The 56259-nt window shown below is 73.9% G+C and carries 55 protein-coding genes and 1 pseudogene (1 of these 56 only partly in view); 34 read left to right on the top strand and 22 right to left on the bottom strand.

Annotated elements, in window-relative coordinates; genetic code table 11:
• The 4 genes in view from AB0H57_RS12795 to AB0H57_RS12780 are tightly spaced (at most 53 nt apart) and all read left to right on the top strand, a layout consistent with a single transcriptional unit that may run on beyond the window.
• On the top strand, positions 1–754 hold the 3' portion of the coding sequence (locus tag AB0H57_RS12795) for an HD domain-containing protein (RefSeq protein WP_357505799.1). 1037 nt of this gene lie to the left of the window's left edge; 754 of the gene's 1791 nt are visible here — the last part of the coding sequence; its start codon lies off the left edge, out of view; it ends in the stop codon at positions 752–754.
• A 53-nt stretch (positions 755–807) separates the two neighbouring features.
• Entirely contained in the window at positions 808–1344 is a 537-nt protein-coding gene (locus AB0H57_RS12790; RefSeq protein ID WP_357505700.1) for an NUDIX domain-containing protein, read from the top strand.
• Positions 1341–2294, top strand: coding sequence for a sugar phosphate nucleotidyltransferase (locus AB0H57_RS12785; RefSeq protein WP_357505698.1), 954 nt, complete (start codon positions 1341–1343; stop codon positions 2292–2294). The genes AB0H57_RS12790 and AB0H57_RS12785 overlap by 4 nt, the downstream gene beginning before the upstream one ends.
• Positions 2291–2578 carry an Lrp/AsnC ligand binding domain-containing protein gene (locus AB0H57_RS12780; protein ID WP_088972423.1) on the top strand — a complete coding sequence of 96 codons (288 nt, stop codon included), beginning with the start codon at positions 2291–2293 and terminating at the stop codon, positions 2576–2578. The genes AB0H57_RS12785 and AB0H57_RS12780 overlap by 4 nt, the downstream gene beginning before the upstream one ends.
• Positions 2579–2640: 62 nt before the next feature.
• On the opposite strand, the gene AB0H57_RS12775 is transcribed toward AB0H57_RS12780, so the two are convergent.
• From AB0H57_RS12775 to AB0H57_RS12755, 5 genes are all read right to left on the bottom strand, one after another.
• Positions 2641–3327: a DUF4142 domain-containing protein gene (locus AB0H57_RS12775; protein ID WP_357505695.1), complete on the bottom strand. Its 687-nt coding sequence runs from the start codon at positions 3325–3327 to the stop codon at positions 2641–2643.
• A gap of 161 nt (positions 3328–3488) precedes the next feature.
• Positions 3489–5114, bottom strand: a complete 1626-nt coding sequence (locus AB0H57_RS12770; protein WP_357505693.1) for a cytochrome bc complex cytochrome b subunit — start codon at positions 5112–5114, stop codon at positions 3489–3491.
• Positions 5111–6196 carry a Rieske 2Fe-2S domain-containing protein gene (locus tag AB0H57_RS12765; protein ID WP_357505691.1) on the bottom strand — a complete coding sequence of 362 codons (1086 nt, stop codon included), beginning with the start codon at positions 6194–6196 and terminating at the stop codon, positions 5111–5113. The genes AB0H57_RS12770 and AB0H57_RS12765 overlap by 4 nt, the downstream gene beginning before the upstream one ends.
• A 67-nt stretch (positions 6197–6263) precedes the next feature.
• Complete coding sequence (locus AB0H57_RS12760) at positions 6264–7100, bottom strand: c-type cytochrome (protein ID WP_357505689.1); 837 nt, start codon at positions 7098–7100, stop codon at positions 6264–6266.
• A 72-nt stretch (positions 7101–7172) separates the two neighbouring features.
• Positions 7173–7772, bottom strand: coding sequence for a heme-copper oxidase subunit III (locus AB0H57_RS12755; RefSeq protein WP_357505687.1), 600 nt, complete (start codon positions 7770–7772; stop codon positions 7173–7175).
• 126 nt (positions 7773–7898) lie between these two features.
• On the opposite strand from AB0H57_RS12755, the gene AB0H57_RS12750 reads away from it, so the two are divergent.
• The 4 genes from AB0H57_RS12750 to AB0H57_RS12735 all read left to right on the top strand — a co-directional run bounded on the left by AB0H57_RS12750 (position 7899) and on the right by AB0H57_RS12735 (position 11035).
• Positions 7899–8867: a cytochrome c oxidase assembly protein gene (locus AB0H57_RS12750; RefSeq protein WP_357505797.1), complete on the top strand. Its 969-nt coding sequence runs from the start codon at positions 7899–7901 to the stop codon at positions 8865–8867.
• Positions 8868–8962: 95 nt separating this feature from the next.
• Positions 8963–9358 carry a hypothetical protein gene (locus AB0H57_RS12745; RefSeq protein ID WP_357505685.1) on the top strand — a complete coding sequence of 132 codons (396 nt, stop codon included), beginning with the start codon at positions 8963–8965 and terminating at the stop codon, positions 9356–9358.
• A gap of 119 nt (positions 9359–9477) precedes the next feature.
• Positions 9478–10524 carry an anthranilate phosphoribosyltransferase gene (trpD, locus tag AB0H57_RS12740; protein WP_357505683.1) on the top strand — a complete coding sequence of 349 codons (1047 nt, stop codon included), beginning with the start codon at positions 9478–9480 and terminating at the stop codon, positions 10522–10524.
• A gap of 298 nt (positions 10525–10822) precedes the next feature.
• Positions 10823–11035: a hypothetical protein gene (locus AB0H57_RS12735; RefSeq protein ID WP_357505681.1), complete on the top strand. Its 213-nt coding sequence runs from the start codon at positions 10823–10825 to the stop codon at positions 11033–11035.
• A gap of 215 nt (positions 11036–11250) precedes the next feature.
• Here AB0H57_RS12735 and AB0H57_RS12730 read toward each other — a convergent pair whose 3' ends face one another.
• Positions 11251–11679 (bottom strand): cytochrome c oxidase subunit 4, encoded by a 429-nt coding sequence (locus AB0H57_RS12730; protein WP_357505679.1) that lies wholly within the window; start codon positions 11677–11679, stop codon positions 11251–11253.
• Positions 11680–11689: 10 nt separating this feature from the next.
• Positions 11690–12643 carry a cytochrome c oxidase subunit II gene (gene coxB, locus AB0H57_RS12725; RefSeq protein WP_357505677.1) on the bottom strand — a complete coding sequence of 318 codons (954 nt, stop codon included), beginning with the start codon at positions 12641–12643 and terminating at the stop codon, positions 11690–11692.
• 170 nt (positions 12644–12813) lie between these two features.
• Between coxB and AB0H57_RS12720 the strand changes: the two genes are divergently transcribed.
• Positions 12814–13965 carry an aminotransferase class V-fold PLP-dependent enzyme gene (locus AB0H57_RS12720; RefSeq protein ID WP_357505675.1) on the top strand — a complete coding sequence of 384 codons (1152 nt, stop codon included), beginning with the start codon at positions 12814–12816 and terminating at the stop codon, positions 13963–13965.
• Positions 13962–14201: a sulfurtransferase TusA family protein gene (locus tag AB0H57_RS12715; RefSeq protein WP_357505673.1), complete on the top strand. Its 240-nt coding sequence runs from the start codon at positions 13962–13964 to the stop codon at positions 14199–14201. Before AB0H57_RS12720 ends, AB0H57_RS12715 begins: the two co-directional genes overlap by 4 nt.
• 57 nt (positions 14202–14258) lie before the next feature.
• Here the strand turns inward: AB0H57_RS12715 and AB0H57_RS12710 are convergent, their stop codons facing one another.
• The 4 genes from AB0H57_RS12710 to AB0H57_RS12695 form a co-directional block, all read right to left on the bottom strand.
• Entirely contained in the window at positions 14259–14798 is a 540-nt protein-coding gene (locus tag AB0H57_RS12710; protein WP_357505671.1) for an ATP-binding protein, read from the bottom strand.
• Positions 14795–15772, bottom strand: coding sequence for a carbohydrate kinase family protein (locus tag AB0H57_RS12705; protein ID WP_357505669.1), 978 nt, complete (start codon positions 15770–15772; stop codon positions 14795–14797). The genes AB0H57_RS12710 and AB0H57_RS12705 overlap by 4 nt, the downstream gene beginning before the upstream one ends.
• 228 nt (positions 15773–16000) lie before the next feature.
• Positions 16001–16369, bottom strand: a complete 369-nt coding sequence (gene erpA, locus AB0H57_RS12700; RefSeq protein ID WP_357505667.1) for an iron-sulfur cluster insertion protein ErpA — start codon at positions 16367–16369, stop codon at positions 16001–16003.
• A gap of 130 nt (positions 16370–16499) precedes the next feature.
• Positions 16500–17660, bottom strand: a complete 1161-nt coding sequence (locus tag AB0H57_RS12695; protein WP_357505665.1) for a glycerate kinase — start codon at positions 17658–17660, stop codon at positions 16500–16502.
• Positions 17661–17704: 44 nt separating this feature from the next.
• Between AB0H57_RS12695 and nadA the strand changes: the two genes are divergently transcribed.
• The 3 genes from nadA (at position 17705) to AB0H57_RS12680 (ending at position 21185) form a co-directional block, all read left to right on the top strand.
• Positions 17705–18904 carry a quinolinate synthase NadA gene (nadA, locus tag AB0H57_RS12690; RefSeq protein WP_357505663.1) on the top strand — a complete coding sequence of 400 codons (1200 nt, stop codon included), beginning with the start codon at positions 17705–17707 and terminating at the stop codon, positions 18902–18904.
• 214 nt (positions 18905–19118) lie between these two features.
• Positions 19119–20474, top strand: coding sequence for a UDP-N-acetylglucosamine 1-carboxyvinyltransferase (gene murA / locus AB0H57_RS12685; RefSeq protein ID WP_357505661.1), 1356 nt, complete (start codon positions 19119–19121; stop codon positions 20472–20474).
• Between the two features lie 114 nt (positions 20475–20588).
• Positions 20589–21185, top strand: coding sequence for a DUF3043 domain-containing protein (locus AB0H57_RS12680; RefSeq protein ID WP_357505659.1), 597 nt, complete (start codon positions 20589–20591; stop codon positions 21183–21185).
• Between the two features lie 128 nt (positions 21186–21313).
• Here the strand turns inward: AB0H57_RS12680 and AB0H57_RS12675 are convergent, their stop codons facing one another.
• Positions 21314–21622, bottom strand: coding sequence for an AzlD domain-containing protein (locus AB0H57_RS12675; RefSeq protein WP_357505657.1), 309 nt, complete (start codon positions 21620–21622; stop codon positions 21314–21316).
• Positions 21616–22380 carry an AzlC family ABC transporter permease gene (locus AB0H57_RS12670; RefSeq protein ID WP_357505655.1) on the bottom strand — a complete coding sequence of 255 codons (765 nt, stop codon included), beginning with the start codon at positions 22378–22380 and terminating at the stop codon, positions 21616–21618. The genes AB0H57_RS12675 and AB0H57_RS12670 overlap by 7 nt, the downstream gene beginning before the upstream one ends.
• A 65-nt stretch (positions 22381–22445) precedes the next feature.
• Here AB0H57_RS12670 and AB0H57_RS12665 point away from each other — a divergent pair, with 65 nt between their 5' ends.
• On the top strand, positions 22446–23006 hold the full coding sequence (locus tag AB0H57_RS12665) for an XRE family transcriptional regulator (RefSeq protein ID WP_357505653.1): 561 nt from the start codon (positions 22446–22448) through the stop codon (positions 23004–23006).
• A 44-nt stretch (positions 23007–23050) separates the two neighbouring features.
• Here the strand turns inward: AB0H57_RS12665 and AB0H57_RS12660 are convergent, their stop codons facing one another.
• From AB0H57_RS12660 to AB0H57_RS12650, 3 genes are read right to left on the bottom strand one after another with little or no spacing between them, the layout of a single operon-like run.
• A complete protein-coding gene (locus AB0H57_RS12660) occupies positions 23051–24034 on the bottom strand; it encodes an ATP-binding cassette domain-containing protein (RefSeq protein WP_357505651.1) in 984 nt (327 codons plus the stop codon).
• Positions 24031–24876 carry an ABC-2 family transporter protein gene (locus AB0H57_RS12655; RefSeq protein WP_357505649.1) on the bottom strand — a complete coding sequence of 282 codons (846 nt, stop codon included), beginning with the start codon at positions 24874–24876 and terminating at the stop codon, positions 24031–24033. The genes AB0H57_RS12660 and AB0H57_RS12655 overlap by 4 nt, the downstream gene beginning before the upstream one ends.
• The gene (locus tag AB0H57_RS12650) at positions 24869–25597 is read right to left on the bottom strand and encodes an ABC-2 family transporter protein (RefSeq protein WP_357505647.1); all 729 of its coding nucleotides are present in this window, start codon (positions 25595–25597) and stop codon (positions 24869–24871) included. Before AB0H57_RS12650 ends, AB0H57_RS12655 begins: the two co-directional genes overlap by 8 nt.
• Before the next feature lie 317 nt (positions 25598–25914).
• Here AB0H57_RS12650 and AB0H57_RS12645 point away from each other — a divergent pair, with 317 nt between their 5' ends.
• On the top strand, positions 25915–30738 hold the full coding sequence (locus AB0H57_RS12645; RefSeq protein WP_357505645.1) for a WG repeat-containing protein: 4824 nt from the start codon (positions 25915–25917) through the stop codon (positions 30736–30738).
• A gap of 67 nt (positions 30739–30805) precedes the next feature.
• The gene (locus AB0H57_RS12640) at positions 30806–31804 is read left to right on the top strand and encodes an aldo/keto reductase family protein (RefSeq protein WP_357505644.1); all 999 of its coding nucleotides are present in this window, start codon (positions 30806–30808) and stop codon (positions 31802–31804) included.
• Positions 31805–31859: 55 nt separating this feature from the next.
• Here AB0H57_RS12640 and AB0H57_RS12635 read toward each other — a convergent pair whose 3' ends face one another.
• Positions 31860–32657 (bottom strand): site-2 protease family protein, encoded by a 798-nt coding sequence (locus AB0H57_RS12635; RefSeq protein WP_357505642.1) that lies wholly within the window; start codon positions 32655–32657, stop codon positions 31860–31862.
• Positions 32657–32857, bottom strand: a complete 201-nt coding sequence (locus tag AB0H57_RS12630) for a hypothetical protein (protein ID WP_357505640.1) — start codon at positions 32855–32857, stop codon at positions 32657–32659. The genes AB0H57_RS12635 and AB0H57_RS12630 overlap by 1 nt, the downstream gene beginning before the upstream one ends.
• A 146-nt stretch (positions 32858–33003) precedes the next feature.
• Here AB0H57_RS12630 and AB0H57_RS12625 point away from each other — a divergent pair, with 146 nt between their 5' ends.
• The 4 genes and pseudogenes from AB0H57_RS12625 (at position 33004) to AB0H57_RS12610 (ending at position 39091) form a co-directional block, all read left to right on the top strand.
• Entirely contained in the window at positions 33004–34911 is a 1908-nt protein-coding gene (locus tag AB0H57_RS12625; protein WP_357505638.1) for a protein kinase, read from the top strand.
• A gap of 83 nt (positions 34912–34994) precedes the next feature.
• Positions 34995–36854, top strand: a pseudogene (locus AB0H57_RS12620) (bifunctional adenosylcobinamide kinase/adenosylcobinamide-phosphate guanylyltransferase); the annotation flags it as partial.
• 100 nt (positions 36855–36954) lie between these two features.
• A complete protein-coding gene (locus AB0H57_RS12615) occupies positions 36955–37728 on the top strand; it encodes an adenosylcobinamide-GDP ribazoletransferase (RefSeq protein ID WP_357505636.1) in 774 nt (257 codons plus the stop codon).
• A 67-nt stretch (positions 37729–37795) separates the two neighbouring features.
• Positions 37796–39091 carry a DUF2314 domain-containing protein gene (locus AB0H57_RS12610; protein ID WP_357505634.1) on the top strand — a complete coding sequence of 432 codons (1296 nt, stop codon included), beginning with the start codon at positions 37796–37798 and terminating at the stop codon, positions 39089–39091.
• A 112-nt stretch (positions 39092–39203) separates the two neighbouring features.
• Here AB0H57_RS12610 and gcvT read toward each other — a convergent pair whose 3' ends face one another.
• Complete coding sequence (gene gcvT, locus AB0H57_RS12605; protein WP_357505632.1) at positions 39204–40334, bottom strand: glycine cleavage system aminomethyltransferase GcvT; 1131 nt, start codon at positions 40332–40334, stop codon at positions 39204–39206.
• Between the two features lie 162 nt (positions 40335–40496).
• Between gcvT and AB0H57_RS12600 the strand changes: the two genes are divergently transcribed.
• Positions 40497–42068: a leucyl aminopeptidase gene (locus AB0H57_RS12600; RefSeq protein ID WP_357505630.1), complete on the top strand. Its 1572-nt coding sequence runs from the start codon at positions 40497–40499 to the stop codon at positions 42066–42068.
• 70 nt (positions 42069–42138) lie between these two features.
• On the opposite strand, the gene AB0H57_RS12595 is transcribed toward AB0H57_RS12600, so the two are convergent.
• Positions 42139–42468 (bottom strand): hypothetical protein, encoded by a 330-nt coding sequence (locus tag AB0H57_RS12595; RefSeq protein WP_357505628.1) that lies wholly within the window; start codon positions 42466–42468, stop codon positions 42139–42141.
• A gap of 178 nt (positions 42469–42646) precedes the next feature.
• Between AB0H57_RS12595 and lpdA the strand changes: the two genes are divergently transcribed.
• The 6 genes from lpdA (at position 42647) to AB0H57_RS12565 (ending at position 50671) form a co-directional block, all read left to right on the top strand.
• Entirely contained in the window at positions 42647–44038 is a 1392-nt protein-coding gene (gene lpdA, locus AB0H57_RS12590; RefSeq protein ID WP_357505626.1) for a dihydrolipoyl dehydrogenase, read from the top strand.
• 66 nt (positions 44039–44104) lie between these two features.
• On the top strand, positions 44105–45919 hold the full coding sequence (sucB, locus tag AB0H57_RS12585; RefSeq protein ID WP_357505624.1) for a 2-oxoglutarate dehydrogenase, E2 component, dihydrolipoamide succinyltransferase: 1815 nt from the start codon (positions 44105–44107) through the stop codon (positions 45917–45919).
• 130 nt (positions 45920–46049) lie between these two features.
• A complete protein-coding gene (locus tag AB0H57_RS12580; protein WP_357505622.1) occupies positions 46050–47360 on the top strand; it encodes a low temperature requirement protein A in 1311 nt (436 codons plus the stop codon).
• 98 nt (positions 47361–47458) lie between these two features.
• The gene (locus AB0H57_RS12575) at positions 47459–48391 is read left to right on the top strand and encodes an LLM class flavin-dependent oxidoreductase (protein WP_357505620.1); all 933 of its coding nucleotides are present in this window, start codon (positions 47459–47461) and stop codon (positions 48389–48391) included.
• A 226-nt stretch (positions 48392–48617) separates the two neighbouring features.
• Positions 48618–50024, top strand: coding sequence for an AAA family ATPase (locus AB0H57_RS12570; protein ID WP_357505618.1), 1407 nt, complete (start codon positions 48618–48620; stop codon positions 50022–50024).
• On the top strand, positions 50021–50671 hold the full coding sequence (locus AB0H57_RS12565) for a hypothetical protein (protein WP_357505615.1): 651 nt from the start codon (positions 50021–50023) through the stop codon (positions 50669–50671). The genes AB0H57_RS12570 and AB0H57_RS12565 overlap by 4 nt, the downstream gene beginning before the upstream one ends.
• A 4-nt stretch (positions 50672–50675) precedes the next feature.
• Here the strand turns inward: AB0H57_RS12565 and AB0H57_RS12560 are convergent, their stop codons facing one another.
• The gene (locus AB0H57_RS12560; protein WP_357505613.1) at positions 50676–51035 is read right to left on the bottom strand and encodes a MerR family transcriptional regulator; all 360 of its coding nucleotides are present in this window, start codon (positions 51033–51035) and stop codon (positions 50676–50678) included.
• Positions 51036–51090: 55 nt separating this feature from the next.
• Here AB0H57_RS12560 and AB0H57_RS12555 point away from each other — a divergent pair, with 55 nt between their 5' ends.
• Positions 51091–52092 carry an aldo/keto reductase gene (locus tag AB0H57_RS12555; RefSeq protein WP_357505611.1) on the top strand — a complete coding sequence of 334 codons (1002 nt, stop codon included), beginning with the start codon at positions 51091–51093 and terminating at the stop codon, positions 52090–52092.
• A gap of 207 nt (positions 52093–52299) precedes the next feature.
• Positions 52300–52770 carry a hypothetical protein gene (locus tag AB0H57_RS12550; RefSeq protein WP_357505609.1) on the top strand — a complete coding sequence of 157 codons (471 nt, stop codon included), beginning with the start codon at positions 52300–52302 and terminating at the stop codon, positions 52768–52770.
• Positions 52771–52893: 123 nt separating this feature from the next.
• Here the strand turns inward: AB0H57_RS12550 and AB0H57_RS12545 are convergent, their stop codons facing one another.
• Positions 52894–53136 (bottom strand): winged helix-turn-helix domain-containing protein, encoded by a 243-nt coding sequence (locus AB0H57_RS12545; RefSeq protein WP_357505607.1) that lies wholly within the window; start codon positions 53134–53136, stop codon positions 52894–52896.
• 327 nt (positions 53137–53463) lie between these two features.
• On the opposite strand from AB0H57_RS12545, the gene AB0H57_RS12540 reads away from it, so the two are divergent.
• The 5 genes from AB0H57_RS12540 to AB0H57_RS12520 all read left to right on the top strand — a co-directional run bounded on the left by AB0H57_RS12540 (position 53464) and on the right by AB0H57_RS12520 (position 56155).
• Complete coding sequence (locus tag AB0H57_RS12540) at positions 53464–53760, top strand: hypothetical protein (RefSeq protein WP_357505605.1); 297 nt, start codon at positions 53464–53466, stop codon at positions 53758–53760.
• A gap of 29 nt (positions 53761–53789) precedes the next feature.
• Positions 53790–54023, top strand: coding sequence for a hypothetical protein (locus tag AB0H57_RS12535; RefSeq protein ID WP_357505603.1), 234 nt, complete (start codon positions 53790–53792; stop codon positions 54021–54023).
• Positions 53996–55027: a DinB family protein gene (locus AB0H57_RS12530; RefSeq protein WP_357505602.1), complete on the top strand. Its 1032-nt coding sequence runs from the start codon at positions 53996–53998 to the stop codon at positions 55025–55027. Before AB0H57_RS12535 ends, AB0H57_RS12530 begins: the two co-directional genes overlap by 28 nt.
• Complete coding sequence (locus AB0H57_RS12525) at positions 55024–55158, top strand: hypothetical protein (RefSeq protein ID WP_357505600.1); 135 nt, start codon at positions 55024–55026, stop codon at positions 55156–55158. Before AB0H57_RS12530 ends, AB0H57_RS12525 begins: the two co-directional genes overlap by 4 nt.
• Before the next feature lie 97 nt (positions 55159–55255).
• Positions 55256–56155, top strand: a complete 900-nt coding sequence (locus AB0H57_RS12520) for a TIGR01777 family oxidoreductase (RefSeq protein WP_357505598.1) — start codon at positions 55256–55258, stop codon at positions 56153–56155.
• The last annotated feature ends 104 nt before the right edge of the window (positions 56156–56259 follow it).

Here is a 56259-nt window from a genome sequence, read left to right as displayed (position 1 = left end):
CCCGCAGGACCGCACGGTCGAGGTGCTGATCCGCACCGACGAGATGCACCGGTCCGCCGAGTACGGCGTCGCCGCCCACTACCGCTTCCCCCGCGCCGCCGGGCGCGACGCGGACCGGTCCGACGAGTTGGCCTGGCTGCGCCGGGTGCTGGACTGGGAACAGGAGACGGTCGACCCGACCCAGTTCATGGCGTCGCTGCGCTGCGACCTGGCCGAGGCGCAGATCCAGGTGGTCGCGGACGGCCGGCAGGTGGTGCTCCCGGCCGGCGCCAGCCCGGTCGACCTGGCGTACGAGTTGGGCACCGAGCGCGGTGACCACTGCCTGGCCGCCCGGATCAACGGCCGGCTGGCCCCGCTCTCCTCCGAGCTGGAGGAGGGCGACGTGGTGGAGATCTTCACCGAGAGCGACGCGGAGAGCGGCTTCGAGGCCGACGTCGCGCCCCGCGGCCCGCGCCGGGAGTGGCTGGGCTTCGTCAAGTCCCCGCACGCCCAGATGCAGATCAACCGGTGGTTCGCCGAGCACACCGAGCCCGGCATCACCATCGCCGACAAGGTACGCCTCGGCCGGGCCACCATCGGGCTGGCCCTGCGCAAGCACGACCGGGGGCTGGCCAGCGACCTGCCGCTGCTGCGGCTCTCCGAGGAGCTGGGCTATCCCGACCTGGAGACCATGCTGGTGGCGGTCTTCGACCGGACGGTCGAGCCGGACACCGTGGTACGCCAGCTCATCGACCTGGTGGACCACCGCCAGTGATCCGGCGGCAGGGCGAGCGCCTGCGGGACGTCCCCGCCCACTAGCCTGGAGCCATGATCCCCCGCTCGCGCGCCACCGGCCGGGCCGTCGCGTACCAGCTCTTCTATCGGTTGCCGGTGCCGCTGCGCCGCCGCCTGGTCCGGCTGGTCGTGCCGAAGTACATCGTCGGGGCGGTCGCCCTGGTCCGCGACTCGGAGGCCACCGACGGCGCGGGCCGGCTGTTGCTGCTGCGCCAGCCGCCCGGCCACAGCTGGACGCTCCCCGCCGGCCTGCTCCAGCGCGGCGAGGCCCCGGTGGTGGGCGCGGCCCGGGAGCTGTTCGAGGAGAGCGGCATCCGGCTCGACCCGGCGCGGCTGCGGCCCGCCGTGCCGAACGCGGTGGTGCACGCGCAGGGCTGGGTGGACGTGGTGTTCGAGACGGAGGTGCCGGCGTCGACCACCGAACTGGTGGTCGACGGCGCGGAGGTGTTCGAGGCGGCCTGGCACTCGCTGGACGACCTGCCCCGACTGAGCCGGGCCACCGCCCGGCTCCTCGGCCACTACGGCATCGGCCCGGGGCGGACGCCGCCGGCCGGCGGCGCCACGACGTGACCGGCGCGGCGGGTCCCGGCTGGCGGGCGGCCGTGCCGGTCTGCGCGGTGGTGCTCGCCGCCGGCGAGGGCACCCGCCTGCGGCCGCTGACCGAGCGGCTGCCCAAGGCGCTCTGCCCGGTCGGGAACGTCGCGCTGCTCGACCGGGCCCTGGACCGGCTGGCCGGACTGGGCCTGACCGGACCGGACCGGGTCGCGGTGAACGCGTGCTACCTGGGTGGACAGGTGGTCGCCCACGTCGGGCGCCGCGCCCACCTCTCCGTCGAGCCGGGCGACCCGCTGGGCACCGCCGGCGGCCTGGGCAACCTGCGGGACTGGATCGCCGGCCGGGGGGTGCTGGTCGGCAACGCCGACGCCTACTTGGCCGACCCGCAGGCGCCGCCCGGCCCGGACGTCGCCGCGCTGCTGGACGGCTGGGACGGGCGCAGCGTACGCCTGCTCGGCCAGCCGGCGGCGGACCGGTCGGAGCCCGGGACGTTCGACGGGCACCGGTTTGTCGGGCTCTCGCTGCTGCCGTGGCACCGGGTCGGCGAGCTACCGGCCACCTTCGGCGACCTGGTCCGCGCGGTGTGGCGGCCGGCGGAGGCCGCCGGTGAGCTGACGGTCGTCCCGTACCGCGGCACCTTCTTTGACACCGGGACCCCGGCGGACTACCTGGCGGCCAACCTGCACGCCGCCGGCGGCGGCAGCCTGGTGGACCGGACCGCCACGGTGACCGGCCGGGTGGAACGCTCGGTCGTCGGCGCTGGTGCGGTCGTGCGCGGCCTGGTCACCCGCGCGGTCCTCTGGCCGGGGGCCACGGTCGGGCCGCGCGAGCGGCTGACCGACGCGATCCGCGCCGACGGCGGGATGACGGTCCCGGCGGGTCCGATCCGGGCGGCCGGGACCGAGGCACCGAGCGGAACCTCTAGCATGGGCGACGACGCCGACGAACGGAGAAATGTCCCGTGATCACCGCGATCGTGCTGATCGACTGTGCCACCGACTCGATCCCCGAGGTGGCCGAGAACCTGGCCAACCTGCCCGGCGTCAGCGAGGTCTACTCGGTGGCCGGCCACGTCGACCTGATCGCCATGGTCCGGGTCCGCGAGTTCGAGCAGATCGCCGAGATCATCGCCGGCAGCATCTCCAAGGTCCCCGGCGTGCTCAACACCGAGTCGCACATCGCGTTCCGCGCCTACTCCCAGCACGACCTCGAGGAGGCCTTCGCCATCGGGCTGGCCAGCGCGGACTGACCACAGCAGGTGGTGGCCGGTCCGCCCGGACGGGCGGACCGGCCACCGTCGGCCGTACGACGTCAGCTCTGGTTCGGAGCCGGCGTCCCGGTGTTGGTGCCGCCACCCGGTGCCGGCGACTCGGTCGTGCCGCCCGGAGCCGGCGACTCGGTGCCGCCCGGAGCCGGGGACTCGGTGCCGCCCGGAGCCGGCGAGGCCGAACCGCTGGCGCTGGCCTGCGGGACCGGGATGCCCAGCTGCTGGGCCAGGGCCACCAGCGCGTCGTAGTGCGCCTGCAGGACCGGCAGCGCGTCCTGCGCCAGCTGGACCACGGACTGGTCGGAGCCCTGCGAGATCTCGGTCTGGGTGGCCTGGATCGCCTGCACGTGGCCGGCCAGCTCGGCGGTCACCCACGCCTTGTCGAACTCGGCGCCGCTGAGGTTCTTCAGCTTGTTGATCACCTTCTGCTGGTCAGCGGTCGGCTTGTTCGGCAGCTTGACGTTCAACTGCTGCGCGGTGCTCTTCACCGTCTGGTCCAACTGGGTGTGGTCGGTCACGAACTGGGCACCCAGGTCCTTGACCTGCTGGTTCTGGCCCTTCTGCTTGGCCAGGTTGCCACTCTCGACTTCGGCCAGGTTGACCTGGTGCAGCGCCTGCAGGTACTGGTTGTCCTGCGTCGACGGCTGCGCCGAGGCCTGCGCCGCCGCCGCGGGCGCCAGCCCGACCAGCACCAGTGCGGCCAGCACTCCCAGGCGTTTGATACCCAACATGTTCCCCCCCTTGTTTCCGTCGGACCGCACGGATACCCGACTGGCCGGGGATATTCCTGCGATGCCGCCCGAGGCCCCGCGACAGCGGTTGGTGCGGGCGAAAAGGGGCGTGGCGCCCGCCGGAGATCCGGCGGGCGCCACGGGTGCTACTGGTGCGGCGGTCAGCGGCGGCCCTCGCCGCTGCCGATCTCCTCCCGCTCGGGGCGGGGCTCGACCGGCGGGTGCCCCGGCGAGACCGGCGCCTCGGCCGGCTTCTCGATCGGGTAGAAGAAGCCCCGGATGGCGGGCCCGAGGGCGCCGAGCCGGTTCATCTTCTTCGGCACCACCCAGCCGACGTACTCCAGTTCGCCGTGCCCGTCGTGGTCGGCCGCGGTCAGCGGCTGGTGGACCTCGACGAACCGACCGTCCGGCAGCCGCCGGATGATGCCGGTCTCCACGCCGTGCGCCAGCACCTCACGGTCGTGCTGCTGCAGGCCCAGGCAGATCCGGTAGGTCAGGTAGTAGGCCAGCGGCGGCAGGAGCAACAGGCCGACACGGCCCGCCCAGGTCATCGCGTTCAGGCTGATGTGGAACTTGTCGGCGATGACGTCGTTGGCGCCCGAAAGGGTCAGCACCAGGTAGAACGCCACGGCCATCGCGCCGGCGCCCGTCCGGGCCGGCACGTCCCGGGGCCGCTGGAGCAGGTTGTGGTGCCGGTAGTCCTTGAGGTGCCGGGCCTCCAGGAACGGATAGAACAGGGAGATCATCACCAGGACGCCCGGAAGCACCACGGTGGGCCAGAACAGCGGCGGAATCACGTATCCGTCACCGATCGGAATGCTGATCTCCCAGGCCGGCATGAGTCGGGTCGAGCCGTCGAGGAACATGACGTACCAGTCGGGCTGGCTGGCGGCCGAGACCACCCACGCCTCGTACGGGCCGAAATACCAGATCGGGTTGATCTGGAACAGGCCACCCATCAGCGCGATCACGCCGAAGACGACCATGAAGAAGCCGCCCTGCTTCAGCGCGTAGCGCGGGAACATCCGCTCGCCGACCACGTTCTCGTTGGTCCGGCCGGGGCCGGGCCACTGGGTGTGCTTCTGCTTGAAGACCAGGCCCAGGTGGACGCTGATCAGGGCGACCAGCAGACCGGGGATGAGCAGCACGTGGGCGATGAAGAACCGGCTGATGATGATCGTGCCCGGGAACTCGCCGCCGAAGATCGACGAGGTGAGCCAGGAGCCGATCACCGGGATCGACAGCATGATCGCCGAGGCGATCCGCAGGCCGGTGCCGGAGAGGCCGTCGTCCGGCAGCGAGTAGCCGGTGAAGCCGGCCAGGAAGCCGACCCAGAACAGCAGCGAGCCGATGATCCAGTTCGTCTCCCGCGGCTTGCGGAACGCGCCGGTGAAGAAGATCCGCAGCATGTGCACCACGATCGCCGCCATGAACAGCAGCGCCGACCAGTGGTGCATCTGCCGCATGATCAGGCCACCGCGGACGTCGAACGAGATGTTCAGGCTGGAGGCGTACGCGGCCGACATCGGGGTGCCCCGCAGCGGGGCGTAGCTGCCGTTGTAGACCACCTCGGTCATCGCCGGCTCGAAGAAGAAGGTCAGGAAGACGCCGGTCAGCAGCAGCACGATGAACGAGAAGAGCGCGATCTCGCCGAGCAGGAAGGACCAGTGGTCAGGGAAGACCTTGTTCAGCAGCTTACGCAGCGGGGTGGCCGCCTGGAAGCGGTCGTCCATCGCACCGGCAGCCTTGCCCGGCACCGCTGCTACGTCAAACTTTCGGCGCTTCATGGCCGCTCCCAGAAGTCGGGACCGATGGTTTCGGTGTAGTCGGACCTCGCCACGAAGAAGCCCTCCCCGTCCACCTCGATCGGCAGCTGCGGCAGCCGCCGGCTCGCCGGGCCGAAGATCGGCTTGGCGTTGTCGGTGATGAGGAACTGGGACTGGTGGCAGGGGCAGAGCAGCCGGTTGGTCTGCTGCTCGTACAGGCTGGCCGGGCAGCCGGCGTGCGTGCAGATCTTGGAGTACGCCGCGTAGTTGCCCCACATGTAGTCGCCGTGGCCCACCCGCTCGTTGGCGGCGCGGGACTTCTCCGCGTCGTCCTCCCGCAGGTGGATCAGCAGCGTCGGGGAGTCGGCGTGCTTGTTGCTGACGCCGTGCTCGATGCCCGGGAAGACGGTGATCTGGCCACCGGCACTCACGTCCGACGGGCGGATCGGCCGGCCGTCCTCGCGGACCAGCCGGATCTTCTGCCCGTCCTCCGCCGGCTTGAATCCGGTGGTGAACATCTGGTTGTTCTTGTGCGGGTTGGAGATCAGCCCACCGACCAGCGGCGCGGCCGCCACGAGCCCGACCGGCGCCAGGCCGAGCAGCGCCGAGAAGCCGAGCAGCGGCCGACGCCGCACGCCCATCTCGTCGGCCAGGTAGAGCATCGTCTCACCGGTGATCTTCCGGTCCTCCGGGGAACCCGGCTGGTCGTGCCGGTCCTGGATCGAGACCTCCTTGGGCAGCAGCTTCTTGCCCCAGGTGAGGATGCCGAAGCCGATGCCCAGCAGGGCCAGGCCCAGGGTCAGGCCGAGCAGCGGGGTGTAGAGCTTGTCGCCGCCCCGGCCGGCCTCCCACTGCCACGGCCACCAGATGTAGACCACCAGGAAGGCGGTCGCGGCCAGGCCGGTCAGCAGGAACATCGCGGCGACCAGGCGGACCAGCCGACGCTCGGCCCTGCTGCCCGGGACGAGCTGCTCCTCGTAGTGGACGATCTCGATGTCGTCCCGCCGCGCGCCCTCCTGCACGATGTCGAACCGGGAGAGCCGGGGGTCGTTCACGTCGAGCGGCTCCCGGCCCTGCGGGGCGTGCTCGGTGTGGGTGCTCATGCCGTCACCTCGCTACGGGTGGCGCCGGGGGTCGACGCCACAGCACTGATGCCAATGATGTGCTCGGTCACGACTTGCCCGCAATCCACAGGCTCGCGAAGACCAGCGCGACGATGCCGATCAGGAAGATCGCCAGCCCCTCGGAGGAGGGTCCGTACCGACCGAGGTTGAAACCACCCGGATCCTGGTTGTGCTTCAGGGTCTCCTGGATGTAGGCGATGATGTCCGCCTTCTGCTCCGGAGTGATCTGGTTGTCGCCGAAGACCGGCATGTTCTGCGGGCCGCTCAGCATGGCGGCGTAGATCTGCCGGTCGCTGGCGGGGGCGAGGCTCGGGGCGTACTTGCCGGAGGAGAGCGCGCCGCCACCACCGGCGAAGGCGTGGCACTGCGAGCAGTTGATCCGGAAGAGCTCGCCACCGGCGGCCATGTCGGCGTTGCGGCGCAGGTTGTTGCCCTCGGGCACCTGCGGGCCGCCGCCGAGCTCCTGGATGTACTGGCCGAGCTGGCGCACCTGCTCGTCGGTGAAGGACGGCGGCTTGCGCATGGCCTGGGCCTCCTGGCGGGCCATCGGCATGCGGCCGCTGCTCACCTGGAACTCGACCGAGGCGGAGCCGACACCGATCAGGCTCGGACCACGACCCACGACGCCCTGCGCGTTGCGACCGTGGCAGCTCACGCAGCTCACGTCGAACAGCGCCTTGCCGTCGGCGGCGGCGCCGGTCAGCGGCGGGTTTTCCTGCGCCTGCACACCGGGGGCGAAGACGGTGTAGGCGCCGCCGGCCAGCGTCAGCGCGGCGATCAGCCGGACCGCGGCGCCCAGCCGGCGGCGGCCCCTGCTGCGCGCTGCGGGCCGCCCGCGCAACCGCGCGAGCAGACCGCGTCGGCGGTCGTTGTCAGAAGTCATGACCTGTGTCCTTAACCGGTTGGACCTTGTCTCAGGGGACGAAGCAGCGGCGCGGTACGTGACGCGCCAAGATCACTGAAGCCAGTAGATCATGGCGTAGAGCCCGATCCACACCACGTCGACGAAGTGCCAGTAGTACGACACGACGATCGCCGACGTGGCCTGCGCCGGGGTGAACCGGCCCATGGTCGTGCGGATCATGAAGATGACGAAGGCGATGAGACCGCCGGTCACGTGCAGGCCGTGGAAGCCGGTGGTCAGGTAGAACATCGACCCGTAACCGTCTCCGTTGATCTTCACGCCCTCGTGCACCAGGGTCCGGTACTCGTTCGCCTGGCCGAGTACGAAGATCAGGCCCATCACGAAAGTGATCGTGAACCAGCGCCGCAGGGCGTGGACGTCACCCTTCTCGGCCGCGAAGACACCGAGCTGGCAGGTCACCGAGGACAACACCAGGATCACCGTGAAGGTGGTCGCGTAGGGGATGTTGAGTATCTCGGTGTGCTTCTCCCACTGCTCCGGCGCCGCCGCGCGGATCGAGAAGTACATCGCGAACAGCGCCGCGAAGAACATGAGTTCGCTGGAGAGCCACACGATCGTCCCGACGCTGACCATGTTGGGTCGGGTCAGGGAGTGGATCCGGCTCTTGTCAATGGCTGGGGCCGCAGTCACGCGGTCATTATTGCCCTTGACCGGCGCGGGCGATCAGCGGGGTGGCAAACCAGCGCCATCCGTGGCCCGATCGTGGGGGTCCAGTTCGCCTGGCCTAGCCTGAAAAGCGTGCTGCACGTCGATTCGATCTTCGCCGCCACCTCGGCCGGGACCACGCTGCTTGCCGCCGAGGCGCCGCCGCCGTTCACCGTCGCCCGGGTCTTCACCGAGGTCGAGGTGGACAACTGGCTGACCCTGGGGCTGGTGCTCGCCGCCGGACTCTACCTCTACGGGGTGCACCGGCTGCGGCTACGCGGCGACCACTGGCCGGTCCTGCGGACGGTGTTCTTCCTCGGCCCGGGGCTCGGCGGCATCGCCGCGGTCACCCTCAGCGGGCTCGGCGCCTACGACACCACGCTGCTCTCGGTGCACATGGTGCAGCACATGGTGCTCTCCATGATCGCGCCGATCTTCCTGGCCCTGGGCGCGCCGGTCACGCTGGCCCTGCGCACCCTGCCGGTACGCCCGCGCAAGCGGCTGCTGGCCGTCGTGCACAGCCGGATCGCCCGGATCTACACCTTCCCGCTGGTGGCCTTCGCCATCTTCGTGGTGAACCCGTTCGCGCTCTACTTCACCGACCTCTACCGGTTCACGCTGGAGCACGGCTGGGCGCACGAGCTGGTGCACGCCCACTTCATCGCCACCGGCTGCGTGTTCTTCTGGCCGCTGCTCGGCCTGGACCCGCTGCCGGGCCGCTGGCCGTACCCGGGCCGGGCCCTGCTGATGCTGCTGTCGGTGCCGTTCCACACGGTGCTCGGGCTGACCATCATGCAGAGCACCACGCTCTTCGGCGGGGACTGGTACCCGTCGCTGAGGCTGACCTGGGCGGACCCCTGGGCCGACCAGCAGGTCGCCGGCGGCATCCTGTGGGCCGGCGGCGAGTTCGTCAGTGTGACGATGCTCGCGGTGCTGGTCGCGCAGTGGATCCGCCAGGCCGAGCGGGAGGCCCGCCGGGTCGACCGCGAGCTGGACCGGCAGGAGGCCCGGCAGCGGGCCGCCGAGACGGCCGAGGCCGAGGCCGCCACCGCGCCGACCGCCCCGGGCACCCCGGCCTGACCACCCCGCGCCGGGTGACCCCGGGGCGGGGCGTCGTCCTCGTCACACCGGACGCTAGGATCGGCGGGCAGCTACGAGGTGGGAGCCAGCCAGCGATGAGCGATCGTCTTTGCACCGTCCTGCTCTACAGCGACGACCCGGAGGTCCGGGACCGGATGCGACTGGCCGTCGGCACCCGGCCCGCCCCGGGCCTCCAGATCGAGTTCACCGAGGCGTCCACCTACGCCGAGTGCATCCGGCTGGTCGACGACTACGAGATCGACCTGCTGCTGCTCGACGGCGAGGCCAGCCCCGGCGGCGGCCTCGGCATCGCCCGCCAGGTCAAGGACGACCGGGACGACGCGCCGCCCACCTGCGTGGTGATCGCCCGGGCCGCCGACCGCTGGCTCGCCGCGTACGCCCAGGCCGACGCCACCCTCGTGCACCCGCTCGACCCGGTGACCACGGGCACCACCGTCGCGGGGCTGCTGCGGGCCCACACGCCGGCCTGATCGCACCCGGCCGCGCCACCCGGCAGCGTCGCCGGTACGCGCTCACCCCCGGCCGAGCCGGCCGGCGCGCGCCGGCCGCTGACCCACGACCGCATCCACGCCCGCTCGGGAGGCCCACCATGGGCGAACGGACCTGGCCGCACCTGCTCAACGCGCTGCTGCGCGGCGAGGAGCTCTCCACCGCGGACACCGCGTGGGCGATGGACGAGATCATGACCGGGGCGGCCGGCGGGGCGCAGATCGCCGCCTTCGCGGTGGCGCTGCGGGCCAAGGGCGAGACCCCGGCCGAGCTGGCCGGCCTGGTCGAGGCGATGCTGGGCCGGGCGGTCCAGGTACGCCTGCCGGAGGAGCTGCGCCGCGGCGCGCTGGACGTGGTCGGCACCGGGGGTGACCTCGCCCACACGGTGAACATCTCCACGATGACCGCGCTGGTGGTGGCGGGCACCGGGGTCCGGGTGGTCAAGCACGGCAACCGGGCCGCCTCCTCGCTCTGCGGCACGGCGGATCTGCTGGAGTTCCTCGGCGTGCCGCTGGACCTGGACCCCGAGCAGGTCGCCCGGTGCGTGACCGAGGCAGGCATCGGGTTCTGCTTCGCGGCCCGCTTCCACCCCGGCATGCGGCACGCCGGGCCGGTCCGGCGGGAGATCGGCGTGCCCACCGCGTTCAACTTCCTCGGCCCGCTGACCAACCCCGCCCGACCCCGGGCCGGCGCGGTGGGCTGCTTCGACCTGCGGATGGCCCCGGTGATGGCGCAGGTGTTCGCGGCCCGCGGCGACTCGGTGGTGGTGATGCGCGGCGAGGACGGCCTCGACGAGTTCAGCACCGCGGCACCCACCCGGGTCTGGCTGGCCCAGCAGGGCACCGTGAGAGAGGCGCTGCTGGACGCGACGGAGCTTGGGATACCCCGGGCCACCCTCGGCGATCTACGGGGCGGGGACGCCGCGTACAACGCCGCGGTGGCCCGCCGGCTGCTGGCCGGGGAGGCCGGACCGGTCCGGGACGCGGTGCTGGTGAACTCGGCGGTGGCGCTGGCCACCCAGGGCCCGCTGGACGGCGACCTGACCGCCGCGCTGCGGGCCGGGCTGGACCGGGCCGCCGAGTCGATCGACTCGGGGGCCGCGGCCGCCGTCCTGGACCGGTGGATCGAGGTGGCCCGGGCGGCCTGAGCCCGCCCGGGCGGACCAGCCGGGCCGCCCCACCCTTGCCGAACTGGGCCGATGCCGCGCCGGCCGGCGTCGTCGCCGAGGCTGTCGGACCCCCGTGCCAAACTACAGGCGAGTAGTTCCCACCGGCTCTACACCGGCCACCGGCTGTGCGCGGGCCACCGGCTGGGTGACGGCCACCGGCTGGGTGACGGCCACCCGCTCCGCGCGGGCCAGCGGCCGAGCAATAGGCACCGGACGCGGACGCGGCGGGTGCCTGGCGCACCGGCCGGCGGGAGCCCGCTAGTGAGAGGAGACGCCCGTGTCGGACCGCGAACTGCACTGCGAAACCTGCGAGGGCGTGCGGTCGTTCGAGACGCCGCCTTGCGTCGACGGCCACGGGGCCGACTGCCCCGAGCTGATCTGCACCGGCTGCGGCACCGCGGTGCTGATCGCCACGTTCACCTTCCCGGCGCCCCGGCTGGCCGACCGGCGACCGGCGCGTCGGGCCGCTGCGTACCGCCGGGCCGCCTGAGGCGGCTCCCGAGCGACCGCGCCCGGACAGGCCGACGCGCCGCACGCAGATCGCAGGCACCGCACCAGGAGATTGCCCGGTTAACCGTAAACCGGGGGCACCGCGGGACGAAATACCCCGACATGCCGCACACGGCGACCAGCGGGCCAGGCGCCCGGCCCGGTACGGCGAAGGCCCGCCTCCCGAGGGGGCGGGCCATCGCGGAACGCGTCAGCTCAGTGCTCGGCGGTACGCCGGGTGCCGGTGTAGTACTCGAAGAGCAGGCCGCAGGCGCCGAAGACGACCGCCACAAAGCCGAGGCCCAGCAGCCACATCTGCCAGAACACCAGGCCGAGACCGGCGATCGCGGCGGCCAGCGCCAGGCCGAACGGCCAGTAGCTGCCCGGGCTGAAGAAGCCGATCTCACCCGCGCCGTCGGCGATCTCGCCGTCGGGCCGGTCCTCCGGCCGCAGGTCGATGCGGCGGGAGACGAACCAGAAGAAGCCGCCACACATCGAGCAGAGCAGGAACGACAGCAGCAGCGCCGTGGTGCCGACCCACTCGATGCGGCCGCCGGAGTCCCCGGCGGTCCAGGCGCCGTAGAGGATGGCCGCGAAGAGAAGGAAGCCCGCGATCGTCAGGAAGATACGCCACTCGGTCTTCATGCCCGCCTCCTCACTTGCCCGCGCCGGCGGTGGCGGCGTCCGGGTTGAAGTTCGCCGTGTTACGCCGCGTGTCGAACGGCTTGGTGGTCTGGGCGTACGGCTCCTCGCCGATCGACTCCAGCGCCTCCTGCGTCGACTTGCCGGACTTCTTCGCGGCCAGGAACTGGTCGAACTTCTCCGGCGAGACGACCCGCAGCTCGAAGTTCATGAAGGCGTGGTAGCTGCCGCACAGCTCGGCGCAGCGCCCGACGTACGCGCCTTCCTGGTCGAGGCTGGAGACCTCGAAGACGTTGCGGACGCTGCCCGGGAAGACGTCCCGCTTGAACAGCAGCTCCGGCACCCAGAACGAGTGGATGACGTCGCGGCTCTGCTCCTCGAACCGGATCGACCGGCCGGTCGGCAGGACCAGCACCGGGATCACCTCGCTGGTGCCGAGCACCGAGGCCTCCGTGTTGGCCTCCCGGCCCTGGCCGTCGCGGTAGTTGAACTGCCAGTTCCACTTGAAGCCGACGACCTCGACCGTGACGTCCGGGTTCTTCGTGGTCCGGACGACGTCCGTCTGGACGATCGCGGTGTAGTAGAAGAGCACCGACACGATCAGGATCGGAGCGATCGTGTAGAGGAACTCCATCGGCAGGTTGTACCGGGTCTGCACCGGCAGCTCGTTGCCCCGCTTGCGGTAGCGCACCACACACCAGAAGATCAGGCCCCAGACGAACACGCCGACCGCGAGCGCCGCGATGCAGGACGCGATCCACAGGTCGTACATCCGGTGCGACTCGGGCGTGATGCCACCCTGCGGCCAGCCGAAACCGCCGAACGCCTTGCCGACGTCACAGCCGGTCAGCAGGACCAGCAGCGCCGCGCCACCCAGGCCGAGCCCGGCGAGCCGACCGGCACCCCGCCCCCGGCGCGCGCTGTGCCGTACGGCCGACGGCCGTACCTCCGAACTCCTTGCGACCACCTGGTCCTGCCTCCCTAGCGCGCCGTGGTGGTGGATTTCCGTCGACACCACGGCAAAGGCGTCACCGACGGTCGCAGATTACTCGACCATGACCGGCTGGACCGTCTTGGGGTCACTGTCCGCCCCCATCGGGGGGATCTTGGCCGTACCCGGGCGATACCGTGGCACCTGTGAGCGCTTCCCCCGTCTATCTGGACGCGGCCACCGCCGTGCCGCTGCACCCGGTGGCCCGGCAGGCGCTGCTGGCCGCCCTCGACGACGGCTGGGCCGACCCGGGCAAGCTGTACGCGCCGGCCCGCCGGGCCCGCCAACTGCTCGACGCCGCCCGGGAGGCCACCGCGCAGGTCCTCGGCGTACGCCCCGACGAGCTCTCCTTCACCCCGAGCGGCACCGCCGCCGCGCACTCCGCCGTCCTCGGTGGGCTGGCCGGGCGGCGGCGGGCCGGCGACACGCTGGTGCACTCGGCGATCGAGCACTCCGCGGTGCTGCACGCCGCCGAGCGGCACGTGGCGGCCGGCGGCACGGCGGTGCCCGTACCGGTGGACCGGCTGGGCCGGCTCGACCTGGCCGCCTGGTCGGCGGCGGTCGGCGGCCCCGGCGTGGCCCTGGCCACGCTGATCGGCGCCAGCCACGAGGTGGGCACCGTGCAGCCGGTGCCGGCGGCCGCCGAGGCGTGCGCCGAGGCGGGGGTGCCGCTGTACGTGGACGCCGCGCAGCTGGTGGGGCGGGCGCCGCTGCCGGCCGGCTGGTCGGTGTTGACGGCCAGCGCGCACAAGTGGGGCGGTCCGCCCGGGGTGGGTCTGCTGGTGGTGCGCAAGGGCACCCGCTGGGAGTCGCCGTGGCCGGCCGACGAGCGGGAGTCGGGGCGTACGCCGGGGGTGTTGAACCTGCCCGCGGTGGTGGCGGCGGCGGCGAGCCTGCGCGCGGCGGCGGCCGACGCGGCGGCCGAGGCGGTCCGGCTGGCGCCGCTGGTGGACCGGATCCGGGCCCGGGTGGCGGCCGAGGTGCCGGACGTGGAGGTGGTGGGCGACCCGGTGGACCGGCTGCCCCACCTGGTGACGTTCTCCTGCCTGTACGTCGACGGCGAGGCGCTGCTGCACGCGCTGGACCGGCGCGGCTTCGCCGTCTCCTCCGGCTCCTCCTGCACCTCCTCGACGCTGCGCCCGTCGCACGTGCTGGAGGCGATGGGGGTGCTCTCGCACGGCAACGTCCGGGTGTCGCTGCACCGCGACACCACCGAGGCGGAGGTGGACCGGTTCCTCGCCGAGCTGCCCGGGGTCGTGGCGGGGCTGCGCGCCGAGGCGGGGGTGACCGGGCTGTGAGCGGACCCGACCCGCGGCCGGACGAGGTGCTGGACTGCCGGGGGCAGCGCTGCCCGCTGCCCGTGATCAACCTCGCCCGCCGGCTGCCCGACCTGCCGGTCGGCGCGGTGGTCCGGGTGCTGGCCGACGACCCGGCCGCCGCGGTGGACATTCCGGCCTGGTGCCGGATGCGGGGGCAGGAGTTCCTCGGCGCCCACCCGGACGGCCCGGCCTACGACGTGCGCCGGGCGGGGTGAGGAACGGCCCCGGTTAACGCTTCCGGTAGTGAAGAACGCCCCGGTCAACACCCCGGCTCAGCGGAGGTAGGCCAGGATGCCCGGCAGGGGGTCGGTGTCGACCGCGGTGTCCACCACCAGGCGGGGCCCGACGTACGGCTCGTACTCGGCCCGGCGGATCAGCGTCTGGTCCCAGGTCGGATGGTGCTCGTCCGGCGGCCGGGCCTCGACCCGGCGGCGGTGCTCCGCCTCGTCGCCGCAGTGCACCTCGATCACCCGCAGCGGCACCCCCGCGCGCTCGGCCAGGTCGTGCCAGAGCCCCCGGGCGCTGGCCACCGGGTTGACCGCGTCGACCACCACGCTCAGGCCCAACCCGAGCTGCACCTCGGCCAGCCCGGCCACGGCGCCGTACGCCGCCATCCCGGGCACATCCCCGACCAGCCCGTACCGGGCCATCGCCCGCTCCACCGGGTCCACCGGCAGCACCGGGGCGGACAGCGCTGCGCCGACCCGGGTGGCCAGCGTGCTCTTGCCCACCCCCGGCAGGCCGGCGAAGGCCACCAGCAGCGGGCCGCCGTGGATGGGCGCGGCGCTCACGTCGGGCGCGAGGTCGCTCACGGCAGCAGGTGCGGCCGCACGTCCTCGGCGGCGACGTCACCGTACGACTCGGCGAGCCGCTTGACGAACAGGTCGCGGCGCACCTCGTACTCCTGGCCGCCGAAGTTCTCCAGCACCAGGGTGGCGAGCAGGCAGCCGACCTGGGCCGCGCGCTCCAGGCTGACGCCCCAGTTGAGCGCGGCGAAGAAGCCGGCCCGGAAGCCGTCGCCGACGCCGGTCGGGTCGGTGGCCTGGATCTCCCGGGCGATCGGCACGCGGATGGTGCCCACCTCCCGGCCGGCGATCTCCACCCCCTGCTTGCCGAGCGTGGTCACCCGGATCCGGACCTTGTCCAGCAGTTGGGCGTCGGTCAGCCCCGCCTTGCTCTGCAGCAGCGACTTCTCGTACTCGTTGGTCATCAGGTAGTCGGCGCCGTCGACCAGGCCGAGCACGTCGGCGCCGTCCATCCGGGCGAGCTGCTGCGACGGGTCGGCCACGAAGGAATAGCCCCGCTCCCGGCACTCCGCCGAGTGCCGGATCATCGCCGCCGGGTCGTTCGCGCTGACCAGCACCAGGTCCAGGCCGCCGAGCCGCTGGGCGACCGGGGCCAGCTCGATGTTGCGGGCCTCGCTCATCGCGCCGGCGTAGAACGAGGCGATCTGGCACATGTCGGTGTCCGTGGTGCAGACGAAGCGGGCCGTGTGCGCCACCTCGCTGACGTGCACCGAGTCGCAGTCGACGCCGTGCCGCTCCAGCCAGGACCGGTAGTCGGCGAAGTCGGCGCCGACCGCGCCGAGCAGCACCGGCCGCAGGCCCAGCTGGGCCATGCCGAAGGCGATGTTGGCGGCGGTGCCGCCCCGCCGCAGCACCAGCTCGTCGACGAGGAAGGACAGCGACACCTTGTCCAACTGGTCGGCGAGGAGCTGGTCGGCGAAGCGACCGGGGAAGCTCATCAGGTGGTCGGTCGCGATCGAGCCGGTCACGGCGATCTTCATGTCAACCCTCGTGGTCGGGAGCTAGGGCGCGGTCAGCCTACCGGTCCGGCGGGGACACCGGTCACGGGTCGGTGCGGAACCGGTCGCCGGGCGCACATCGGAACGTCACCGCCCGGACACCCCGAAGGGTACGACAAAAACGGCGAACCACCCCAGGTCGGGGCGGTTCGCCGTTCTCGGGTCGCCTCGCGGCGCCGGCCCGCCGGGGCCGGCCGCGCCCGGCGCGACTCAGCTGAACGAGTCGCCGCAGGCGCAGGAGTTACCGGCGTTCGGGTTGTCGATGGTGAAGCCCTGGGCGTCGATCCGGTCGGCGAAGTCGATCGTCGCGCCGGTGAGGTAGGGCGCGCTCATCCGATCGACGACGACCTCGACGCCGCCGAAGTCGGTGACGACGTCACCGTCGAGCGAGCGCTCGTCGAAGAAGAGCTGGTACCGCAGGCCGGAGCAGCCGCCCGGCTGCACCGCGACCCGAAGCCGCAGGTCGTCGCGGCCCTCCTGCTCGATCAGGGCCTTGACCTTCTGCGCCGCGACGTCGGTGAGGACGACGGAAGTAGGGGCCTGGGCCTCGGTCGACTCGGTCTGCGCTGGCGTGGTCACGTGGAAATCTCCCTGCGCGGTATAGGTCCGGACGCACTGGCCAACATCGCGGGTCGGCCAGTGATTCCCGGTGTGGTCCAGATCCGATCGTACGCCGCCCGGCCGCCCTCCACCCGGTTGGCGTCGCGGGTCACCGGCTCCATTGACCGGCCAGGCGGGCGCCGAGCGCGCGCAGGCCCTCGGCGGGGCGGGTCATCGCCGCCTCGACGCCGCCGTGCTGCTCGCCGCCGAAGTGCTCCACCAGGCTGTACGCGTCGGTGACCCCGGCCGCGGCGGCCTCCCGCCGGCCGGTGCTCACCCGGCCGGCCACCACCACGCAGGGCACCCCGCGGTCGCGGGCCGCCCCGGCCACCCCGGCGACCACCTTGCCGCGCAGCGACTGGTGGTCGAAGGAGCCCTCGCCGGTGATCACCAGGTCGCAGGCGTCCAGCGCGGCGTCCAGCCCGACGGCCCGGGTGACCAGCTCGATGCCGGAGTCGCACCGGCCGCCCAGGGCCAGGATCGCCGCGCCGAGGCCACCGGCCGCCCCGCCGCCGGGCAGCCCGCCCAGCCCCGGCGGGCAGCCGGGCAGCTCCCGCTCCAGCACCGCCGCCCAGCGCTCCAGCGCGGCGTCCAGCAGCAGCACGTCCTCCCGGCTCGCCCCCTTCTGCGGGCCGTAGACGTTGCTGGCGCCGTGCAGGCCGACCAGCGGGGCGTCCACGTCGGTGGCGGCGACCAGCCGGGCGTCGCGCAGCCGGGGCGCGCCGTCCAGGCCGGCCACGCCGGCCAGCGCCGCCCCGCCGTACGGCAGGGCCCGGCCGGTCTCGTCGAGCGGGGTGGCGCCCAGCGCGGTGAGCAGGCCGGCGCCGCCGTCGTTGGTGGCCGAGCCGCCCAGCCCGACCACCACGGTCCGGGCCCCCGCCTCGACCGCGGCGGTGACCAGCGGGCCCAGCCCGTACGAGGTGGTGAGCCGGGGGTCGCGTTCGGCCGGGGTCAGCAGGTGCAGGCCGCAGGCCTGGGCGCTCTCCAGGTAGGCGGTGCCGTCGTCGGTGACCAGGATCTCACCGGCGACCGGTCGGCCCAGCGGGTCGACCGTCGGCACCGGCAGCCGGCGCCCGCCGAGCGCGTCGGCGAGCACCGCCACGAACCCGGGGCCGCCGTCGGCCAGCGGCCGGCTGACCAGCTCGTCGGCGCCGGCGACCGCGCGCCAGCCCTCGGCCACCGCGGCGGCCACCTCCGGGGCTCCCAGGGTGCCGGCGAACTTGTCGGGACACAGCAGCACGCGCATGCCCAGCAGTGTGGCAGCACACATCGGCGGCGGCTGCACGGCGGCTCGGCTGTGGGACGATGGGGGGCGTGACGTCGACCTGGGTTGAGCCCTCCAACACCGCCACTGCGCTGCTGCTCCTCGGCCGCGGCAGCGACCCCGCCACCGAACGTGGCGTGGAGTGTCCGGGTGACCTGCCCGCGCCGAGCGACCCGGACCTGGTCGCCCGCGCCGCGGCGGCCAAGGCCGCGCTCGGCACGAAGGTCTTCGTGCTCGGTCACCACTACCAGCGCGACGAGGTGATCCAGTTCGCCGACGTGACCGGCGACTCGTTCAAGCTGGCCCGGGAGGCGGCGGCCCGGCCCGACGCGGAGTACATCGTCTTCTGCGGCGTGCACTTCATGGCCGAGAGCGCGGACATCCTCACCTCGGACGCCCAGCGGGTGGTCCTGCCCGACCTGGCGGCCGGCTGCTCGATGGCCGACATGGCCGTGCTGTCCCAGGTCGAGACGGCCTGGGAGGTGCTGACCGACCTGGGCGTGGCCGGCCGGACCGTCCCGGTGACGTACATGAACTCCTCGGCCGACATCAAGGGTTTTGTCGGCCGGCACGGCGGCGTGGTCTGCACCTCCTCCAACGCGAAGCGGGCCCTGGAGTGGGCGTTCGAGCAGGGGCAGCAGGTGCTCTTCCTGCCCGACCAGCACCTGGGTCGCAACACCGCGGTGCTGGAGATGGGCCTCTCGCTGGACGACTGCGTGCTCTACGACCCGCACAAGCCAGGCGGCGGGCTCACCCCGGAGCAGCTGCGGAACGCGAAGATGATCCTCTGGCGCGGGCACTGCTCGGTGCACGGCCGGTTCACCCTGGACAGCGTCAACGACGTCCGGGAGCGGGTGCCGGGGGTGAACGTGCTGGTGCACCCGGAGTGCCGGCACGAGGTGGTCACCGCCGCCGACTTCGTCGGTTCCACCGAATACATCATCAAGACCATCGAGGCGGCCCCGGCCGGCTCGGCCTGGGCGGTCGGCACCGAGCTCAACCTGGTCCGCCGGCTGGCGCTGGCCCATCCGGACAAGCAGATCACGTTCCTCGACAAGGCGGTCTGCTACTGCTCCACGATGAACCGGATCGACCTGCCGCACCTGGTCTGGGCCCTGGAGGAGCTGGTCGCCGGGCGGGTGGTGAACCAGATCACCGTCGATCCGGACACCGCTGACCACGCCCGCGCGGCATTGGACCGGATGCTCGCCCTGCCGGGTGCCCACACCCCGCCGCCCACCGCTGGCTGATCACCCTCGGTGACGAGCTGTCACGGAAACGTACCGCACACCCCAATTAAGGCCGTCCGGGTGATGTGACCGGTTCCCTTCTCGGCACCGAGGACTATGCTGCCGGGGCGACGAACACGCGGGGCCGCTTTCACCTGACGGCAATCCGGGTAGTGATGAGATCGCAGGCCCCCACTCCCCACACGGCACCACCCGACGCGCGCTGGAGGTTGCGTTGACCGACGACGTACTTGTCGTACACGGAGGTACCCCCCTGCAAGGGCGGATCCGGGTACGCGGCGCGAAGAACCTGGTCTCCAAGGCGATGGTCGCCGCCCTGCTGGGGGACACCCCCAGCCGACTGTTCGACGTGCCGCGCATCCGCGACGTCGAGGTGGTCCGGGGCCTGCTCGGCCTGCACGGGGTCAAGGTCAGCGACGGCGACGAGGACGGCGAGCTGGTCTTCGACCCGTCGAACGTCGAGAGCGCCAGCACCGACCAGATCAACGTGCACGCGGGTTCCAGCCGGATCCCGATCCTGTTCTGCGGCCCGCTGCTGCACCGGCTCGGCCACGCCTTCATCCCCGACCTGGGCGGCTGCCACATCGGCCCGCGCCCGATCGACTTCCACCTGCAGGCGCTGCGCGAGTTCGGCGCGACCGTCGACAAGACCCCGGAGGGGCTGCACCTGTCGGCGCCGAACGGGCTGCACGGCACCAAGTTCGCCCTGCCGTACCCGAGCGTGGGCGCGACCGAGCAGGTGCTGCTCACCGCCGTGATGGCCAAGGGCGTCACCGAGCTGCGCAACGCCGCCGTCGAGCCGGAGATCATCGACCTGATCTGCATCCTGCAGAAGATGGGCGCGATCATCAACGTGCACACCGACCGGGTCATCGAGATCCAGGGCGTGCCGCGGCTGCACGGCTACACCCACCGGCCGATCCCGGACCGGATCGAGGCGGCGAGCTGGGCGGCCGCCGCGCTGGCCACCCGCGGCCACGTCGAGGTGCTGAACGCCCAGCAGGCCGACATGATGACCTTCCTGAACATCTTCCGCTCGGTCGGCGGCGAGTACGAGGTGACCGACCTGCGGCCGCCGCGTGACGGCCGCCCCGGCCAGGAGGGCGGCATCCGGTTCTGGCACCCGGGCGGGGAGCTGAACGCGGTCGCGCTGGAGACCGACGTGCACCCCGGTTTCATGACCGACTGGCAGCAGCCGCTGGTGGTGGCGCTGACCCAGGCCCGCGGCCTGTCCATCGTCCACGAGACCGTGTACGAGCAGCGGCTGGGCTACACCGAGGCGTTGAACTCGATGGGCGCCAACATCCAGGTCTACCGGGACTGCCTCGGCGGCACCCCGTGCCGCTTCGGCCGCCGCGACTTCAAGCACTCCGCGGTGATCGCCGGCCCGAGCAAGCTGCACGCGGCCGACCTGGTCATCCCCGACCTGCGGGCCGGCTTCAGCCACCTGATCGCCGCGCTCGCCGCCGAGGGCACTTCCCGGGTGTACGGCGTCGACCTGATCAACCGGGGCTACGAGGACTTCGAGAAGAAGCTCGCCGACCTCGGCGCGCACGTCGAGCGTCCGTAACGGTCCACCGCTCCCCCGCGACAACGGCTCCAGCGCCGCGCCGCGACCTGGAGCCGTCGGCCCGGTGCACCCGCGATGTGCACCGGGCGCGGCCGTTTGGCTACCCTTCACGACGTGCCGTCGCTGTTTCGCCGCAAGTCTGCCGAGCTCGTCGAGGAACCCACCACCGAGGTGACCCCCGACGAGGAGTCCACGCCCGCCCGCCGGGCCTACACCCCCGCCAAGGGCCGGGAGACGCCGAAGCGTCCCACCGCCGGCCGCCGGCCGACCGCGCCGTCCCGGCCGTTGACCAAGGAGGAGGCCCGGGAGCAGCGGCGCAGGGTGCGCGCCGAGGCCGCCGCGGAGTTCCGCCGGGAGGGCGGGCCGCGGGACCGGGGACCGGAGCGCCGGCTCGCCCGGGACGTGGTCGACTCCCGCCGTACGGTGGGCACCTGGTTCTTCGGTGGCGCGCTGATCGTGCTGATCGGGTCGAACCAGGCCATGCCGCCGATCGTCCGGCTGGTGTCGAACGTCCTCTGGGGCGCGCTGGCCCTCGGCGTGGTGATCGACTCCATCCTGATCTCCCGCCGGATCAAGAAGCTGGTCCGCGAGCGTTTCCCGAAGTCGACCGAGCGGCTGGGCTCGCTCTACCTGTACGCGATCATGCGGTCGATCACCTTCCGCCGGATGCGCGCCCCGGCGCCACAGGTGAAGATCGGCGACAAGATCTGATCCGACCGCTCCGGTCGAGGCCCCTTCCCGCCCGGCGGGGAGGGGCCTTCGTCACGGCGGTCCGTGCAGTCACGCCGCCAGGGCGCCACTGCGGTCACGGCGCCACGGCTGCCACGGCGCCACTGTGGTCACGGCACCCCGAGCAGGCGCAGCAGCGCGGTGACGCCCGCCGCCGCGACCACCACCAGGACGAACGGCGCGTGCCGCCAGGCGAGCGCCAGCCCGACCAGCACGCCGGCCGGCCGGGCCCAGCCGGCGAAGCCGGCGGCCTCGGTCAACGCGGCGGTCGCGGCCAGCGCGGCCAGCAGCGCGGCGGCCCCGATCGGCAGCAGGCGCCGGGACCACTCGGGCAGGTCGAGCTGGTCGTGCAGCAGGACCCCGGCGGCCCGGAAGCCGTACGTGCCGACGGCCAGGGCGAGGATGACCGCGATCAGCACGACGCCTCCCCCGCCCGGAGCGCGGGCCTCGGCTCGTCACGACGGGTTCCCGCGTCCGGGGCGGGACCGTCGGGGCCGGGCGGGGGCCGGCGGCGGCCCAGCACCAACGGCAGGGCCAGCGCGCCGAGCGCGAGCAGCACCGGCAGCCCGGCCGGCAGCACCGGGGTGGTCGCCACCGCCAGCCCCGCGCCGGTCAGCGCCACCCGGCGGGTCTCCCGGTCGCGCAGCGCCGGCAGCAGCAGGGCGATCAGCCCGGCCGGGAACGCGGCGTCGAGGCCGAGGACGGTCGGGTCGCCGACCGCGCCGCCGGCGAGCACGCCGAGCAGGGTGCCCGCGTTCCAGGCGAAAAAGAGCAGTACTCCGGCCAGCCAGAACGCGCGTCGGCGCGGGTCGCCGGCCGGCCGGGCCAGCGCGAAGGCGGTCGCCTCGTCGGTCATCAGGTGGCTGCCGAGCAGCCGCCGCCAGCGCTGCGGGCCGAGGCTGCCGCCGAGGGTGAGGCCGAACGGCAGGTGCCGGGCGTTGAGCAGCAGCCCGGCGAGGACCGCGGCGAGCGGGCTGCCCGCGGCGACCAGACCCACCGCCATGAACTGCGCGCCACCGGCGTAGACGATCGCCGACATGGCGAGGGTCGCCCAGGCCGGGAGCCCGGCGGCAACGGCCACCGCGCCGAAGGAGGCGCCCACCGCGACCATGGCCGCGCCGATGGCGAGGACGTCGCGGAGCATCGCGCCATCGCGCGTTCGCTCAACCGTACGCATGTTCGTTATGATGAACACGCGTCCGCCGTTCGTCAAATCGAACAAACAGACCTCTGGAGCGAACATTGGCCGTCGATCCGGCTCCCCCGCTGGCCACCATCGCGACCGCCCTGCGTCACGAACGCACCCGGGCCGGCATCTCGCTGACCGAGTTGGCCCGGCGGGCCGGCATCGCCAAGTCCACCCTCTCCCAGCTGGAGTCCGGCGCCGGCAACCCCAGCATCGAGACGCTCTGGGCGCTGGGCGTCGCGCTGGGTGTGCCGTTCAGCCGGCTGGTCGAGCCGCCCGCCGAGGCCGTCCGGGTGATCCGGGCCGGCGAGGGCCGGCGGATCAGCTCCGAGCTGGGCAACTTCGCCGCCACCCTGCTGAGCGCCGGCTCGCTGCACGCCCGCCGCGACGTCTATCTGATGGAGCTGGAGCCCGGCACCGTCCGGGCCGCCGAGGCGCACACCCCGCGCAGCGTCGAGCACGTCGTGGTCGCCGCCGGGCGGCTGCGCCTCGGCCCCGACCCCGAACTGGTCGAGCTCGGCCCCGGCGACTACGCCACCTTCCCCGGCGACGCCCCGCACCGGTACGAGGCGCTGGCCCCGGGCACCCTGGCGGTGCTGGTAATGGAGCACCCCTGACCGGGCCGGTTTGTTAGGAGCGGCCCCTTATTAACAGACGTCTGTTAATAAGGGCCCCCTCCTTGCGCCGGGGCCGGCGCCCGGTAGAGCCGGCTCACCACCTCCTCGATGTCCGGCTCGACGATGGAGATGTCGCGCAGCGCGGCCAGGCCGGCCAGCCCGGCGACCACCTCGGCCACGGTCGCCGCCGTCAGCGCGTAGACCAGCCGGCGCCCGTCCGCCTCCACCCGTTCGGGCGGCGCACCGGCCAGCGTCGGCGGTTCGGCCAGCGGGGTGTCCAGCTCGGCGACGACCAGCCGGCGGGAGCCGTACCGGGCGTGCAGCGCCGCGATGGTGCCGTCGTGCACCACCCGGCCGTGGTCGATCACCACGAGGCGCCGGCAGAGCCGTTCGATGTCGGCCAGGTCGTGGGTGGTGAGCACCAGAGTGGTGTCGCCGGCGTGGCCCAGCTCCGCGAGGAAGCCCCGGACGGCCTGCCGGCTCACCACGTCCAGCCCGATGGTGGGCTCGTCGAGGAAGAGCACCTCGGGTCCGTGCAAGAGGGCGGCGGTCAGCTCGCCGCGCATCCGCTGGCCGAGGGAGAGCTGCCGGACCGGCATGTCCAGGAAACCGTCCAGGTCGAGCAGAGCGCGGCAGCGGCGCAGCCGGGCGGCGTGCTCGGCGGCGGGCACCCGGTAGACGTGGCGCAGCAGGTCGAACGAGTCGCGCAGCGGCAGGTCCCACCAGAGCTGCGAGCGCTGCCCGAAGACCACGCCGATGCGCAGCGCCAGCCGGGTCCGGTCGGGCACCGGGCGCAGGCCGCCGACGCGCACCCGGCCCGCCGACGGGGTCAGCACCCCGGTCAGCATCTTCAGGGTGGTCGACTTGCCGGCGCCGTTCGGCCCGATGTAGCCGACCATCTCGCCGCGTTCCACCCGCAGGTCGATGCCGTCGACGGCGACGACGGTCCGCTTCACCCGGCGCAGCCGGCCGGCCTTCACCCGGACGGTGAACTCCTTACGCAACCCGACCATCTCGATCACGCTCATGACCCCGTACTCCGGTAGTGGCGGATCCCGACGCGCCAGGCCGCGGCGGCGCCGCCGGCCGCGACCAGCGCGACGCCGGGCGAGGCCCAGCCGACCCAGGCCGGCAGGCCGAGCGGGTCGGCCCGGCCGAGCAGCGCCAGCGCCGGGTGGTAGCTGACGAAGGCGAAGCCCATCCCGTACGCGAAGAGCGCGCGGAACCAGCCGCCGTAGACGGTGACCGGGTAGGACGTGAAGTCCTTCCCGCCGTAGGTGACGGAGTTGGCCAGCTCCGCCGAGTCGATCCAGTAGAACGAGATCGTCGCCGTGGCCACGAAGATCGAGCCGAAGAAGACCACCCCGGCGAGCGGGGCGACCACCAGCAGCGCCACCCGGCCCGGCGTCCAGTCGATCCCGGCCGAGGCGATCGCGAAGGCCAGCACCGCCAGCCCGAACAGCGCCCGGGACACCTTGCGCACCGGGAGGTCCATCAGCACCAGCTGGGGCAGCGCGCCCAGCGGGCGGACCAGCACCGCGTCGAACAAACCGGTGCGGACGTACCGGGGCAGCCGCTCGATGTTGCCGATCAGCAGGTCGGCGGTGGCGAAGGCGAAGGCCGACAGGCCGACGACCACCAGCGTCTCGCGCAGCGTGAAACCGCCCAGTTCGGCGGTCACCCCGAAGATCACCAGCACGGTGACCACGTCGAACAGGGTCGCCCCGACGTTGCCGACCAGGTCCACCACGAACGAGGTCCGGTACGCGGCCTGCGACCGGGCCTGCGCCCCGAGCAGCGCCCGGTACGCGGCCAGCCGGCCCCGCCACGGGTCGGCGGGGGCCGGGGACGCCGGGACCGGCTCACCCACCCTGCACGACCATCCGCCGCTCGGCCCGGCGCTGCACCAGCCGGCAGAGCGCGAGCAGCGCCACTGCCCAGCCCAGCTGCAACCCGACCAGCGCCAGCTGGGTCGGCGCCGGGTCCCGCTCGACCAGCACGTCCAGCGGGGTCTGCAGCAGGCTCGGGAACGGGGTGAGCAGCCAGAGCGGGACCAGCACCGGGTCGGGCAGGAAGCGCAGCGGGAAATAGAGCCCGGCGAGCACTCCCGCGCCGAGCGTCCAGAGGATCATCGGGCCGCGCACGTCGTGCAGCCAGTACGCGGTGGCGTTGACCAGGTACCGGCAGCCGAAGCAGAGCACCACGGCGATCAGCACGGAGAGCACGAAGAGCGCCAGGGTGCCCGGGCGCCGGGGCAGGTGGACGTCGAAGAAGAGCGGCCCGACCAGCACCGGGGGCAGCAGCCGGGTGACGGCCGCCCAGCCGGCCCGCCCGACGTCGGCGGCGAGGTAGCTGGTCACCGGGTGGACCGGTCGGAGCAGGTCGGCGGCGACCTCGCCGGTGCGGATCCGGTCGGCCAGCTCGGTCCAGCCCCAGAGCAGAATCACCGCGAGCAGTCCCTGCCCGACCCAGACGAAGGTGGCGAGCTGGGCCCGGTCGTACCCGCCCACCGAGCCGGCCGCGCCGGCGGCGGCGAGCAGGACGTAGCAGCGCAGGAAGCCGAAGACCGTGTTGGTGACGACGCCCGCCACCGCAGCCTGCCGGTAGGTGGCGTATCGCCTGAAGCCGGACGCGGTTATCGCACCAAATGTCCGAAACCATGGGGTAACGTTTGTGCTCGTCCGTGGTGGCACAGTGGCGGTGACCGAACCCACGCCGTTACCCTCCTTCCGCAGCAAGGCCACATCGGAACGGGCGGACTCTACCGGTGGGCCCCGCGTCGAGCGACAACATTTCAACGAGGTGACACCGCCGTGAGCGAGCGACGCGGGCCGGCAACGGGTTCGGTCGGGAGCCGGCGACAGGAGCGGGCCGCCGGCACAGCCGGCCGGAACGGCGAGGTCCCCCGATGAGTGGCTTCGAGCGCTGGTACGACCCGGCCGAACCGTCCTGGGCTGCCGAGCCGACGCACGAGTGGCAGCCACAGTTTCCCGGTCAGCGCTACGCCGGCGACATCGGCGTCCATCCCGGTCCGGCGGCCGGCACCCGTGCCGTGGTCGGCCGGGCCGGAGTGCGACCGGTCAGTCCCGCCGCCGGTGACCCGTACCGGGAGGACGGCGAGGAGCCCCGGCCGGACGGGCGGATCGGCTGGGCGGAGCGCCGCTCCGCGACGCGCGGCCCGCACCCGACCGACGCGCCGCCGCACCACTCCCGGGAGCGACGCGGCTGGGACGACGGCCGTCCCGGCCCGGACGGCCGGCGCGACCACGAGGAGCACCGACCGCGGACCGCCGAGCAGTGGGCCGGACCCGACGGACACCGGGCCGCACCGGACGGGCGACGCGGCTGGGAGGAGCGGCGCGGCACGCCGGCCGAGCACCGCCCGGACCGGCGCCCGGCCGGTGAGGCGTACGGCGTGCCGGTGGCGGACCGCCGTCCCGGCGGCGACCCGTACGGTCCGCCCGGCCGGCAGTGGGACCGGCGCCCGGAGCAGCCGCTCCCGGACCGCCGCGACGACCACGCCCGCGCCGGCCGGCCCGACCAGCGCGGGCCGGAGTGGACGGTCGACCGCGACCGGACCGGCTGGCATGGTGACCGCCCGCCGGGGCAGCGCTGGACCCGCGCCGAGAGCGTCGGTCAGGCACCGGTCTCCCCCGCACCCCGCGCCGAGCCGGGCTGGCTGCCCGAGCCCGACGAACGCGCTCACCGCCCGGCGGGCGACGCCCGGCCCGGCGTGGACGACGAAACCCGCGGCCGGGCCCGGACGGGCGACCCGAACGGCCGCGCCGGCCTGGCTGGGGACGCCCGCGGACCGGACGGGCCGGCACACCGGCCGGTGCGCCGCGAGCCCGACCCGGAGCACGGGGCGGGCCGGCCCGGCCCCCGGGACCGGCAACCGCCCGAGGTGGCGGCGCGCGCGGAGACGCACCCGGGACCGGTTGGCCGTCCCGCACCCGAACGCGACGGCGGGCTGCGCTGGCCCGAACCCGGTCCGCTGCGCCCCGGCTACCCGCACGAGGGACGGCAGGCGGCTCAGTACCCGTACCGTCCGGCGGAGCCGCCCGCCGACCGGCTGGACGACCGCACCCGCCCCGGCCCGGACGGGCCGCCCGCCGACCACCGCCCCGCGCCCGTCCCTCGGCGGACGGACGACCGTACCCACGTCGCGCCCGACCGTGCCCCGCGCCCGCCGGCCGACGAGCACCACCGGCCCGTCGCGGGGCCCCGGCCCGGCGACGACCGGACCCGGTTCCGGTCCGACCCGGAGCGGCCACCACACCGGCGGCCGGAGACGACCGTTCCCGGGTACGGCCCCACCGGGACGCCGACCTCGCCACAGCAGCGGCCCCCGGCCGCCGGCCCGGTCCACCCCGACCAGGCCCGTCGGCCCGCGTCGGACCCCCACCAGCCCGCCCGGCGCGAGGAGCACCGACCGCCCGTCGAGCAGGGTCACCCGGCCCGCCACGGCGGCGACGCCCGCCCCTCCGCCCCGCCGCCGACCCGCGCCGCCGCCCCACCACCGGACCGGGTACCGGCCGACGCTCCGCCCGCGCGTCCCACCTCCCCGCCGCGCGGCCACGCCCCCGCCCCGGGCATCCGGGTCCCCGGCGCAACCGTGTCCGGCGCACCCGTCTCCGGAGGGCCGGTCTCGGGCGTCCCCGGCTCCGCGGCTCCCACCGCCGGGGCACCGGTCTCCGGCCCACCCATGCCCTTCCCCGACGGACCCGTCGCCGGCCCACCCTCGCCGGTCTCCGGCGCGCCCGTCTCCAGCGCGCCTATCTCCGGTGCGCCCGTCTCCGGCACGCCTGTCTCCAGCGCGCCTATCTCCGGTGCACCCGTCTCCGGTGCACCCGTCTCCGGTGCACCCGGGTCGGGCGCTCCGGCCGCCGGGACCGCCGGCCCGCCGGCCAGGCCGGAGGAGCCGGTGTCCGGCGCACCGGCCCGGGCGGCCGGCCTGCCCGGAGCGGGTCCGGCGTGGCCCGGCCCCCAGGGTGGAGCGTCGGCGGACGTCGACCCCCCGGCGGCCCGGCTGCGGGTGGAGTTCCTGCCGGCCCCCGAGCCCGGCACGGCGCCCGAGCCCGTCGGCCGGGACGAGGCGCCCTTCACCGCCGGCCCGACCCCCGGCACTCCGGGGCAGCCCGACGCGCCGCCCGCCACCGGTCCGGCCGCCCGCACACCGGCGCAGCCCGACACGCCGTCCGCCACCGGTCCAGCCGCCCGCACACCGGCGCGGCCCGGCGGCCCCGCACCCGAGCCGGTTTCCCCACCGTCGGCCGCGCCCACCGACGCGACGGACGAGGACCGGCGAACACCGCCACCCGGCACGCCGGCCCCGTCCGACCCGCCGGAGCCTCCCCGCGCGGCGTCCGAGCCGGTCGCCACCGCGCCCGAGGTCCGCACCGAGCCGACCGCCGACGAGCTGCGCACCGAGCCGGCCGCCCCTGAGCCGCGCACCGAGCCGGCCGCCGGCGATTCCCCACCGGCCGGCGCCGACCCGTCCGCGACACCGACGGCGTCCGCGACACCGACCCGACCGACGGCCGGCGATCCCACACCGGCCGGGGTCGAGCCGCCCGCGCCGGCCACCGCGACAGCCGGAACCACGCCTTCCGCTCCCGTGGCCCCGGAGGGCGACGCCGCTGCCTGGTTCCGGCCGCGCCGCCCCACCCACGACCATCCGGCCACGAACACCGCCCCGGCGACGACGCCGGCCGGTGCGACCACGGATGCCACGGTGGCCCCCACGTCCTCCGCCGTCCCGTCCACCCCGGACAGCGCAACCCCGGCCGGGCCGCTCCCGGCCGGCGACGAGGACCCACGCCGTGCCGGCCCCGATGCCGTACCCGCCAACGGCCCGGCCGCGACGAAGCCGGCGGCCCCGGACGACCTGGCGACCCCGGACGGCACGGCGACCCCGGAGGACGCGGCACCGCAAGGCGCGGCGACCTCGGACGGTGCGGCGGTGAGAGGCTCGGCGGCGGTGGAAGGCGCGGCGGCGGTAGGCGCACCGTCCGATCCGCCGGCAGCGCCCACGGACCGCACGGCACCGGCGCCGACGACGCCCGACCTCGCCCGGCCGGCGAGGCCGAGCGGAGGGCCGGACGTGGCCTTCTCCGGCCCGTCGTCCACCGCGCCGGAGGAGGGGAACGTCGCGCCGCCGACGCCGGCGGACCCGAGGCCCGCGGCGGCCGATCCGCACTCGGCCCGGCCCGAGACGCCGGTGGCCGGCGCCGCGGCTACCCCGACCGGCGACCTCGAACCGCCGGCCACCCCGAGCGGGCACACCGAACGGCCGGCCACCCCGGCCGGGCACACCGGACCGCCGGCCGAGCCGACGGCCGCCGCGCCGGGGCCGGCGGGCGTACCCGTCTCGGCGCCGCCGGCCCGGCCGGTGTCACCGGCCCCGGCCGGCCGGTCCGACCTGGCCGGGCAGGATCCCGAGCAGGTACTGGCGGCCGTCCGGTGGCGGCTGGACCCGGCGACGTTGCGGGAGGATCCGGGCGACCCGGAGCTGCTGCGTACGGTCCGGGATCGGCTCACCGCGAAGCTGGGCGCGGCCCTGGACAACCGGTCCCGGGCCCGGCTGCTGAGCCTGCGCGCGGTGGTGTCGCGGATCCTCGGCAACCTGGACGACGCGCTCGCCGACGGCCGGCTGGCACTGACGTACGCCGAGGCCACCGGCGAGTTGCGGCGCACCGCGCTGGCCCGCGCGCGGCTGGCGCAGGTGCTGCGCTGGCGGGGTGACCACGCGGAGGCGGACCGGCTGTTCGCCGAGGCGAACTCCGCCGAGCTGCCGGACCGGCTGCGCGCCGCCCTGCACGAGCACACCGGCCGGTCCTGCTACGACCAGGGCCGGCTGATGGAGGCGTGCCACCACTTCGAACGGGCCCTCGACCTGGGCCACGAGGCCGATCCGGAACTGGTCGCCCGGGTTCGGGTCGGGTTGGACGCGGTCCGGGACCGGGTCGCCGAGCACGGCTTCGGGCCGTACCCGCGCGGCCGGGAGGAGATCCTCGGCACCGGCGCGCCGGTGCCGGCCTGGGACGAGCAGCGGCAGCGCTGGGGGTACGCCGACGCGGACGGCGACCTGGTGATCCCCGGCGAGTACGCCGAGGCGCAGCCCTTCCGGGAGGGGCTGGCCTGGGTACGCCGGCCGGAGGCCACCCGCTGGACGCTGATCGACCCGGCCGGTGCGGTGCTCATCGAGTCCAACAACGGCTATCGGGCGGTCGGCCCGTTCTCCGCCGGGCTGGCCTGGGTCTCCATGGACGGTGCCGGCAACTGGATGGCCGTCGACCCGACCAACATCGTCCGGATCCCACCCGGTTTCGAGGAGGTACGCCCGTTCCGCGGCGGCGTGGCGGCGGTCCGCCGCGGCGGCTGGGGGGCGGTCGACCGGGCGGGCCAGCTGGTGGTGCCCACCCGCTACCAGGGTTTCGCGACCGCGCTGGTCGACGGCCGGCCGGTCGACGGCTTCACCGAGGAGGGCCTGGCGGTGGTCGAGGCGAACGGCCGCCGGGGCGTGGTGGACCGGGCCGGCCGGATGCTGGTCGAGCCGGTGTGGCCGACGGTGCTGATCCACCCGGTGGCCTTCCTGGTCGTCGACGGGGCCGGCCGCTGGGGCGCGCTGGACCGGCACGGTGCACCGCTGATCGACCCGGTGCACCGGGACCGCGCCGGGGTGCTGGCCGGGATCGACCGGCTGCTCACCGACGCCACCCCGGTGCTCTGACCCACCGGGTCACTCCTGCGGCGGCGGCCCCAGCAGCTCGATGCAGGAGATGACCTAGGGTCGGGGGATGGAATTCCGTCACCTGGGCCGCTCGGGCCTCATGGTCAGCGAGATCTCGTACGGCAACTGGATCACCCACGGGTCGCAGGTCGAGGAGGAGGCGGCGTTCGCCTGCGTCCGGGCCGCGCTGGACGCCGGGATCACCACCTTCGACACCGCCGACGTGTACGCCGGCACCCGCGCCGAGGACGTGCTCGGCCGGGCGTTGCAGGGCGAACGGCGCGAGGGCATCGAGCTGTTCACCAAGGTCTACTGGCCGACCGGCCCCGGCCGCAACGACCGCGGCCTGTCCCGCAAGCACATCATGGAGTCGATCAACGGCTCGCTGCGCCGGCTGCGCACCGATCACGTCGACCTCTACCAGGCCCACCGGTACGACCACAGCACCCCGCTGGAGGAGACGATGGAGGCGTTCGCCGACATCGTGCACTCCGGCAAGGCGCACTACATCGGCGTCTCCGAGTGGACCGCCGGGCAGATCCGCGAGGCGCATGCCCTCGCCCGCGAGCTGCGCATCCCGCTGATCTCCAACCAGCCGCAGTACTCGATGCTGTGGCGGGTCATCGAGGCCGAGGTCGTGCCGACCAGCGAGGAGCTGGGCCTCGGCCAGATCGTCTGGTCGCCGATGGCGCAGGGCGTCCTCTCCGGCAAGTACCTTCCGGGCCAGCCGCCGCCGGCCGGTTCCCGGGCCACCGACGAGAAGTCCGGCGCGGGCTTCATCGCCCGGTTCATGAACGACGAGGTGCTGACCCGGGTGCAGCGGCTCAAGCCGCTCGCCGAGCAGGCCGGGCTGACCATGCCGCAGCTGGCCGTCGCGTGGGTGTTGCAGAACCCGAACGTGTCGTCCGCGATCATCGGGGCGTCCCGGCCGGAGCAGGTGCACGACAACGTCAAGGCGGCCGGCGTGCGGCTGGAGGCCGACCTGCTCAAGGCGATCGACGAGATCGTCGAGCCGGTCACCGAACGCGACCCGGCCCGGACGGAGTCACCCGCCCAGCGCCCGTGAGGTGTTAGGAGGGGCTCCCGCCCATACAGAATGCGTCAAGCGGGGGCCCCTCCATTCACCCCTGCCAGAAGCGGATCAGGCGCAGGCCCTCGGCGTAGAGGCCGGCGGGCAGGCCGAGCAGGTCACCGAGGGTGAACACCGCGCCGAAGAAGACGGCGCCGACCCGCGGGTTCCACAGCAGCGCGAAGAGCAGGATGAAGCCGTACGGCGCGAACAGGTCGTACATCCGGCGCCACTGCGGGTTGAGCCACGGCTGGATCATGTTGCCGCCGTCCAGGCCGGGCACCGGCAGCAGGTTGAGCAGGCTCGCGGTGAGCTGGAGGAAGGTCAGCAGGGCCAGGCCGGCCCAGAACTCGATCGACCCGCCGCCGCCGGCCACGCCCAGCCGCAGGGCCACCACCAGCGCCAGGGTGAACAGCACGTTGGTGGCGGGACCGGCCAGGCTGACCAGGGTGTGCCGCAGCCGCCCGGGGATGGCGTGCCGGTCCACCCACACCGCCCCGCCGGGCAGGCCGATGCCGCCGAGCAGCACCACCAGCACCGGCAGCGCGATCGACAGCAGCGGGTGGGTGTACTTGAACGGGTTGAGCGTCAGGTAGCCCCGGTGGGCGATGTCCCGGTCACCGCTGCGGTACGCGACCACCGCGTGGGCGTACTCGTGCAGGCAGAGCGAGACGAGCCAGCCCGACACCACGAAGACGAAGACGTCGAGGCGGACGTTGCCGTACCGGTGCCAGGCCAGCACCCCGCTGGTCACGAAGAGCGCGACCAGGGCGAGGAAGACCGGGCTGGGCCGGAACGCCGCCCGGGGCACGCCGAGCACCAGCGGCTCGCCCGGGCGGTCGTACCCCATCACTCCGCCGTGGGCAGCAGGCTCATCCGGTACTCGACCCGGTCGTCCTCGGCCAGCGCGACCGAGGTGACGCCGGACGCCGCGAGCTCGCGCCAGGTCTGGCCGATCCAGGACTCGGCGTCCGCCTGGCTGCCGAACGTCTCCGTCGGCCCGTCCACCGGCTCACCGTTCGCGCCCTCGTACCGCCAGCTCCACGCCATGCCGCGTCTCCCCTCGCCCGCCGTCGTCCCGTGGGACGAAACCCCCGCAAGCGTAGTCGGCCGCTCGCGCAACGGCTCGGGCGCACACCGGGGCGAGGGTCGGGCGTCGATCAAGCGCCGTCCCGCCCTGCCGGTACGGTGGCCCGGTGCTGACGCGAGGAGTGGTACTCAGCGACCGGTACCTGCTGGGCGAGCGCATCGCCACCGGGGGCATGGGCGCCGTCTGGCGGTGCACCGACACGCTGCTGGGCCGCGAGGTCGCGGTGAAGGTGCTGCTGCCGTCGCTGGTGGCCGACCCGGAGTTCACCACCCGGTTCCATGCCGAGGCGCGGATGCTGGCCGCGCTGCGCCACCCCGGCATCGTCGCGGTGCACGACTTCGGCTCCGCGGCGCTCGCCGACGGCAGCAGGGTCAGCTACCTGGTGATGGAGTACGTCGACGGCGAGCCGCTGACGACCTGGGTACGCCGGGCCGGCCGGCTGGACCCGGCCTCCACCATGTCGGTGGTGGCGCAGGCGGCGCGTGCGCTGCACACCGCGCACCTCGCCGGCATCGTGCACCGCGACGTCAAGCCGGGGAACCTGCTGGTCAAGCGGGACGGCAGCGTGGTGCTGGTCGACTTCGGCATCGCCCGGGCCAGCACGATGGCCGGGATCACCGCCGCCCACATGGTCCTCGGCACCGCCTCCTACATGTCGCCGGAGCAGGCGAACGGCCAGCCGGTCTCCCCCGCCACCGACGTCTACGCGCTGGGCGTGGTCGCCTGGTACTGCCTGGCCGGACGGCCGCCCTTCGAGGGCGACAACCCGCTCGCGGTGGCGATTCGCCACGCGCAGGACGAGCCGCCGCCGCTGCCGTCCGGCACCCCGCCCGCGGTGGTCGAGGTGCTCCGCCAGGCGCTGATGAAGCGCCCCGCCGACCGGTACCCGAGCGGCGCCGCGCTGGCCGACGCGGCGCAGGACGCCCGGGACGCCACCCTGGCCGTCCTGCCGGCGCCGCCGCGACCGCCGTGGGCGGTACCCGGTCCGGTGGTCGCCGACGCCGGGACGCCGTTCGCCGGCCACCCCGTACCACCGGCGCCCGCCGGCCGACCGGACCAGCCGGCCAACCCCGGCCCGCAGGGGACCGGCCCGTCCGGCCCGCCGGCACCGGATCGGGCGCCCGAGCCCGGCGGGCCTCCCGGAGCACCCGACCAGCTCGGGCCGTTCGGCGCGCCGGCCGCCATCGGGCACCCGGCACCGCCGGGCCAGGTCGGCCAGGTTCCGCCGGGCGGGTATCCGTCCCTCGGCGGCGGCGCGGCCACCCTGGAGGAGCCGCGTCCGCGCCGGCGGTTGGCGCTGGCCGGCGTCGCCGGGATCGTGGTGGTCGCCCTGGCGACGCTCGGGACGGTGGCCGCGCTGAGCCTGGACCGCGACGAGCCGGATGGGCGGCGGACCGCGCTGACCGGCGACACCGTGTCGACCGGGCCGGAGTCGGCGGGTCCCGGCCCCACCCGTTCCGGGCCCGGCCCGAAGCCGAGCGCCACCGGCCGGGCCACCGCCTCCCCCGCCTCCCCCGCCGCCCGGACGACGCCACCGGCCGCACCCACCGGGACGGCCGGCGCCACCTCGCGGCCGGGCACCGCGCCGACCCGCTCCACCACCCCGACCACCACCGCGCCGGCGACCACGCCCGGCACCGGCTCGGCGAGCCCCAGCGCCACCATCGCGCCGAAACCCAACCCGTACACGGCCCGGCAGGTGTGCGGCGACGGGTACCAGGTGATCGACTCGGCGGCCCTGGTCGCGGGCGGCACCCGGCGAGGCACGGTGTACCTGCTCTACGACACCGGCAGCGGCGCCAACTGCGTGGTCACCATGAAGGCCACCGACGTCGGCTCGGCGACCGCCGCCACGGCGTACCTGGAGGTGGCCGGGGGCAGCCGGCGCTCCGACAGCGGGTCGTTCGAGTACTACGCGGGCCCGGTGCGGGCCACCGCCGCCGGGAAGTGCGTGAAATGGGGCGGCTCGGCGGGCGGGGCCGGCTACGGCAGCCCGTTCGAACACTGCGGCTGAGCCACGGACCAGCGCCGCGACCGAGCCGCGCCGACCCCCGCCCCGCGGGCGCGACCGGGCCGGGCGGCCTTAAGGTACGGGGCATGTCCGTAGACGGGTGGAACGCGGTCCTGGTGCTCGGAGGCATCCGGTCCGGCAAGTCCGAATTCGCCGAGTCCCTGGTGGCCGACGCCCCGACCGTCCGGTACGTGGCGACCTCCGCCGAGGCGGACCCGGAGGACGCGGAGTGGGCCGCCCGGCTCGCCGCGCACCGGGGTCGCCGGCCCGGCGGCTGGACGACCGAGGAGACCGCCGAGGACCCGCGCCGGCTGGCCGACGTGATCGCCACCGCCGAGCCCCACGAGACGCTGCTCGTCGACGACCTGGGCGGCTGGGTCACCGTGCTGCTCGATCCGGCGCACCAGCCGGCGGACGACGTGGCCACCATCGCTGAGCTGGCCACCGCGATCCGGGACAGCCCGGCCCGGGTGGTGCTGGTCAGTCCGGAGGTCGGGCTCTCCCTGGTACCGACCACCCCGCTGGGCCGGGCCTTCACCGACGCGCTGGGCGCGGCGAACCGCGCCGTCGCGGACGCCTGCGACGCCGTCGTCCTGGTCGTCGCCGGCCAGCCAAGCTGGTTGAAGCCGGCCGCCGCCGGCCCCACGCCGGCCGCGACCGCCGCGACGCCGGCCGGACCCGGCCCGGCGGTGGCAGCCAGGCCGGCGCCGGCCGCGCCGAGCCCGCGGACCGCGAACGGGGCGGGCGGGGCACCGCCGGCCACCGTGCCCGCGGCGGGCGAGCCGGCCACCGCCTGGGCGTCGCCCACCATGACCCTGCCGATGGTGGCCACCGGCCTGGTCATCCAGCCGGGCATGGAACTGCCGATGCCCGACGAGTACGCCGGCCCGCAGGCGATCGACCGGCTGGTCACCCTGGACGTGCCCGGCACCGGGCTCGGCGCCCTGGACCGGCTGGTCTCCTTCGCCGCCGCCACCCAGGGCACCCCCACCCCGGCCGCCTGGGACCGGGTCCGGGTGCTGCTGCTGCACGGCGACCACGCCGGGGGTGCCGCCGCCGGCACCGCCCCGGGCGAGTCGGACCGCCGGGCGCGGCAGGCCCGCGCCGGCGAGGGTGCGCTGGCCCGGCTCGCCGCCCAGACCGACGCCGAGGTCCACGTGGTCGAGGCGCCCGCCGCGGCGGCGATGGAGGACGAGCCGGCGCTCACCCCGGCCGAGGTCGAGGCGGCCCTGAAGCAGGGCTGGCAGCTCGCCGAGCGGGCCGCCGAGGACGGCGTACGCCTGCTGGTGCTGGGCGCGTGCGGCGCCGGCACCGAGGCGGCCGCCGCGGCGGTGCTGGCCGCCACTGCGGGCGCGGAACCGCCCGCGGTGCTGGGCCGGGTGGTCACCGCGTCCGGCGAGTTCGACGACGCCGCGTGGATGCGGCGCTGCGCGGCGGTCCGGGACGCCCTGCACCGCAGCCGGCGCTCGCCGCGCGGGGCGAAGGACGTGCTGGCCGAGCTGGGCGGCGGGGACCTGGCCGTGGCGACCGGCGTGCTGCTGGGGGCGACCGCCCGGCGGGTGCCGGTGCTGCTCGACGGCCCGGTCGGCGTGGCGGCCGGCATGATCAGCCGCGACCTGGCCGGCCAGGCCCGGCACTGGTGCCTGCTGGCCGACGACGGGGGTCACCCGGCCGTCCGGTTGGCCGCCGACGTGCTCGGCCTGACCCCGCTGCTGGACCTGCGGCTCGACCTGGGCGAGGGGGCGAACGCCCTGGCCGCCCTGCCGCTGCTGCGCACGGTGCTGGCGCTGGCCGCGGCGCTGCCGGCCCACCCGGACGGCGCGCCCGAGCCGGACGGCGGACCGGACCCGGACACGCCGGAGTCCACCTGGGGCGACGTCACCGCGCCGGTGCCGGACCTGGCCGAGTTCGCCGAGCCGGAACCGGCCGGCCCGGGCCCGACCAGCACCGCGCCCGTCGAGGGCGCCGCGCCGGTCGAGGGCGTCGCGCCGGTGGCGACGGACGGTACCGCCGCGACCGACCCGGCGACGGATCCGCCCGGCCGGCGTGCCGGCTGAGTCCCGCCTCGGCGACGGCCTGCGGCTGGCGGTCACCACCTTCACCACCCTGCCGGTGCGGGCCGGGCGGATCGACCGGGCGGCGGCGGGCACCGCGATGGCGTTCGCCCCGGCCGTCGGGGCACTGCTCGGCGTGGCGCTGGCCGTGCTGCTGGCGGGTTCGGCCGCGCTCGCTCCCCCGCTGGTCGCGGCGGCGGTGACGGTCGGTTGCGCCGCCCTGCTCACCCGGGGCCTGCACCTCGACGGGCTGGCCGACACAGTGGACGCGCTGGGGTCGTACCGGCGGGGTGGGGCGGCACTGGAGATCATGAAGAAGCCGGACGTCGGGCCGTTCGGGGTGGCCGCGCTGGTGGTCGTACTCCTGGTGCAGGCCGCGGCGCTCGCGGAGCTGGCCGGGCGGCCCTGGCCGGCGACGCTCGCCGCGGTGGTCGCGGCCACCGCGGCCGGCCGGCTCGGCGTCACCCTGGCCTGCCGGCGCGGCGTGCCGGCGGCCCGGCCCGACGGGCTCGGCGCGCTGGTCGCCGGCACGGTGGGGCCGGTCGCACCGGTGCTCGGCGCCGCCGCCGTCGCGGTGGTGGCGGCCGGCGCGGTGCCGGGCCGCCCGTGGCAGGGGCCGCTGGCCGTGCTGGCCGCGCTGGCCGTCGCGGTCGGGCTGCTGCGGCACCTGGTACGCCGCTTCGGCGGCATCACCGGCGACGTGCTCGGCGCGGTCGTGGAGGTGGTCACCACGCTGACCTACCTGGGACTGGTGCTGTCCGGCTGAGGACGGCACGCGGCGGCGGGTAGCGTTCTCTCGACGACGGCACCGGCTGCGGCAAACGGGGGACTTCATGCTCATCACGGACGACTTCCTGCCCGTGCCCGTGCCCGAGTCGCTCAGCGCGACCTACCTCGTGCCGATGGCCGGGTTGCCCCGGATGAGCCCGAAGACGGCGGTACGGGCGCTGGCCGGGCGGCTGGCGGAGCCGGTCTTCGGGCTGGCGAAGCAGATGCTGGACAGCCCGCTGATGAGCGTCGACACCCGGCCGATCAGCGAGTTTCCGGAGCTGCCGCCGGATCTGCTGACCGCGTTCGGGGCGACGGAGGAGCAGCTGGGCCGGCTCGCCTCGGCCAGCCACCTGGTGGTGGTGCAGGCCGAGTACCGGCCGGGCTGGCCGCCGGCGCACGAGTGGGCGGCCCGTGCGGTCGCCGCCGCCATCGCCGAGACCGTCGACGGCGACGTGGTGGACGTGTTCGGCCTGCAGTTCCTCGACCCGGCGGCCGCGCTGCGCTCGCTCCCCGACGAGCGGGGGCGGATCCGGCTGGTCGACTGGGTGCTGGTGCCGTACTCGTCGGACGCCGAGGGGCTCTGGTTCACCACCAAGGGGCTGCGCCGGTTCGGCCTGCTGGAGTTGCAGACCCAGGGCGTGCCCGACCACCTCACCCGGGCCTGGGGCGCGGTGCTGACCGGGGCGGCCCGCCGGCTGCTGCGCACCTGGACCGACGGGCTGGCCGGCGAGGAGGTGCCGGCGTTCGTGCAGCTCCCGGTGCTGGCGACGGTGACCGGGCACGACATCGCGGTGGCGTACGGCAATCCGGAGCAGCACGGGGCGACCGCGCCGGTGCTGCTCGCCCTGGAGCTGGACCCGGCCACCGACCCGGAGGCGGACTCGTTCATCACCCTGCGGCCCCCGCCCGGGCACCCGGGCCCGGCCGGCCGCTACTTCGCCACGGCCTGCGCCACCCTCTTCGCCGGCATCCAGCCCGACGTGCGGTACGCCCGTTCCGGGGACGCGATGTCGAAGGCGATCGCCACCGCGCGGGCGGGCCTGGGCGACATCCGGGCCCGGTTCCTGGCCGGGGCGCTGCCGCCGGAGTCCCAGCTGGTGGTGAAGTACGGCCTGCCCGCCGACGAGGGCCCGGAGTACGTCTGGGCCGGGGTGACCTCGTGGGAGGCGCCGGAGCGGATCGTCGGGGCCAGCGCCAGCGACGCCAGCAGCGACCCGAGCGTACGCATCGGCTCGCCCGTCGTGGTGGAGTCCACCGACGTGATCGACTGGGCGGTGCTGGACGGCACCGGCGTCATCGAGGGCGGCTGGACCCAGGCCGTCCTCGACGCCGGCGAGCGCCCCCACCCCTCCCACTGACCCACCCCACCCCCACCCCGCCCGCCACGTTGATCAAGGGGTTTGCGTCAAAGATCCGGTCCAGGACGACGCAAACCCCTTGATCAACGCCTTTGGGGCGTGGGGGGTGGGGTCAGCGGACGGAGGGCTGGACGAACGGGGGGCGGGTGACGCGCATGCGGGCGCGGCGGCCGCGGATGTCGACCTCGACCTCGTCGCCGTCGGCCAGCTTGGGGTCGGTGGTGAGCAGGGCCAGGGCGATGCCCTGCTTCAGGGTGGGGCTGAACGTGCCGGTGGTGATCACGCCCAGCTCGGCGTCGCCCTGGTGCACGGTCATCCCGGGGCGCGGGATGGCCCGGTCGACCGCCACCAGGCCGCGCAGCGTACGGCGGGGGCCGGCGGCCTTCTCGGCGAGCAGCGCGTCCCGGCCCCAGAAGGCCGGCTTGTCCCAGCCCACGGCCCAGCCGGAGCGGGCCTGCACCGGGGTGATCTCCGGCGACAGGTCCTGCCCGTGCAGCGGGTACCCCATCTCGGTGCGCAGCGTGTCCCGCGCAGCCAGCCCGCAGGCCCGCAGCCCGTACGCCTCGCCGGCGGCGAACAGCGCGTCCCAGACGGCGACCGCGTGCTCGGCGGCCATCACCAGCTCGTAGCCCAGCTCGCCGGTGTAGCCGGTGCGGCACACCGTCAGCTCCACCCCGTCGAGGGGGGCGGTGGAGAAGCTCATGTACTCGTGCCCGACCGGCAGGCCCAGCGCGCCGAGCAGCTCGGCCGAGCGGGGCCCCTGCACGGCGAGGACCGCGTACGCGTCGTGCTCGTCGGTGACCGTCACGCCGGCCGGCGCGGCGGCGCGCAGCCGGCGCACCACCTCGGCGGTGTTGGCCGCGTTCGGGATCAGGAAGACGTGGTCCTCGGCGTGCAGGTAGGCGATGATGTCGTCGATCACGCCGCCGGTGGCGTCGTCGCAGGCCAGCGTGTACTGCGCCTTGCCGGGTGCGATCCGCCGCAGGTCGTTGCTGAGGCAGGAGTTGACGAACTCGGCCGCCCCGGGTCCGGTGATCCGCGCCTTGCCCAGGTGCGAGACGTCGAAGACGCCGACCGCCTCGCGCACCGCCGCGTGCTCCTTGAGCACGCCGCCGCCGGCGTACTCCAGGGGCATCTCCCAGCCGCCGAAGGGGGCGAACTTGGCGCCTGCCGCGGTGTGCCGCTCGTGCAGGGGGGAACGGCGCAGCCGGGTCGCGGCGGCGTCGGGAGTCAGGTCCGTCATGGGTGGGAACTTACCGGGACCGGCACCTGTGGTTAGCATCGGCGGGACCCGTTGTGAACATCGGCGGGACTCACCCGACGTCCGGCGGGTACGTTGCCGCCGGAGACCTTCATCGCCGGTACGCGACTCCGCGGCCGGCCCGGCCCGCCCGGAGTAGCTTCAGTGACATCGCCCAGCACCACCCTGAGCCTGGTCGACACCGACCCCGCCGAGCTCGCCGTCGACGCGATCGTGATCGGCGTGCACAGCCAGACCGGAGAGCAGGCCGCCACCAGCGGCCCCGCCGGCGCCCTGCTGCTTGCCAGCGGCGCGGAGAGCATCGCCGCCGCGTTCGACGGCAAGCTGACCGAGACGCTGGCGCTGCTCGGCGCGACCGGCGGGCCGGGCGAGGTGATCAAGCTGGCCACGCTGGGGACGATCAGCGCGCCGGTCGTCGCCGCCGTCGGGCTCGGCCCGGAGCCCTCCGGCGCCGCCCCCGCCCCGGAGGCGCTGCGCCGGGCCGCCGGCGCCGTGGTGCGCGCGCTGGCCGGCGCCCCGCGGGTGGCGTTGACGCTGCCGCTGCCGGACGACGCCGACGCCCCGGCCGCGCTGCGCGCGGTCGCCGAGGGCGCGCTGCTCGGCGGCTACCGCTTCGCCGGCTACAAGACCAAGCCGCAGCCCGCCCGGCGGGAGCCGGTGGCCGAGGTGCTGGTCGCCGTGCCGGACGCCGGTGACGCGACCGCGCAGGCGGAGATCACCCGGGCGCAGGCGGTGACCGACGCGGTCCGGCTCTGCCGGGACTGGGTGAACACCGCGCCGAACGAGCTGCGCCCGCCGGCCTTCGCCGACGCGGTGGCCGCCGCCGCCCGCGACGCCGGGCTCGGCGTCGAGGTGCTCGACGCCGACGCGCTCGCCGCTGGCGGCTACGGCGGCATCATCGCTGTCGGGCAGGGCTCGGAGGCCCCGCCGCGGCTGGTCAAGCTGACCTACACGCCGGCGGGCGGCGGCAACGGCAAGCGGGTCGCGCTGGTCGGCAAGGGCATCACCTTCGACACCGGTGGCATCTCCATCAAGCCGGCGCAGGGCATGTGGGAGATGAAGTCCGACATGGGCGGCGCGGCCGCGGTCGGGGCGGCGATGCTCGCCGTCGCCGCGCTGAAGCCGTCGGTGACCGTCACCGGCTACCTGCCGATGGCGGAGAACATGCCGTCGGGCACCAGCTACCGGCCGGGTGACGTGATCACCATGTACAACGGCAAGAAGGTCGAGGTGCTCAACACCGACGCCGAGGGCCGGATGATCCTGGCTGACGGCATCGCCCGGGCCTGCGAGGACGGCACCGACTACCTGTTCGAGACGTCGACCCTCACCGGCGGGCAGGTGATCGCGCTGGGCAAGCGGATCGCCGGTGTGATGGGCACCCCGGAGCTGTGCGAGCGGGTCAAGGACGCCGGCGACGCGGTCGGCGAGCCGGCCTGGCCGATGCCGCTGCCGGACGACGTACGCAAGGGCATGGACTCCGACGTCGCGGACATCTCCCAGGTCAACGCGGTGATGGACCGGGCCGGCCACATGCTCCAGGGCGGCGTGTTCCTGCGCGAGTTCGTCACCGACGACGTGGCCTGGGCGCACATCGACATCGCCGGCCCGAGCTACCACTCCGGCGAGGCGACCGGCTACTGGACCAAGGGCGGCACCGGCGTCCCGGTCCGCACCCTGCTCGCCCTGATCGACGACGTCGCCGCCAACGGCTGACCGGGTACGCCCCGACGGGGCGCCTCCCCCACCCGGGGAGGCGCCCCGTCCGCGTCTGCCGGGCGGGCAGTCAGAAGAGTTCGGGGCGGCGCTTGCGGCGTTCGTTGTAGTCGCGCATGCGTTGCGGGTAGCCCATCAGGCGGACGTCGTAGACGGGGATGGCCAGGCGGTGGGCGAACCGGCGGGCGCCGGCCGGGCCGTCGATCCGGCGGCGGGTCCACTCCCCGTCGTCGGCGATCAGGATGACGGTGGTCTCGGTGACCGTCGTCCGCGGCTCGATGTACGCCTCGACCCCTCGCCGAGTCCGGACAAAGTTCTCAAGATACTCCAGATCGGCGCGTCCGACAGCGCGCTCACCAGTCTCCGTACGCGCCTTTTTGCGTCTCCGGAACAGCCCCACCGACGTCCTCCCCCACCGTCCGTCATCGAAGATGGTTGCCAGGGTACGTGTCGGTCACGTGTCGTTGGGCACCTCACTACGCGCGTACGGCGCGGTGGTGACAAGATGACCGAGGCGGGGTGTGCCCGTGCGGCCCCGCCAGGACCCCCGATGCAGCGACGCGACCTGGGAGTTGGACGTGAGCGAGCCGAACGACGCAACCTTCGACATCGTGATCCTCGGAGGTGGCAGCGGCGGCTACGCGGCGGCGCTGCGTGCCGCCCAACTCGACCTCTCGGTCGCCTTGATCGAGAAGGGCAAGCTCGGGGGCACCTGCCTGCACAACGGCTGCATCCCGACCAAGGCGCTGCTGCACGCCGCCGAGATCGCCGACCAGACCCGCGAGTCGGAGCAGTTCGGCGTCAAGGCCGAACTGGTCGGCATCGACATGGCGGCGGTCAACTCGTACAAGGACGGCGTGATCGCCCGCCTGTACAAGGGTCTCCAGGGGATGCTCAAGGGCAACAAGGCGATCACCATCGTCGAGGGTCACGGCAAGCTGGTCGGCAAGAACGTCGTCGAGGTCGACGGCAAGCGCTACACCGGCCGCAACGTCGTGCTGGCCTCCGGCTCGTACGCGAAAAGCCTGCCCGGCCTGGAGATCGACGGCGAGCGGATCATCACCAGCGACCACGCGCTGACCCTGGACCGGGTCCCGTCCTCGGCGATCGTGCTGGGCGGCGGCGTGATCGGCGTGGAGTTCGCCAGTGTGTGGAAGTCCTTCGGGGTGGACGTGACCATCGTCGAGGCGCTGCCCCGCCTGGTCGCCGCCGAGGACGAGGAGTCGTCGAAGGCGCTGGAGCGGGCCTTCCGCAAGCGTAAGATCAACTTCAAGGTCGGCAAGCCGTTCGAGAAGGTCGAGAAGACCGACAACGGCGTGAAGCTGACCATTCAGGGTGGCGAGACCGTCGAGGCCGAGCTGCTGCTGGTCGCCGTCGGCCGCGGCCCGAACACCGCCAACCTCGGGTACGAGGACCAGGGCGTGCAGATGGACCGCGGCTACGTGCTGACCGACGAGCGGCTGCGCACCAGCGTGCCGAACGTCTACGCCGTCGGCGACATCGTGCCCGGCCTCCAGCTCGCCCACCGCGGCTTCGCGCAGGGCATCTTCGTCGCCGAGGAGATCGCCGGGCAGAACCCGGCCGTGCTCGACGAGGCCGGCATCCCCCGGGTCACCTACTCCGACCCGGAGCTGGCGTCGGTCGGCCTGACCGAGGCGAAGGCCAAGGAGCAGTACGGCGCCGACAAGGTCAAGACCTACAACTACAACCTGGGTGGCAACGGCAAGAGCCAGATCCTCAAGACGGCCGGCTTCGTCAAGCTGGTCCGGGTGGAGGACGGCCCGGTGGTCGGCGTGCACATGGTCGGCGCCCGGGTCGGCGAGCTGGTCGGCGAGGCGCAGCTCATCTACAACTGGGAGGCGTACCCGGCCGAGGTGGCGCAGCTCGTGCACGCCCACCCGACGCAGAACGAGGCCCTGGGCGAGGCGCACCTGGCCCTGGCCGGCAAGCCGCTGCACGCACACGCCTGATCACCACAACCGCGGCGTCCGGCGACGGGCGATGATCCCACCAGGGAAATGAAGGAGTCTTAGAAGATGCCGGTATCGGTCACCATGCCCCGGCTCGGCGAGAGCGTCACCGAGGGCACCGTCACGCGCTGGCTCAAGCAGGAGGGCGACACCGTCGAGGTCGACGAGCCCCTGCTCGAGGTCTCGACCGACAAGGTCGACACCGAGATCCCGTCCCCCGCGGCGGGCGTGCTGAGCCGGATCGTCGTCGGCGAGGACGAGACCGCCGAGGTCGGCAGCGAGCTGGCCGTCATCGCCGGTGAGGGCGAGCAGGCCGGCGGCGGCGCGGCCGGCGCGCCGCAGGAGGCGCCGGCAGAGCAGGCCGAGCAGGCCGCCGCGGCGCCGCAGGCGGAGGCCGAGCAGCCGGCCGTCGAGGAGCCGGCCCAGGCCGCGCCCGCGGCGGCGGGCGGGGGCACCCCGGTGAAGATGCCGGCCCTGGGCGAGAGCGTCACCGAGGGTACGGTCACCCGCTGGCTCAAGCAGGTCGGCGAGACCGTCGAGGTGGACGAGCCGCTGCTGGAGGTCTCCACCGACAAGGTCGACACGGAGATCCCGTCGCCGGTCGCCGGCACGGTGCTGGAGATCAAGGTCGCCGAGGACGAGACCGCCGAGGTCGGCGCCGACCTGGCGATCGTGGGTGCGGCGGGCGGCGCGGCCGAGGCGAAGCCGGAGCCGAAGCCCGAGCCGAAGGCGGAGGCCAAGCCCGAGCCGGCCCCGAAGGCCGAGCCGAAGCCGGAGCCCAAGGTCGAGGAGCCGACCCCGGGCATGTCGTACAACGAGCCGGCCGCCGAGGCGGAGACCGCGCAGCAGCCGGCCAAGGCCGAACAGGCCGCCCAGCCCGCCGCCCCGGCGGCGCAGCGCCCGGCCGCCCCGGCCCCGGCTGGCGGCGAGGAGGCCGCGGGCTACGTGACCCCGCTGGTCCGCAAGCTGGCCGCCGAGCACGGCGTCGACCTCTCCTCGGTCAACGGCAGCGGCGTCGGCGGGCGGATCCGCAAGCAGGACGTGCTGGAGGCGGCGGAGCAGGCCAAGGCGGCCAAGGCCGCGCCGGCCCCGGCGGCGCAGCCGGCCGCCGCGGCGGCCCCGGCCGCCAAGCCGGCCGCGAAGCCGCAGCCGAGCGCGAAGCGCGGCACCACCGAGAAGCTGCCCCGGATCCGGGCCACCATCGCCAAGCGGATGCAGCAGTCGCTGCACGAGACGGCGCAGCTGACCACGGTCGTCGAGGTGGACGTCACCCGGGTCGCCAAGCTGCGGGCGCAGGCGAAGGACTCGTTCCAGCAGCGGCACGGCGTGAAGCTGTCCTTCCTGCCGTTCTTCGCCGTGGCGGCGATCGAGGCGCTGCAGGCGTACCCGATCGTCAACGCCAGCATGGACCTCGACGCCGGCACCATCACCTACCCGAGCGCCGAGAACCTCGGCATCGCGGTGGACACCGAGCGCGGGCTGCTCGTGCCGGTCATCCACGACGCCGGTGACCTCAACCTGGGCGGCCTCGCCAAGCGGATCGCCGACCTGGCCGAGCGCACCCGGTCCAACAAGATCACCCCGGACGAGATGGCGGGGGCGACCTTCACGCTGACCAACACCGGCAGCCGCGGCGCCCTCTTCGACACCCCGATCGTGCCGTCGCCGCAGTCGGCGATGCTCGGCACGGGTGCCGTGGTGAAGCGTCCGGTCGTGGTCAGCGACCCGGAGCTGGGCGAGGTCGTCGCGGTCCGCTCGATGGTCTACCTGGCCATGTCGTACGACCACCGGCTGATCGACGGCGCCGACGCGGCCCGCTTCCTGGTGGCGGTCAAGGAGCGGCTGGAGGCCGGCAACTTCGAGGCCGAGCTGGGGCTCTGACGGCCTGATCGACGGGAAAGGGGCGTGCGGCACCGGTCGCGCGCCCCTTTCCCGTACCCGGGTCGCTCCGCCCCGGGCGACCTGCCCGGTTCGGCACCTGCGCCGCATGGACGGCTGAAAGACTCGGCCGGTGGGCGGCTACGGGTGGCAGGGGCGCCTCGGGCCGGCCGTGCCCGTGGCCCCGGGCGCCCGGGTGGACCGGTTCGAGATCTTCTTCGACCTGGTCTTCGTCTTCTCGTTCTTCATCATCACCCGGGCCACCGCGCGGGACATCACCGGCACGGCCCTGCTGCACGCGCTGCTGGTGCTGGCGGTGCTCTGGTGGTGCTGGGTGGTGCACAGCATCGTCGCCGCCCGGGTGCGGCTGGGCGAAGGCTTCGTCCCGGTCCTGATGACCGTCGGCATGGCGGCGCTGTTCACCTTCGCCCTGTCGCTACCGCAGGCCTTCCGGGACCCGCACGGCAACAACGCCGGCCCGGTGGTGGCGGCGATCAGCTACGTGGTGATCCGGGCGGTGCATCTGGCGCTGTACTGGCACGCGATCCGGGACAGCACGACCGAACGCCGACAGCTCATGCGGTTCCTGCCGGAGCTGGTGCTCAGCACCCTGCTGCTACTCGCGGCCGCGCTGGTCCCGCCCTGGATCGGCCCCGACGGGCGGGCCACGCTGGTCCGCGACGGCCTGTGGGTGGCCGTCGTGCTGCTCCAGTACGGCACCGGCCTCGTCGCGGGCAGTTGGGGCTGGGGGGTGACCTCCGCCGAACACTGGACCGAACGGTACGACCTCATCCTGATCATCGCCCTGGGCGAGTCGGTGATCTCCGTCGGTGTCGGCAGCAACCTGCTCGGCCACCCGCCGACCTGGGCCGGGGTGACCGCGGCGGGGCTCGGCATCTTCTTCACCGCCGCCCTCTGGTGGGTGCACTACGACATGATCGGGCCGGCCGCCCGGATCGCGTTGCACGCGACGAAGGGTCGCCCCCGGGTGGCCATGGCCCGGGACGCCTACGGCTACCTCTACCTGCCGATGATCGCCGGCATCATCCTGTTCGCCCTGGGCGCCGAGGGCATCGTGCACCAGATCGCCGACCCGGCCGTCAGCAACTACGAGCGGTCGCACGGGCCCGACGTGCCACTGCTGTTCGGCGGGGTGATCTTTTACATCTGCGGCAACATGCTCTTCCAGCTGCGTACCCTGCGCACGCTCAGCTGGACCCGGGTGGTGGCGGTGCTGCTGCTCGCGGTGGCGATCCCGGTCACCTCGTCGCTGCCCGCGCTGGCCGCGCTCGCCGTACTCACCGTGATCTGCGTCGGGCTGGTCGCCGCCGAGGTGGTGGTCTTCGGCGAGTCCCGGCGGGCCCTGCACGAGTTGGTCTTCGAGGAGCGCACCAGCCACGAGGCGCACGAGGCCGCCTGGCGCGCCCGCTGGCACGAGGAGTAAGGCGGGGCCCCCGCCTAACACTTCACGGCAGCGCCCCGGGATTCGCCGGTCAGCAGAATAGCTGGGCGCGCGGCGGCCGGGCCGCCGATGCTGGGGCGGTGATCACGTTCTCCGTACAGGCTCAGCCCACCGACGCGGCCAGCTGGCTGGACCTGGCCCGCCGGGTCGAGGCCGCCGGCTACGACGCGCTCTCCGTCGCCGACCATCCCGGCTCCTGCGCCTCGCCGTTCGTGGCGCTGGCCGCCGCGGCGGCGGTGACGTCGCGGATCGGCCTGCGCTCGTACGTCTCCAACGCCGGCGTCCGGGAGCCGATCCTGCTCGCCGCCGACGTGGCCACCCTGGACGTGGTCTCCGGCGGCCGGGCGGGGCTGGGTCTCGGCGCCGGCCACACCCCGGCCGAGTGGCGGGCGGTCGGGCGGGAACGCCCCGACGTGGCCGGCCGGGTGCGCCGCGGCCTGGCCGTGGCCGAGGCGGTACGCGCGCTGCTGGCCGGCGAGGAGGTCACCGTGGACAGCCCTGACCTGGTGGCCCGCTCGGCCCGACTGGACAAGCCCCGGCCGGTGCAGCGGCGGATCCCGTTCACCCTGGGCACCTCCAACTCGACGATGCTGCGCTGGGCGGGCGCGCACGCCGACGTGGTGGGGTTGGCCGGCTTCGGGCGTACCCTCGCCGACGGCCACCGGCACGAGGCCCGGTGGCGGGCCGACCAGATCGAGGCGCAGCTCGACCAGGTCGCGGCCGGCGCCGCCGGACGGGCCGAACCGCCGGCGCTGGAGGCGCTGGTGCAGACCGTGGTGGTCACCGACGACGCCGGGGCGGTGGCCGCCGAGCGGGCCGCGGAGGTCGGGCTGACCGGGCCGGAGCTGCTGGCCACCCCGTTCGTGCTGATCGGCAGCGCGGACGAGATCGTCGCGGCGGTACGGGAGCACCGGCGGCGCTGGGGCGTCACCCGGTTCGTGGTCCGCGAAGCCGCCGTCGAACCGCTGATCCCGGTGCTGGACCGCCTTCGGGCCGCGCCACCAGTCGGGTAGCTCCATCGCCCACACCTCGTTCGGGTCACCGTCACCCTGCCCGGGCTCGACACGGCGGAGCGCCAGCGTACGGCGAGACGATCCGTCGCCTCTTCAACGACCGCGCTGGGGCGCGGCGACGGTGGCCGGCAATCTCCTCGGGCTCTCCCCGAGTCGCCATGACCCAACGCCACGCCGTCATCAGGGGCGGCACGGGCGGGCGGGCGGCCGTGGCTAAGCTTTGACCATGCTCACCAGGCTTGAGGTGCAGGGCTTCAAGAACCTGCTCGACGTGGATGTCGAGTTCGGCCCCTTCACCTGCATCGCCGGAGCAAACGGCATCGGCAAGTCGAATCTGTTCGACGTGATCGAGTTCCTGTCGTACCTGGCGACCGACTCCCTCCAGCAGGCGTCCCAACGCGTACGCGGCACCGCTGGGCGGGTCGGAAGTGACCCCCGCGACCTCTTCCGCGACGGATACCGCAGCGCGCACCACCGGATGACGCTGGCTGCCGAAATGATCGTTCCCAGACAGGTTCAGGACGACCTGGGTGAGCGGACCCGGCCATCGGCGACGTGGCTTCGCTACGAGGTGGTCCTCGGGTACGAACCCAGCCGAGGGGAACACGGCACGGGGGGACTGCGTGTGGTGAGCGAGGATCTGCGCCAAGTCGATCCCGCTCAGTCGCGGCTACGTTTTCCCGCCGCGCCGGGTTTCCTGGACGCCGTCGTCGTCCACGATGACCAGCGACGGGTGTTCCTGTCGACCGACGTCGCTGCCACGAACGATGGAGTGATCTTCGATCTGCACGCGGACGGATCGGGGCCGGAGAAGTCACGCTTCACGGAGCGCGCGGGTCGTACCGTGCTCAGCACGACGAGCACCAGCGACTACCCGACGATTCTCGCGGTCAGACGAGAGATGCAGAGCTGGCGCCGGCTGGCCCTGGAGCCGTACGCCCTGCGTGCACCGGACGAGGCGGTGAATCCGGAACAACTCTCTTCCCGGGGCAGGCACCTCGCCGCCACGCTCCACCGGATCGCCCATGCCCCCGACTGGTCGGGCGACCCGGAGCGTACGTACGCCACTGTGGCCGGCCGGCTCGCTGACCTGGGCGTCAACGTGGAGACGCTGGACGTCGAGTTCGATGAGGTACGGCAGACATTCACGCTTTTCCTCCAGGAGAAGGGCGGGCTCAGGCTTCCCGCGCGGGCCCTCTCCGAAGGCACCTTGCGCTTCCTCGCGCTCTGCGTACTGCTACAGGACGCCGACCTGACCGGGCTGGTGTGCATGGAAGAGCCCGAGAACGGCCTCTACCCGGCAGTTCTGCCCGCGATGATGCAGCTCGTTCAGGACCTGGCTGTCGATCCCACCGAATCGCCGGTTGACAACAACCCGTTTCGTCAGGTCATCGTCAACACGCACTCTCCAGCGGTGGTGCAGCTCTGTGACCCGGACGACCTTCTGTTGGGCCAACTGAAGCCGAAGGCCACTCCGGACGGGGCCATCGCCAGGTCGCTGTCACTGCTCCCGTTCCGCGGCTCCTGGCGAACGGTTCCGGGCCGGCCCACCTTCTCCGAAGCGGACGTGGTGACGTATCTGGCGAATCCCTCCGCCGCCCGGCTGCGGCTTCCGCCAGGACTGACGGCGTGAGCGACCGCGCACGTTCCGGCCTCTTCGTGGCGGAAGGAAGTTCCGACCAGCCGCTGGCCGATATCGTCGAGCTGTTGTTCTTCGAACGTGGCGTCGAGGTCAATTTGAGCCACCCGTCGTTCGAACTGCTGCCGAAGGTGGGCAAGGACGTCCGTTCCCGCGTTACGGCAGGCCTGGAGTTGGCCGGCGGAACGGTTGATGTGATCGTCGTGCACCGGGATGCCGACAACGCGGGTTACCAGGCCCGCCTCAGGGAGATCCGCGCCGCCACCACGCCGGTGTCCGCCGGATCCGCCCTCGTTCCGATCATTCCCGTACGCATGACCGAAGCATGGCTCCTCCTCGACGAGGCCGCGATTCGGCAGGTGGCCGGCAACCCTCGCGGCCGGGTGAGCCTCGGACTACCGAGGGCACACGAGGTGGAGTCGATCGCCGACCCCAAGGCGAAGCTCCGCGAATGTCTCGTCAGGGCCGCCGATGTCACGGGAAAACGGCGGGAGAGAGTCAATGGCCGGTTCAACGAACATCGCCGGCAGCTTTTCTCGTGGCTCGACCGGTCCGGGCCCGTCACCCGCCTCACCGGTTGGCAGCGCGTGGTTGACGAGGTTGACACCGTGGTGAAGCTGTGGAGCCGGACCGGCGAGTGAGCGGTCAGCCCAGTTGCTCGTAGTAGCGGATCTTCTCGCGGAGGTGGTCGTACTGGCGCTGGAGCAGGCGCACCTGCTCCTCGACTCGCTCGGCGTGCCGGCGCAGCAGGGCATGCCGTTCGCCGGTGGTGTGCTCGCCCTCCCGGGCGAGTTCGGCGTACCGGCACATCTCGGCGATCGGCATGCCGGTGTCGCGCAGGCAGCGGAACAGCACCAGCCAGCCCAGGTCGTCGTCGGTGAAGACCCGGCGCCCGCCGGAGGTGCGGCCGATGTCGCTGAGCAGGCCGATCTTCTCGTAGTAGCGGAGAGTGTCGAGGCTGAACCCGCTGCGGGTCGCGGCCTCCGACGGCGAGTAACCGCTCATGTCGGCCGATCCTAGCGCTTGACCTGGAGCGCACTCCAGGTTGAAAGCTGGTGCCATGACGACGACACGAATTCTGGGTCGCAGCGGCATCGAGGTAAGCGCACTCGGCATGGGTTGCTGGGCGATCGGGGGCCCGCTCTGGGGCGACGGCGGGCAGCCGTTCGGCTGGGGCGAGGTGGATGACGACGAGTCGATCCGGACCATCCACCGCGCTCTCGACCTGGGGGTGACCCTCTTCGACACGGCCAGCAACTACGGCGCCGGGCACAGCGAGCGGGTCCTGGGCCGCGCGCTGGCGGGCCGCCGGGACCGCGCGGTGATCGCCACCAAGTTCGGCAACCGCGCCGAGGAGGCCACCCGCCGTTGGACCGGCACCGACCCGAGCCCCGGGTACGCGGTGGCCAGCCTGGAGGAGTCGCTGCGCCGGCTGGGCACCGACCACGTCGACCTGTACCAGTTGCACATCAACGACCTGCCGGCGTCCGCCGCGCTCGATCTGGTCGACACCCTGGAGGGCCTGGTCACCCAGGGCAAGATCCGGGCGTACGGCTGGAGCACCGACAACCCGGCGTCGGCCCGCGCGTTCGCCGAGGGGGGTCCGCACTGTGCCGCCGTGCAGCACGACGAGTCGGTGTTCAAGGACAACGCGGAGATGCTCGCGGTCTGCGACGCGCTCGACCTGGCCAGCCTGAACCGGGGGCCGCTCGCCATGGGCCTGCTCACCGGTGCGCGGCGGGCCGTCGGCCGGGACGACGTGCGCGGGGCCGCCCCGGAGTGGCTGGTCTGGTTCACCGACGGGCGGCCGACGCCCGAGTGGTCGGCCCGGCTGGAGGCCATCCGCGGCGCGCTCACCGCCGACGGTCGTACCCTCGCCCAGGGCGCGCTGGGCTGGCTGCTGGCCCGCAGCCCGCGCACCGTGCCGATCCCCGGCTGCCGCACCGTCGCGCAGGCGGAGGAGAACTACGGCACCCTGGCGTACGGGCCGCTGCCCGCGGACGCGTTCGCCGAGGTGGAACGGCTGCTGGCCGATCTGCGCCCGGCACCCGCCAGCGCCTGACAATGCCGGCTCCGGCCGGGCGGGACCAGCGGATTCGCTGCTCGCGCCCGGCCGGCGTCGTTCGGAGTTTTCGGCGGCGCGGGGTGCCGTGCGGGGCGCCGGGCCCCGGGGACGGATGCTTCCTCGCGTCCTACCAACTTGATGTCGTAAACGAATCACCCGGCTGGCGACGCCCGAATGCGTCGGACCCGCCACTAGGGTTTGGCAATGATCCTTCCCGATTTCGTGGGCACCTGGATGGGGACGAACGGGTTCCGTCTGATGCCCGGTGATCCGCTGGCCGACTCCCCCGCCGCCGCGACGGTGACCGTCGCTGCCGGCGGCCACCTGACCTCGATCGGCTATCGGTGGGAGCATCCCGACGACGGTCCGCAGGACGGGTTGATCGTCGTCTGGGCCGCCGGCGAGGACGGCTCGCTCGCGGCGGTGTGGGGCGACTCGTGGCATCAGAAGCCGGTGCCGATGTCGCTGTCGCTGTCCGGAAATCGTGGGGCGGGCGGCATCGTGGAGCTCGATGGCGGCTACGGCGGCGGTTGGGCGTGGCGGATCGTGTTCGACACCACCGACGTCGAGCAGTTCCAGATGCGGATGGACAACGTCGTACCCGCCGGTGAGGCAACGGCTGAGCTGCCCTCGGGGCCGTATCCGGCGATGGTCATGCACCTACGTCGCCCCTGACGGCCCGCCCGGCGGCCGACTGGCCGAAGGCGGAGCCCAGGTTTCCGTGGGCCCCGGGGGTGGTGGCGTTGGCTGCCCGCCCGTCCCGTCGGCCTCACCCAGGAGGAGGCCGACGGGCAGGCGTCACGGCTTGCCCTGCCCCTGCGGCAGTTCCTCGGCGACGAAGACGCCGACGCCCTGCACACCCTCGACCAGGCCCTCGGACCTGAGCGCGAAGATGGCCTGACGGACGACGATGGTCGAGACTCCATGCTCCCGGCAGAGTTCGGCCGTAGATGGGAGTTTGTCTCCCGGAGCGAGTTCACCGGACGCGATCTGCTCGCGGATGTGATCCGCGAGCCGCGCCCATTTGGCCTTGGCGGGCATCTGTTCTCCCTGGTCTGCCCCGCCATTTGAGCACGCGTGAACTTGTGATGGCAACTGATGCCCGGACATCGCTTGCTTTATATAAGCGGTCATCTTAGGCTGACCCCGACCGGCTCCCCTGGTCTGCAAACCCCGGAGCCGGTCTCCCCCGGGGACCACCCGGCCGGCCGCTCCCCCGGCAGTCGGCCGGGTGCCCCCTGCCCGCGACCACCCGTCGACGGGCTCCGTGAACAGGCCCGGGGCGGGTGCCGGGCTCCGGCCGGCCAGGCGCGCGCCCGGCCGTCCCCGCCCGCCCCGGCGCCACCGGCGATGTGAAGGAGGCACAGCGTGCGGACGACTGCCACCCCACCGGTGGACGCGTTGGAAAAGGTGCTCGGCGAACTGCCCCTGCCGTGGATCGTCACCCCGGAGGACGTCCAACTCGCCCTGCGGGTGCTGCTCGTGCACCAACTTGAGCAGTGGCCCACCGGCCCGCTCTGCCGCAGCGACCGGACCCCGTACCCCTGCCTGCTGCACCGCTGGGCGCGGCGGGTGCTGGACGCGCGCGGCCTGACCGACGACGTGGTCGACGCCCTGGCGGGGCGCGGTGAGCTGCCGCCCGGCGTACCCGGTGGGCGGCTCTGATGGGGTGGCCGCGACGGAACGCGGCGCCGGTGCCGCTCGCGCCCGGGCACCGGCGGACCTGGCGGTACGGGCGGCGCTGGTGCTCGTGCGGGCTGCGCTGGACGGCCTGCCCGGACCGGCACGCGCCGGTGCCCACCGAGCCGCCCGCACCACCGCCGAACAGCCGCTGGTGGGACGAGGTGACCCGGGCGAACCCGCAGGTCGGGCGGGTCGGCCGGCTCACCCCGGCGCAGACGTGGCGGGCCAACGGCGGGCGGTGGTGACCGCCGCGCACCTGCCGCTGCGACCGCTCTGGCTCTGCCGGGCCTGCGCCGCGCCGTGGCCGTGCGCGCCGGCCCGGCTGGGGCTGCTGCGGGAGTACGCGGGCGAGCGGGTGGCGCTGCTGGTCTACCTGGGCGGGATGCTGCACGACGCGGCGGGCGAGCTGCACCGGCTGAACCCGCACGACGGGCCGGCGCCGGACCAGCTCTACGCCCGCTTCCTCGGTTGGGCGACCGTCCGCCGATCAGGGCCCGCCCCACCCGGATGCCCGATGCGGGAGACCGGCACCAGGGCACTAATCTACGAAGGTCAACGCGACGGCACCGACGGGTTGGGGACAAAGCGAGATGCTCGACGGCATCGACACGACGCACCGGGGCACCCCGTGAGCGGCGGACGACCGGGGCGCGGTCCGACTGAGGCGTCGGGGCAGCCGACGACCCCCACGCAAGCGCCCGTCGACGCCCCGCCGGCCCCTGCGCCCCGGCAACCCGATCCCGCCGTCGACAGCAGGTTCGCGCTGCCGCCCGCGGCGGACGAACGGAGCACCCTCGACACCTTCCTCGACTTTCAACGCGACGCCCTGGTCCGCAAGTGCGCCGGTTTGACCGACGAGCAGTTGCGGCTGCGGCCCGTGCCGTCGTCCGGTCTGTCGCTGATCGGCCTGATCCGCCACCTGGCCACGGTCGAACGCTGGTACTTCCAGGCGGTGATCGCCGAAGCCTTCCCCGGCGACCTGTACGACCTCACCGACGACCCGGACGCGCCGTTCACCGACATCGCCGCGGCCACCGGCGCCGAAACCTTCGCGGCCTGGCGGGCTGAGGTCGCGGTGTCCCAGCGGATCGCCGCCGAACGGCCACTCGACGCGATCGGTCGCTCCCCCGGCACGGGGAACGCGCGTTCGCTGCGCTGGGTGCTCACCCACATGATCGACGAGTACGCGCGACACCTGGGCCACGCCGACATCCTGCGCGAGGCGATCGACGGCCGGACCGGTGAGTGACAACACGCACCTTCGTGCCTCGCGCCGAGGTGATGGCCGCCTTCGCCACCGCGCCGGTCCTCGACGAAGCACAGTTCCGCAGTGACCTCGACGCGGCGATCGACCAGGACCTCCTCGACCGTGAGTGGTGACTCGGCCCTGCCGCTGTCACCACCATCCGCCGAGCGCGACGGGTGAGTCATGCCGCTCAACCCATCCGAGTCCGGCTGCGTACCCGAAGATATGAGCATGCGGATCCTCATGGCCGGCGCGTCCGGCTTCCTCGGCGCCCGGCTGGTCGACCGGCTCACCGCGGACGGACACCAGGTCACCCGGCTGGTCCGGCGGCCACCCCGGACCCCGGACGAGCGGCAGTGGAACCCGTCCGCCGCCCAGCTCGACCCCACGGTGGTCGCCGAGACCGACGCGGTGGTCAACCTGGCCGGCGCGGGCGTCGGCGACAAGCGCTGGGACGACGAGTACCGGGGGGTGATCCGGTCCAGCCGGGTCGACACCACCACCACGCTCGCCATCACGATCGCCGGCCTGCCGACGGAGGACCGGCCCGCCGCGCTGCTCAACTCCTCCGCGGTGGGCTGGTACGGCAACACCGGCGACCGGGCGGTCGAGGAGGACGCCCCGGCGGGCGAGGGTTTCCTGGCCGACGTCTGCCGGGTCTGGGAGGCCGCGACCCGGCCGGCCGAGGACGCCGGCGTACGGGTGGTGCGGCTGCGCACCGGGCTGCCGCTGCACCGCGACGGCGGCCTGCTCAAGCCGCAACTGCTCCCGTTCAAGCTGGGCATCGCCGGCCGGCTGGGCAGCGGCCGGCAGTGGATCCCCTGGATGGCGATGGCCGATTGGCTGGACGCCGTCGCGTTCCTGCTGGCCCGCGACGACCTGGCCGGCCCGGTCAACGTGGTCGGTCCGAATCCGGTGACCAACGCCGAGTTCACCCGGGAACTGGCCCGCCAGCTGCACCGCCCGGCGCTCATCCCGATCCCCGCGCTGGCGCTGCGGATCGCGCTCGGCGGGTTCGCCCACGAGGCGCTCACCAGCACCCGGGTCCTGCCCGGCGTACTGACCGGGGCCGGCTTCACCTTCCGCCACCCCGACCTGGCCGGCGCGCTGCACGCCGCCCTCACCGAGTGAGTGATTGGCGGGGCCCCGACGAAGCCCACGATGAGGGAGACCACCGCGCCTGCCGTGGCGACGCCGAGCACCTGGCCGTACCGGGGCGGGATCCGGTCGACGCC

The sequence above is a fragment of the Micromonospora sp. NPDC050686 genome, assembly GCF_040654475.1.
Classification (GTDB): domain Bacteria; phylum Actinomycetota; class Actinomycetes; order Mycobacteriales; family Micromonosporaceae; genus Micromonospora.
This window is presented reverse-complemented; position numbering and strand designations above follow the sequence as displayed.

Excerpts from the sequence above, each read along its gene's own strand:
- AB0H57_RS12790 (WP_357505700.1), top strand. The coding sequence starts at position 808 with ATGATCCCCCGCTCGCGCGCCACCGGCCGGGCCGTCGCGTACCAGCTC.
- AB0H57_RS12775 (WP_357505695.1), bottom strand. The coding sequence starts at position 3,327 with ATGTTGGGTATCAAACGCCTGGGAGTGCTGGCCGCACTGGTGCTGGTC.
- AB0H57_RS12770 (WP_357505693.1), bottom strand. The coding sequence starts at position 5,114 with ATGAAGCGCCGAAAGTTTGACGTAGCAGCGGTGCCGGGCAAGGCTGCC.
- AB0H57_RS12765 (WP_357505691.1), bottom strand. The coding sequence starts at position 6,196 with ATGAGCACCCACACCGAGCACGCCCCGCAGGGCCGGGAGCCGCTCGAC.
- AB0H57_RS12760 (WP_357505689.1), bottom strand. The coding sequence starts at position 7,100 with ATGACTTCTGACAACGACCGCCGACGCGGTCTGCTCGCGCGGTTGCGC.
- AB0H57_RS12745 (WP_357505685.1), top strand. The coding sequence starts at position 8,963 with ATGAGCGATCGTCTTTGCACCGTCCTGCTCTACAGCGACGACCCGGAG.
- trpD (WP_357505683.1), top strand. The coding sequence starts at position 9,478 with ATGGGCGAACGGACCTGGCCGCACCTGCTCAACGCGCTGCTGCGCGGC.
- AB0H57_RS12730 (WP_357505679.1), bottom strand. The coding sequence starts at position 11,679 with ATGAAGACCGAGTGGCGTATCTTCCTGACGATCGCGGGCTTCCTTCTC.
- AB0H57_RS12705 (WP_357505669.1), bottom strand. The coding sequence starts at position 15,772 with ATGAAGATCGCCGTGACCGGCTCGATCGCGACCGACCACCTGATGAGC.
- AB0H57_RS12695 (WP_357505665.1), bottom strand. The coding sequence starts at position 17,660 with ATGTGTGCTGCCACACTGCTGGGCATGCGCGTGCTGCTGTGTCCCGAC.
- AB0H57_RS12670 (WP_357505655.1), bottom strand. The coding sequence starts at position 22,380 with ATGCGTACGGTTGAGCGAACGCGCGATGGCGCGATGCTCCGCGACGTC.
- AB0H57_RS12660 (WP_357505651.1), bottom strand. The coding sequence starts at position 24,034 with ATGAGCGTGATCGAGATGGTCGGGTTGCGTAAGGAGTTCACCGTCCGG.
- AB0H57_RS12645 (WP_357505645.1), top strand. The coding sequence starts at position 25,915 with ATGAGTGGCTTCGAGCGCTGGTACGACCCGGCCGAACCGTCCTGGGCT.
- AB0H57_RS12640 (WP_357505644.1), top strand. The coding sequence starts at position 30,806 with ATGGAATTCCGTCACCTGGGCCGCTCGGGCCTCATGGTCAGCGAGATC.
- AB0H57_RS12635 (WP_357505642.1), bottom strand. The coding sequence starts at position 32,657 with ATGGGGTACGACCGCCCGGGCGAGCCGCTGGTGCTCGGCGTGCCCCGG.
- AB0H57_RS12630 (WP_357505640.1), bottom strand. The coding sequence starts at position 32,857 with ATGGCGTGGAGCTGGCGGTACGAGGGCGCGAACGGTGAGCCGGTGGAC.
- AB0H57_RS12610 (WP_357505634.1), top strand. The coding sequence starts at position 37,796 with ATGCTCATCACGGACGACTTCCTGCCCGTGCCCGTGCCCGAGTCGCTC.
- gcvT (WP_357505632.1), bottom strand. The coding sequence starts at position 40,334 with ATGACGGACCTGACTCCCGACGCCGCCGCGACCCGGCTGCGCCGTTCC.
- sucB (WP_357505624.1), top strand. The coding sequence starts at position 44,105 with ATGCCGGTATCGGTCACCATGCCCCGGCTCGGCGAGAGCGTCACCGAG.
- AB0H57_RS12570 (WP_357505618.1), top strand. The coding sequence starts at position 48,618 with ATGCTCACCAGGCTTGAGGTGCAGGGCTTCAAGAACCTGCTCGACGTG.
- AB0H57_RS12560 (WP_357505613.1), bottom strand. The coding sequence starts at position 51,035 with ATGAGCGGTTACTCGCCGTCGGAGGCCGCGACCCGCAGCGGGTTCAGC.
- AB0H57_RS12555 (WP_357505611.1), top strand. The coding sequence starts at position 51,091 with ATGACGACGACACGAATTCTGGGTCGCAGCGGCATCGAGGTAAGCGCA.
- AB0H57_RS12550 (WP_357505609.1), top strand. The coding sequence starts at position 52,300 with ATGATCCTTCCCGATTTCGTGGGCACCTGGATGGGGACGAACGGGTTC.
- AB0H57_RS12545 (WP_357505607.1), bottom strand. The coding sequence starts at position 53,136 with ATGCCCGCCAAGGCCAAATGGGCGCGGCTCGCGGATCACATCCGCGAG.
- AB0H57_RS12520 (WP_357505598.1), top strand. The coding sequence starts at position 55,256 with ATGCGGATCCTCATGGCCGGCGCGTCCGGCTTCCTCGGCGCCCGGCTG.